37 protein-coding genes and 1 riboswitch are annotated in these 52,859 nt (G+C 57.1%); of the genes, 19 read left to right on the top strand and 18 right to left on the bottom strand.

The window, feature by feature from the left end; genetic code table 11:
* Both LBR61_00185 and LBR61_00190 read left to right on the top strand, forming a co-directional pair.
* The coding region (locus tag LBR61_00185; protein ID MDR1730489.1) for a hypothetical protein at positions 1–1,269 on the top strand (1,269 nt) is incomplete at its 5' end.
* A gap of 231 nt (positions 1,270–1,500) precedes the next feature.
* A complete protein-coding gene (locus LBR61_00190; protein ID MDR1730490.1) occupies positions 1,501–2,334 on the top strand; it encodes an IclR family transcriptional regulator in 834 nt (277 codons plus the stop codon).
* A gap of 68 nt (positions 2,335–2,402) precedes the next feature.
* Here the strand turns inward: LBR61_00190 and LBR61_00195 are convergent, their stop codons facing one another.
* The 4 genes from LBR61_00195 to LBR61_00210 all read right to left on the bottom strand — a co-directional run bounded on the left by LBR61_00195 (position 2,403) and on the right by LBR61_00210 (position 6,432).
* Positions 2,403–4,172, bottom strand: a complete 1,770-nt coding sequence (locus LBR61_00195; protein MDR1730491.1) for a DEAD/DEAH box helicase — start codon at positions 4,170–4,172, stop codon at positions 2,403–2,405.
* Positions 4,173–4,493: 321 nt separating this feature from the next.
* On the bottom strand, positions 4,494–5,549 hold the full coding sequence (locus LBR61_00200) for a hypothetical protein (GenBank protein ID MDR1730492.1): 1,056 nt from the start codon (positions 5,547–5,549) through the stop codon (positions 4,494–4,496).
* A gap of 31 nt (positions 5,550–5,580) precedes the next feature.
* Positions 5,581–6,126 carry a CPBP family intramembrane metalloprotease gene (locus LBR61_00205; protein ID MDR1730493.1) on the bottom strand — a complete coding sequence of 182 codons (546 nt, stop codon included), beginning with the start codon at positions 6,124–6,126 and terminating at the stop codon, positions 5,581–5,583.
* 3 nt (positions 6,127–6,129) lie between these two features.
* A complete protein-coding gene (locus LBR61_00210) occupies positions 6,130–6,432 on the bottom strand; it encodes a hypothetical protein (GenBank protein MDR1730494.1) in 303 nt (100 codons plus the stop codon).
* 277 nt (positions 6,433–6,709) lie between these two features.
* Here LBR61_00210 and LBR61_00215 point away from each other — a divergent pair, with 277 nt between their 5' ends.
* On the top strand, positions 6,710–7,612 hold the full coding sequence (locus LBR61_00215) for a peptidylprolyl isomerase (GenBank protein ID MDR1730495.1): 903 nt from the start codon (positions 6,710–6,712) through the stop codon (positions 7,610–7,612).
* A 68-nt stretch (positions 7,613–7,680) separates the two neighbouring features.
* Here LBR61_00215 and LBR61_00220 read toward each other — a convergent pair whose 3' ends face one another.
* Positions 7,681–9,294, bottom strand: coding sequence for an AAA-like domain-containing protein (locus tag LBR61_00220; protein ID MDR1730496.1), 1,614 nt, complete (start codon positions 9,292–9,294; stop codon positions 7,681–7,683).
* 293 nt (positions 9,295–9,587) lie between these two features.
* Positions 9,588–11,207 carry a hypothetical protein gene (locus LBR61_00225; protein ID MDR1730497.1) on the bottom strand — a complete coding sequence of 540 codons (1,620 nt, stop codon included), beginning with the start codon at positions 11,205–11,207 and terminating at the stop codon, positions 9,588–9,590.
* A 150-nt stretch (positions 11,208–11,357) separates the two neighbouring features.
* Between LBR61_00225 and LBR61_00230 the strand changes: the two genes are divergently transcribed.
* The 5 genes from LBR61_00230 (at position 11,358) to purH (ending at position 20,690) form a co-directional block, all read left to right on the top strand.
* Positions 11,358–12,479 carry a metallophosphoesterase gene (locus LBR61_00230; GenBank protein ID MDR1730498.1) on the top strand — a complete coding sequence of 374 codons (1,122 nt, stop codon included), beginning with the start codon at positions 11,358–11,360 and terminating at the stop codon, positions 12,477–12,479.
* A gap of 232 nt (positions 12,480–12,711) precedes the next feature.
* Entirely contained in the window at positions 12,712–16,302 is a 3,591-nt protein-coding gene (nifJ, locus tag LBR61_00235; GenBank protein ID MDR1730499.1) for a pyruvate:ferredoxin (flavodoxin) oxidoreductase, read from the top strand.
* 235 nt (positions 16,303–16,537) lie between these two features.
* A complete protein-coding gene (locus tag LBR61_00240) occupies positions 16,538–17,338 on the top strand; it encodes a DUF2993 domain-containing protein (GenBank protein ID MDR1730500.1) in 801 nt (266 codons plus the stop codon).
* Positions 17,325–19,067 (top strand): DUF4153 domain-containing protein, encoded by a 1,743-nt coding sequence (locus tag LBR61_00245; GenBank protein ID MDR1730501.1) that lies wholly within the window; start codon positions 17,325–17,327, stop codon positions 19,065–19,067. The genes LBR61_00240 and LBR61_00245 overlap by 14 nt, the downstream gene beginning before the upstream one ends.
* 51 nt (positions 19,068–19,118) lie before the next feature.
* Positions 19,119–20,690 (top strand): bifunctional phosphoribosylaminoimidazolecarboxamide formyltransferase/IMP cyclohydrolase, encoded by a 1,572-nt coding sequence (purH, locus tag LBR61_00250; protein ID MDR1730502.1) that lies wholly within the window; start codon positions 19,119–19,121, stop codon positions 20,688–20,690.
* 56 nt (positions 20,691–20,746) lie between these two features.
* Here purH and LBR61_00255 read toward each other — a convergent pair whose 3' ends face one another.
* Together LBR61_00255 and LBR61_00260 are read right to left on the bottom strand one after the other, a co-directional pair.
* Positions 20,747–22,945, bottom strand: coding sequence for a response regulator (locus LBR61_00255; protein ID MDR1730503.1), 2,199 nt, complete (start codon positions 22,943–22,945; stop codon positions 20,747–20,749).
* 113 nt (positions 22,946–23,058) lie between these two features.
* Entirely contained in the window at positions 23,059–24,228 is a 1,170-nt protein-coding gene (locus LBR61_00260) for an FIST C-terminal domain-containing protein (GenBank protein MDR1730504.1), read from the bottom strand.
* A 262-nt stretch (positions 24,229–24,490) separates the two neighbouring features.
* Here LBR61_00260 and LBR61_00265 point away from each other — a divergent pair, with 262 nt between their 5' ends.
* The 5 genes from LBR61_00265 to LBR61_00285 all read left to right on the top strand — a co-directional run bounded on the left by LBR61_00265 (position 24,491) and on the right by LBR61_00285 (position 29,141).
* A complete protein-coding gene (locus tag LBR61_00265) occupies positions 24,491–25,636 on the top strand; it encodes an ABC transporter substrate-binding protein (GenBank protein ID MDR1730505.1) in 1,146 nt (381 codons plus the stop codon).
* Between the two features lie 126 nt (positions 25,637–25,762).
* Positions 25,763–26,635, top strand: coding sequence for a branched-chain amino acid ABC transporter permease (locus tag LBR61_00270; protein MDR1730506.1), 873 nt, complete (start codon positions 25,763–25,765; stop codon positions 26,633–26,635).
* 20 nt (positions 26,636–26,655) lie between these two features.
* Positions 26,656–27,654, top strand: coding sequence for a branched-chain amino acid ABC transporter permease (locus tag LBR61_00275; protein ID MDR1730507.1), 999 nt, complete (start codon positions 26,656–26,658; stop codon positions 27,652–27,654).
* Positions 27,651–28,424, top strand: coding sequence for an ABC transporter ATP-binding protein (locus LBR61_00280; GenBank protein ID MDR1730508.1), 774 nt, complete (start codon positions 27,651–27,653; stop codon positions 28,422–28,424). The genes LBR61_00275 and LBR61_00280 overlap by 4 nt, the downstream gene beginning before the upstream one ends.
* Positions 28,425–28,427: 3 nt before the next feature.
* Positions 28,428–29,141, top strand: a complete 714-nt coding sequence (locus tag LBR61_00285) for an ABC transporter ATP-binding protein (GenBank protein ID MDR1730509.1) — start codon at positions 28,428–28,430, stop codon at positions 29,139–29,141.
* A 103-nt stretch (positions 29,142–29,244) separates the two neighbouring features.
* Here LBR61_00285 and LBR61_00290 read toward each other — a convergent pair whose 3' ends face one another.
* The 6 genes from LBR61_00290 to LBR61_00315 are packed head-to-tail and all read right to left on the bottom strand — an operon-like array spanning position 29,245 to position 36,085.
* A complete protein-coding gene (locus LBR61_00290) occupies positions 29,245–30,240 on the bottom strand; it encodes a lipoate--protein ligase (protein ID MDR1730510.1) in 996 nt (331 codons plus the stop codon).
* Complete coding sequence (gene lpdA, locus LBR61_00295; protein ID MDR1730511.1) at positions 30,230–31,621, bottom strand: dihydrolipoyl dehydrogenase; 1,392 nt, start codon at positions 31,619–31,621, stop codon at positions 30,230–30,232. The genes LBR61_00290 and lpdA overlap by 11 nt, the downstream gene beginning before the upstream one ends.
* Positions 31,621–33,084 (bottom strand): aminomethyl-transferring glycine dehydrogenase subunit GcvPB, encoded by a 1,464-nt coding sequence (gene gcvPB / locus LBR61_00300; protein ID MDR1730512.1) that lies wholly within the window; start codon positions 33,082–33,084, stop codon positions 31,621–31,623. The genes lpdA and gcvPB overlap by 1 nt, the downstream gene beginning before the upstream one ends.
* Position 33,085: 1 nt before the next feature.
* Positions 33,086–34,411 (bottom strand): aminomethyl-transferring glycine dehydrogenase subunit GcvPA, encoded by a 1,326-nt coding sequence (gene gcvPA, locus LBR61_00305; protein ID MDR1730513.1) that lies wholly within the window; start codon positions 34,409–34,411, stop codon positions 33,086–33,088.
* 6 nt (positions 34,412–34,417) lie between these two features.
* Complete coding sequence (gene gcvH / locus LBR61_00310; protein ID MDR1730514.1) at positions 34,418–34,831, bottom strand: glycine cleavage system protein GcvH; 414 nt, start codon at positions 34,829–34,831, stop codon at positions 34,418–34,420.
* A 48-nt stretch (positions 34,832–34,879) separates the two neighbouring features.
* Positions 34,880–36,085, bottom strand: coding sequence for a hypothetical protein (locus LBR61_00315; GenBank protein ID MDR1730515.1), 1,206 nt, complete (start codon positions 36,083–36,085; stop codon positions 34,880–34,882).
* Positions 36,086–36,305: 220 nt separating this feature from the next.
* A riboswitch (glycine riboswitch) is annotated at positions 36,306–36,435 on the bottom strand.
* A gap of 260 nt (positions 36,436–36,695) precedes the next feature.
* Here LBR61_00315 and LBR61_00320 point away from each other — a divergent pair.
* A complete protein-coding gene (locus LBR61_00320) occupies positions 36,696–37,451 on the top strand; it encodes a glucose 1-dehydrogenase (protein ID MDR1730516.1) in 756 nt (251 codons plus the stop codon).
* 109 nt (positions 37,452–37,560) lie between these two features.
* On the opposite strand, the gene LBR61_00325 is transcribed toward LBR61_00320, so the two are convergent.
* Positions 37,561–40,164 carry a DNA polymerase I gene (locus tag LBR61_00325; protein MDR1730517.1) on the bottom strand — a complete coding sequence of 868 codons (2,604 nt, stop codon included), beginning with the start codon at positions 40,162–40,164 and terminating at the stop codon, positions 37,561–37,563.
* A 105-nt stretch (positions 40,165–40,269) separates the two neighbouring features.
* Here LBR61_00325 and gltX point away from each other — a divergent pair, with 105 nt between their 5' ends.
* From gltX to LBR61_00350, 5 genes are all read left to right on the top strand, one after another.
* Positions 40,270–41,601, top strand: coding sequence for a glutamate--tRNA ligase (gltX, locus tag LBR61_00330; GenBank protein MDR1730518.1), 1,332 nt, complete (start codon positions 40,270–40,272; stop codon positions 41,599–41,601).
* 110 nt (positions 41,602–41,711) lie between these two features.
* Positions 41,712–43,658: a 1,4-alpha-glucan branching protein GlgB gene (gene glgB / locus LBR61_00335; protein MDR1730519.1), complete on the top strand. Its 1,947-nt coding sequence runs from the start codon at positions 41,712–41,714 to the stop codon at positions 43,656–43,658.
* A gap of 40 nt (positions 43,659–43,698) precedes the next feature.
* Positions 43,699–46,131, top strand: coding sequence for a DUF3536 domain-containing protein (locus LBR61_00340; GenBank protein ID MDR1730520.1), 2,433 nt, complete (start codon positions 43,699–43,701; stop codon positions 46,129–46,131).
* Positions 46,132–46,216: 85 nt separating this feature from the next.
* On the top strand, positions 46,217–47,413 hold the full coding sequence (locus LBR61_00345) for an FIST C-terminal domain-containing protein (protein ID MDR1730521.1): 1,197 nt from the start codon (positions 46,217–46,219) through the stop codon (positions 47,411–47,413).
* Positions 47,414–47,436: 23 nt separating this feature from the next.
* Positions 47,437–49,215: a response regulator gene (locus tag LBR61_00350; GenBank protein MDR1730522.1), complete on the top strand. Its 1,779-nt coding sequence runs from the start codon at positions 47,437–47,439 to the stop codon at positions 49,213–49,215.
* 164 nt (positions 49,216–49,379) lie between these two features.
* On the opposite strand, the gene LBR61_00355 is transcribed toward LBR61_00350, so the two are convergent.
* From LBR61_00355 to LBR61_00365, 3 genes are all read right to left on the bottom strand, one after another.
* Positions 49,380–50,066: a hypothetical protein gene (locus LBR61_00355; GenBank protein ID MDR1730523.1), complete on the bottom strand. Its 687-nt coding sequence runs from the start codon at positions 50,064–50,066 to the stop codon at positions 49,380–49,382.
* A 13-nt stretch (positions 50,067–50,079) separates the two neighbouring features.
* A complete protein-coding gene (locus LBR61_00360; protein MDR1730524.1) occupies positions 50,080–51,210 on the bottom strand; it encodes an SPFH domain-containing protein in 1,131 nt (376 codons plus the stop codon).
* A gap of 15 nt (positions 51,211–51,225) precedes the next feature.
* On the bottom strand, positions 51,226–52,859 hold a 1,634-nt coding region (locus LBR61_00365), incomplete at its 5' end, for a toll/interleukin-1 receptor domain-containing protein (protein MDR1730525.1).

Consider the following 52,859-nt stretch of genomic DNA (forward strand, 5'->3'; position numbering starts at 1 on the left):
GACAACTACGGAACCATCAACAACGACGGAACCATCCTCATCGACGGGCTCTTCACCAACCAGCCCGACGGAACCGTCAACAACAACACGGGCGCTCTCATCCACATCACCGACGGCGGGACGCTGGACAACCACGGAACCCTCAACAACGACGGGACCATCCTGGTGGACGGGCATTTCCACAACGAATCCGACGGGACCGTCAACAACAAACCCGGCGGGATCATCAAGGTGACCGACGGAGGAGTTTTCGACAACGACGGAAGCCTGATTAACGACGGCACAATCAGGGTCAATGACGGCGGCGTCTTCAACAACAACACGGGCGGAACCCTCGACGACACCAACGGGAACATCGACGTCGCGGACGGCGGCGTCTTCAACGACCGGGGGACCGTCATCGGGGACGGAAACTCCCCTTCCTCTTCCCCTTCCCCATCCCCGTCTCCCTCTCCGTCGGGGCCCGACAGGTCCTCCACGGACGTCACCTGCGGGCTGGTGAGGCTCACCAACAACGCCGGGACGATGATCTCCGAGGGCTACATGATCCGCCAGGGCGACGGGACATGGCTCATCACCGCGCCCGCCGGGACGGATTTGTTCAGAGTGGGACTGACCTTCATCCTGCCCGACGCGGGGGCGTCGGTTTCGCCGGGAGGGGGAGAGATCCGGGACTTCTCCGGAGGTCAGGCCGTGCTCTACACGGTGACTTCGGCGGACGGAAAGAACGAAACCACGTACCCGGTGAGGCTTGATGTACGGGACCTGCCAGTTCTGAACGGAACTCTGGTGGACCCTGACCCGGCCCGTTGGAGTCTCAGCCAGTCACAGAACGCCGACGGGACGTATTCGTTCACGGTGGAAGCGCCGCTGGCGGGGGGCGTGTTCCCAGACGGACCGGCTTACATTTACGCCTCTCTGGGAGGGAGCTATTCCTGCGTGACACTGGTGACGACCACGAGCGCCGACGGAGTGCCGGTGCTGCGGATAACGGGGACGGCGCAGACCCTGAGTGACCTCCAAAACCTCAGCATATCCCTGATCGAGTGGGGCCTGGCGGACGGCAGAGAGTACGTACAGAACCTGAACCCGCCCGCGACCTGTTTCACCATCGGCGTCGGGGGCTCCGTGTACGACGACGCCTCCGACGGAAACGACAGAAACAGTAAAAACGACAAAAAAGGCGGCGGCGGCGGATGCACGACAGGAACGGGATTTTTCCTGGGCCTGGCGGCGTTGGCGCCGCTGCTGACAGAAAAGAAAAAATGACAGAAAAAAATGCCAGAAAAAAATTGAAGGGAAAATAACATGGAAAAATCTGAACCGTCGGCCTGGCCGGCGGTTTTTTAGAATCGTATTACGCAATTTACTATAAAATATATAATAGAGATGAAACCCCAAAGACAAAATGTTAAAACATTGTCCGGGATCTTTCCACATTTCCGAATTTCCGACGCGGAATGGATTGCCGGGGAAGATTGTCAGGGAAGAATGGAGATTATGTCCGTGAAAGACCTGGAGAAAAACCTGGCTCCGACGCATATCAATCAATCGTCCGATAAATTGTTGAACCTGCTGGAAATCATGACGGAGCAACCGGAGCCTCTGCGTCTGCAGGATCTGGCGCGGATATGCGGCATGAACGCCAGCACGGCGCTGCGCTTTCTGAACGCCCTGCAGCGGCGAAAATACGTGGAGCAGGAAGCGTCCACGGGACGCTATTATCTGACGTTCAAACTGTGCGCTCTGGCCCAGAACGTCAATTCCTTCTTCGACATTCGCAGCGTCGCCCGCCCCTTTCTTCGCAACGTCACCCAAATATTTTCCGAATCCTGCAACCTTGCGGTGGAGAGCGACATGACCGTCATTTATATCGAGGTGGAAAAAGGGCCGAACAAAATGCTGATGAGCACCCAGCGCATCGGAAATGTGGCCCCCCTGTACTGCACGGGCGTGGGAAAGCTGTTTCTCACCGACTATTCCCCGACGGCGCTGGATCGACTGATCGCGCTGAAAGGGCTGACAAAATATACGGAATACACGATAACCGACCCGGAGGAGCTGAAGGCGGAACTGGAGCGCATAAAAAAAACCGGATACGCCTTCGATAACGAGGAATGCGAAGAAGGGGCACGGTGCATTGCCGCGCCGGTACGGGACTATACCGGCAGAATCAAAGCGGCCATCAGCGTCAGCGGTCCGGTGGTGCGCATGACGGATAAGCATATTTTTTCACATCTGCCGATGCTCCTGGACGCGGCGGAGCAAATATCCTTCCGCATGGGCTGGAAACGAACGCCTCCGCCGGAAACTCCGGAACAGCAAAAAGCCTGAAGCCGCTTTACCCGAAGCTCCAGGCTCTTTCTCCCTCACTGGTATTATTTATTATTCTTTATTTCGGGTTAGTCGTGGTAAGCGTTGTCCCTTTTGTTTCTGGTGTATCGTTCTCTGCCGCCGGAGGAATGATCCTGCGAGGAGCGGGCCCTGATGTAGCGCACCTGCTCATCTTCCGGATAAAGCCCCCATCGCGCCAGTCCGGCCCTGCCCTGTTCCAGCCGCGCCAAAGCCAGCGGCAGCAGTTCCACCATCACGCAGTCGTCCTTCAGGCGAATGGCTCCCACCTCGCCGCGCTCCACCTTCAGCGCGGAACACAGGGCGTTCAGAATGCGCCCCACGTCTTTGGAGGAGGTGGAGGTGTGACTGCTGCGCAGACGCGTCATGGTCCCCCTCGGACGGGAAGAACCGCTCAAACGCCGGTCTCCGGAGCCTTCCGTTCGATGGTCGGCCCGTGTGCGCTGCCGGCGCTCCCTCTCGCGATCCAGGTCCGCGTTCAGGCTGTAGCCCGTCGGAGTACGCGCGTTCAGAGCCGCCAGAAGTTTCGCCACGAGAAGTTTCGCGTCGGCCCGTTCCAGCAGGTCGGAAGCCCACTCCAGACAGGAGGCGTGACTTTTTTCGTCAAGTTGAGCCGTCAGAAGTTTTTCCTCCGCGACTTCCCGCTGAACCGTCCGAATCAGGTCGAGGGTGGGGACGTCCTTCCACTCCACTTTCATCTGAGTGGAGCGCAGCATCATTTTGAAGCGTCCGACCTCCAGGGGAGAAAGAAGAATCAGGTCCGTTCCCTCGTGTCCCGCCCGACCGGTCCGCCCGCTGCGGTGAACGAAGGTCTCCCGGTCGTCGGGAAGCCCAATCTGAATGACATGGGTCACGCCTTCCACGTCCAGTCCCCGGGCCGCAACGTTCGTCGCCACCAGGTGAGGCATGGACCCCGACCTGAAGGAGGCCAGAACCGCGTTGCGTTCGCGCTGGGTCATATCTCCGTGCAGCGCCGCCGCGCTGAATCCCTCGTCCTGAAGGCGCTGAGCGATCTCGATGGATTCCAGCCGGGTATGACAGAATATCAGGCTGCGCCCCGGACGCTCCCAGAGGAGTACGTTGACAAGACCCTCGAAACGGCGGCGGGAGGGAATCATATAGACCCGATGCACAATATCCTCGTGCTGAGCGCCATCCTGAACCAGCGAAATGGTCTGAGGATTGTCCAGGTACCGCTTCGACAGCTCCCGAACCTCCGGCGGCATCGTGGCGGAAAAAAGCCAGGTTCTCCGCTCCGCCGGAAGAGCGTTCAAAATTCCCTCCAGCTCGTCCCGGAACCCCATATCCAACATCTGGTCCCCTTCGTCCAGCACGACATAGCCGATGTTTTCCGTTTTCAGGCTGCCCCGTTCCACGTGGTCCAGAGTCCTGCCCGGCGTCCCGACCACAATGGCCGGCCCGTCCCGCAGCGACCGGAGCTGGGGGGACATTTCCATCCCTCCCACCAGAGTGGTCACGGAGAGGTTCATAAACCGCACCAGCCACTCCGCCTCCTGGGCGCTTTGCTGCGCCAGTTCCCGGGTGGGGGAAAGCACCAGAATCCGAGAGGAACGTTCTCCCTTTTTCATATTTTGCAAAAGAGGAAGCAAAAAGGCCAGGGTTTTTCCCGAGCCCGTTTTTGCCCGTACGATAAGATCGCTTTCTCTGCAGTTCGTCTCCAACACTCTGCGCTGAACGGGCGTAGGCGACGTAAAACCCTTTTGGGCGATGGCTTTGAGCAGTTCTTCTCTCACGCCATACTGCTCGAAGGTATTCGTCTCCTCCATTTCAGCTTTTTCGACCTCAGCATCTTTTTTCACAACATTTTTTGTTTCCGCAGAAATTCCTGACTCCACCTCAGCAGCATATAACATGTTTCCAGTACCAGTCTCCTTATTAGTAAGATTTTTCACCTCCGGCAGTTTTAAGTCCGGTCGTTGCTTTTTTCATGCTTTTGGGTATTATTCCTCCAAAATTTTATGGTTCCACATAAAAAAGGTGACCACACGGTCACCCTTCCACGGACTCACCTGCTGGCATACTCCATTATCCACTAACTGTTATGACTGTCAACATCTAAGTATTCAGATTTTATATCAATAGTATTACTGAATATTCAACAAACAATTTTCCGACTTCTCTCAGGGCAGGGGTTCATTCCAGAAAGGACAATAGATTCGCAGGTGCGTCAAAGTGCGAAGAGCGTCGTCCACTCTGCCCGAAACCGCGGGGAGTCTCCGCCAGGGGCCGCCGTCAAAGCGCCCCAGGATCAGGGGCTTCCTCCCCCAGTCGCTCCAGATGCTCGTCAGTTTGTCGTCGAGCTGCGTCCCGGGAACCAGGTTTCCCCTGAAAAGCGGAAAGGTCCCCTCCAGAGGGGGCCGGCCCGGCAGCGGCGCCACGATCATCCACTGAGTCATCGACCAGGCGCCCTCCATTTCTCGCGAGGTCAGGGCATGCTGCAGGGGCATGATCTGAATGCCGCCCACCTGTCCCCGGAAGGACGTCGCCACGTCGATCACTCCCGCGTGAGAGGCCCGAATACGCCCCACCGACTGAAATTCCGTCCCGCCAAAACGCCCGACGCCGGTCACGGGATGAACGACCCGAGCCGCCGTTTCAGGGCCGTTTTTTGTCCAGGCGATGACGCGTCCGCCGGGACGATTTTCAAAATCTATCATCCATACGAACGGGCGTTCCGGAAGAGCCGACTCAATTAGCAGCGTCTCTCCCTCCCGGGGAAGGCGTTTCATGGGCTCCCGCCCCTGGGCCGTCTCGATAAAAACCTTCGAGCCCGTAAGAGGGGCGAAACCTCCAAAAAGCCCCGTTCCCGCAGGGGACTGGATCGAAAAAAAAGCGCCCTCCGGGGCGGCGGGGGCAACCGTGACGACGGGAACCAGACTGAAAATACGCCCTCTGCCCTCCTCCACGTCCACCAGAATGTGAATCGCGTTCACCGCCGACGCGCAGACCGTCCCCGGCGTCCCCCACCGGCTGGCGGTATAAGCCGGCCAGTTGGTCTTCGAGGGCAGCGCCTGAACGGCGCCCAGTTCCGCCAGCGAGCCGTCCGGAAACGTCGCGAAAGCCATTTTCCCCCGCTCGAAGGGAATGCGCAAGAGCAAGGAATCCTCCCCCCGGGCCGGAAACGCCATAAAACACAGGATAAAAAAAACTCCCGCTGTCCTCAGTATTGTCTTCATTTTTCTTCCCTTCGAAATCTTTCTTTACTCACTAAATCGGAGACCACCAGACAGCCCACAGGTTGCAGAGGGCGTGGTAGAAAATCGAGGGCAGGACGGACCGGTGCCGGTACCGCAGGGCTCCCATGACCAATCCCGGAAAGAACGTCGCCACCCGAAGCAGCCTCTGGGACACAAAGAGGTGAGAAAGCGCGAACAGCAGCGACACCAGGGGAATGGCGACCCAGGGACCCCAGCGACGCACAGCGAGGGTCTGCAGCCACCCCCTGTAAAAGGTCTCTTCGATAAAAGCGGCCGCCAGCCCTCCTCCCATCAAATCCAGCGCCCTCCAAAACGAGGGATGGAAGGGACCCGGCCCCCCCCACTCCGAAGGCCAGCGCAGAGAGACGAACGTCAGAGGAATCAGCGTCAGCAGGGTCATGGCGATCGTTTCTTTCCAGGCTCCGGGACCCATAAACCACCGAAGACCGTAACTCTCCTCGGACTCGCGCCTGCGCCGGCACCACCAGGAAGGAAAATAAAGCATGAAAGCGGCGACGACGAATCCAATCAGCAGATTCCTGAACGAAACGGCCATCTTCTACAGCGCCCTCACGAGAACCGTGATTTCTTCGATCACATCCCTCAGAAACAAAACGATATCCAGACGATACATGTAAATCAGCCCCGATATCTTCCACAGAAGATAAATCACAGGAACCCCTACGATGAGAGCGCCCGTTTTGTAAAGCACCTTTGCCGGTATGGTTCCGTAACCTTCGAAAATAACATCCACCAGCCATCCCGCCACCATCAGAGCAAATCCAAAAATCCAGACAGCCAGTCCCAAAAAAATATACGTATTGAGGTAACGCACGTTTTCTCCACCCTGTCCCGGGAACATCTGCAATCCGCCAAAAGTCCCGCGTTTATTCTTATATTATACAGGCGCGAAAAAAAAGCTCCATAAAAAAAGAAAATCATTGAGACGGAAGAAGGCAATCCTCTTGAAAAATCCGGAAAAATCCGCGAAACGCGCCCTTTTGTGGAAATTGTGTTAGAATACTATACTCGGGTTGTAAATTGAAAGTGGGGAAACACAAAGATAAATTTTCCACCAGCGCGAACTTCTCGTTTTCATGAGCAGGAGATTTTTATTTTGTCGGGAGGAATTGAATATCGTGAAGAAGAGTTTTTTGTACCTGATTGCAGCAGGCATATTGGCAGTGACGGCTTCCGCAGTGGTGACGGCCATTGCCGCGGAGCAGACGGCAGCTCCGGCGGCTCCTCAGAAAGACCCGGAAAGAATCCTGGCCACCGTTGAGGGAGAGGCCATCCGGGAAAAAGACGTCGATCAGATTCTTCTGATGGCGGGGCCTCAGGCCGCAACCTATGACAACCCCCAGGGCAGACAGGCCATCCTGGAGGAACTTATCGCAGCCAATCTTTTCACCCTTTCCGGGAAAAAGATGGGTATCGACAAGACGCCGGCCGTTATGAGCACCATAACCTCGCTGACCAATCAGACCATCGCCAGAGCCGCCATCGAAAAGATCCTGCAGGGAGTCGCCGTCTCGGAGGACGAGATCAAAAAGTTTTACGACGACAATCCGACTCAGTTTACGACGCCGGAGCAGATTCACGTCCGCCATATTCTCGTCAGCGACGACGTGACCAGCGCGGACACCATCAAAGACATCCAGGCCAAACTGTCGGAGGGCGTTTCCTTCGACGTGCTGGCCATGGACCGTTCCATTTGTCCTTCCGCGCCTCAGGGCGGCGACCTCGGATTTTTCTCCCAGGGACAGATGGTTCCCGAATTTGAGACGGCGGCCTTCGCTCTCCAGAACCCCGGAGACCTGTCCGAGCCCGTAAAGACGTCCTTCGGATGGCATCTCATTCGTATGGAAGAAAGGAAACCCGCCTCCACCCTCGCTTATGACAACGTCAAACCCCAAATTGCCCAGTATCTGCTCAACGAAAAGAGGGCGAAAAAATATCAGGAGGTCCTGGCGGAGCTGAAAAAGGAATACAGGGTAGAAATTTCCCAGCCCGTCTCAGGCGACGCCCCGGGCGGAAAATAAACAGATAAAAAATCCGGCGGGACACGCTTCCGCCGGATTTTTATTTTTTATATTTTTATCAGATTTTATTACAGACCGTAAACGTGGACCGCGACTCCGTTGTGGACGTGTTCTTCCCTGAACAGGCGGTCATACCAGGTTTTGCTGTCGTCCTCGTCCAGCACGATCATGAAAATATCCTGCGCCCGGCGCGGCTGAGCGTAGGCCGTGGTCTGCGCAAGCCCCTGAAGAATCATGGTTTCGTGGGACTTGGTGCTGTCGTAAAGCCGAAGTTCGATGATGCATCGCTCTTCCCGCCGCTCTCCGCTGGCAAGGCTGTAGCCCCATCCCACGCTGATGTCCACCCGTCCCGTACCCAGGGCGTAATCGCATTCCATTCGTCCCCGGTCGCCCAGAATGTAGTGCAAAAAGGCGAACAGCAACATCTGAGCCAGGACGCCCTCCAGATCGTACCGGCGCCCCCAGGTCAGAAAGTTTTCGCAGTAGAGTTTCTGGTAGAGTTCGATAATCGCGCGAAAATCAAGCCTGCCGTCCGGTTTGATGAACTGGGAACGATCCACCAGGTGGGACAGCTCCTCCTTCAGAGGTCTGCCCAGAACCATCGGAATAATCTCCCGATAGATGGCGCTGGGAATACCCCATCCCGTGGGAGACCGGCGGATCAGCTCCAAATCCTCCAGATAATCCAGGTCGCCCTGAGGGGGGCGGCGCTTCCAGGCGCCTCCGGACAAAATGGGGAAAAGCGTCGTGCGCACGCTGGAATTTCCAAGTTTTGCCGAAAGCTGATCCATATAGGCGTCCTGTCGGGCGATAAAATGGTCCTTGGCCGCCTCGATCATGCCGTAGGTGATTGTCCTGGCAACATCTCTGCCGAACCCCATCTCGTAAATGGCCTCGCACAAAATCGCGTTGACCAGCCAGGGACGCCCTCCCGTCAGGGCGTAAAGACGCACATAGGCGTTCTCCTGAAACGCCTGCCCCGTCTCCGCCGTGTATTGATCACAAAGTTCCTTGATTTCGTTTTGCGTGAAATTATAGAGGATGACGGCCTTTTCACGGATGTCGGAACCGCATCGTCCCAGCAAGGACTTGTTTTCTCCCACATCAATGTCCGCGTCGCGAATGTCGCGAACACCGCTGTAGAGAACCGACTGGAGAAAGTGCTTCGGCCCGTTGATCTGTCCCGTACGCAGCTGCCTCAGAACGGAGACCAGAGTTTTTCCCTCCAGCAGGTCGATTCCGTCCAGCAGCAGAACGAGGGGAAGCGAAGAGTTTCCTCTCATGCGCCACTGCTCGAAAAAAGCGGTGAGAGCACCGTCGGGTCCCACATGCTCAAAAATAGAGACAAAATTCTCGTAGGGCCATGTATCCTCGAAATCAATCTGCGCCTGAGCCGCCAGACGACTCAGAATGAGCCTGATGCCGCTTCCCAGGTCGTTGACCGCAGGCTGAGCCGCCTCGATATTGCAGTAAAAACAACGATATTTACCATCACTGTTGATTCTTTTCTGCAAAGCCAGAAGAAACGTGGTTTTTCCGGACTGTCTTGCGGAGCACACCATGATATATCTTCCCTGGTCGATCAGGCTCTCTATCGCCTCGCAGTCGACGCGTTTCAGAGGATCCAGTCCAAAATTATCCCGTTCCCTGTTCGGCCCGGCAATATTGAAATAACGACTCATCACGCACCCCCCCAGATTTTTTCATTATACACTGGTCATGGTCACATAATCGTCAGAAAAGAATTTTATATTCAATTTATATGCAATAAAATTTAAAAAGGGCGCCCCTCCAGGCGCCCCTTCAAACAGGCTCAGGAGGGCGGAGAATCGCCTGCCCTGCACATTTTTTTCTTATCGGACGTTCCTGTCCGCAGCTTAAAAATATCCCCAACAAAAATTATTCAAAATTTGCTCCAAAACATCAGGAAGAAAAAATATCAGGAGGAAAGGAGACCGTCACTCCGCGCAGGCGTTTACCTTCGGGTCCGGCCGCGTTTCGGCAGAACCAGCGCCGCCGGCAGAAGGGCGAGAATTCCCCATCCTGCGCTGCAGCCGCCTCCTCCCGAATGTTTGCTCTCTTCCACCGTCAAAATAAAGACGTCCTCGCCGCGGCTCGTTCCCTTGCTGTTTACGGCGGTCACCAGGACCCGAACGGCGGTCTGCCCCAGGTTCTTCGCCTCCAGTGTCGCCGTACTCCCCGCCTCCGACTGAACGACAGAGGCGATGGAAGGATAATCCGAGACGAAGGAAATCGTGCAGGGCGTATCGGAGGGATTCACCTCCAGCGCAAGTTTCAGGGTCTGGCGGCTTCTCTGTTCCATCGTGGTTTTCGGGCTGACGAAGGAAACCGTCACAGTGGGAACGGGCAGGGGATTTTCTCCGACGCTGACGCTTTTCGTGGCCGTGATCGTGATGGATTCCCCTCCGGCGTTCCATCCGTGGGCGGTGGCGCAAACCGTCGCATCTCCCAGGGAGACCCCCGTCACCTGACCGTATCGATCCACGGAAATCACCTCTCCGTAAGAGGGATTGATCACCGTCCATTCGATGCCGTCTTCGTAACCGCGAACGTCGAGCGTCACGTTTTCGGGCCTGAGAGAAACATCGTACCGCTCAATGGTTCCTCTCTGGATGTAGCTTCCGCCCCTGACCTCCAGACCGGTCAGAGCCACGGGGCTCAGTTCGTACGCGCCCGCGTCCGCGGCGGTCATCTGGGGACGGGCCGCTCCCCGCTCGTCCACGTCCGGCAGTTTCATAGCCACAGCGACGTCCCGGGAAACCGCGTCGAGAGCCACATTGCTCGTGGCGCTCAGAAGCTCGACAACATTCACGCCCTCCACTTCCGTCAGGCTGCCGGGCGTTTTGAACACGTCCGAGGGCGATACGGAAAGAAAATTTCCCCGACTGGAGGCGAAAAACGGGGCGGCGTTGGTCTGCCCGATGACGTTGAACCGGCCCGAGTTGCTCACGAGGCCGCTGCCTTCGCTGTAGATGTCCACGCTCCCGTTTCCCGTGACAATGGAGGCGTTGAACACCACGGTCCCTCCCAGAATGGCCACGCCTCCCCCATTGCCATTCGCCTCGTTCCCGGTCAGGGTGCAGAAGGTGAAGGTGGTCATCTCGGCCCCTCCTCCGTAAATGCAGACGGCTCCTCCGTCGCGTCCCGCTCGGTTGCCGAAAAACGTGCAGTTCACGAAATCGGCCTTTCCTCCCGCCGTGGAGTCGATATACACCGCTCCGCCGCTTTCGGAAGCGGTATAGCCGTCGGAAAAGGTCAGAGAATCGAAGGCCGCGCTTCCCCCGGAGGAAACGGAGAACAGGCGGGTGACCCTGGAGCCCCTGACGATGGCCCCGTGGCCGTTGATAACGACCTGCCCCGTGATGGTGACCGTGCTGAAGAGCTGGATTTCCTTCACCGACGAGGCGAACTCGACGACATTCTGCTCATGGCTCACGTTTGCCGCCGCGATGGCTTCGCGCAGAGACCCCACGCCGCCGTCCGCGTCGGAGGTGACCTGGAAAACGGCCGCGTCCGCCCCCTGGACCGATCCCCAAACAACCGGCAGCAAAGCGATTAAAATTAAAGCCAACATTCTTTTCCATCGTACTTTCAAATATCGTACTTTCAACTGCATTATCATTGTTTTCAACTGTATCTCTTTCAATTTTTATTCCCCTCCAACGACAGTGGTATATTAGCAGTATATTACAACAGGCGGGATGAATTTTGACGGAGACGGCACATGTTTTACAATAAGAAAGCGATGATCCTCTTCACGGCATCTTATCTGGCCGCGCTGTTTTATACCGGTTTTCATCTCTCGGAGCTGCTTCTGGGAAACCGGCGTCCCTTCGAGATTTTTGCTCTGTGGATTCTTTTCGGGGCCTCTCTGCCCCTGGGATTCCTTCGGAAAAAATACGTCCCCATTCTGACGCCGGCGGGCGGAGTCGCTCTCGCCTTCGTGTGCCACCTGTCCGGAGCGTTTCTGATTCTGGACGCCTGGAGGCTGTCGTCCTTCGCCGGACTTCTGCCCCTTCCCTCCTCCCGGGACGCGGCAATCCTCCTGAACGGCGCGCTTCTCTGGATCGCCTGGGGCGTCGTCCGGGCCCAGAGAATCAGAGTTCGAACTCTGGAGGTTCGGCTGCCCTCCGACCGTCCCCATCCTCCCCTGCGCGCGGCGGCGGCCATGGACATCCACGCCGGCGGCGTGGCGGGGCGGCGTTACCTGCGGCGTCTGAAGGCGCTGATCGAGGGATGCAGGCCGGACATCATCCTCCTGGCCGGAGACGTTACAGACGGCAACCTTTCCCGCGCCGTCAGAGCCGGGCTGAAAGAGATTCTGGCCTCTCTCCGGGCGCCTCTGGGAAAATACGCCGTCCTGGGAAACCACGACATCTACGCGGGAGCGGAAGATTTCGTCTCCCTGATGAGGGACGCGGGGGTGACGGTTCTGCGGGACGAAGCCCGAATCGTCGACGGCGCTTTCATTCTCGCCGGACGCAACGATCCGAGGGGAATTCATTTCGGAATTTCCAGGGCTCCTCTGGCTCAGGTGCTTCAGGGGCAGCCCGATCTGCCTCTGGTCGTCATCGACCACACGCCCCGGGACCTGGAGGAGGCCGAAGCCTGCGGGGTCGATCTTCAGCTTTCGGGACACACGCACGGCGGGCAGGTATTCCCTCTCAACCTGGTCATGAAACGGCTGTACGGCATTTCCTCAGGCGTTCTGCGAAAGGGAAAGACCCTCATCTGCGTCTCCTCGGGGGCGGGACTCTGGGTGATGCCGACACGAACCGTCACAAACAGTGAAATCCTTCTCTGCAGGATTACTTTTGTCTCCAAAACGTCGGGGGAAATACACTGAAGATCCGGTTGAAACCGGAGGCGGCCGTTGAGCGATTCATTTTTTTCGGTTTCATTTTTATTTAACACTATACGAAATTTTATGTTTGGTAGTGTACAATGACGTTCTGGGGAGTATTTGAACGAAGTAAATTTTAATTCGCCGCAAATGTCGCGTCCGGGGAACTCTGCCCAGAGGACCCCGATACAGCAAAATAAGGCGCGACACAATTTTACAGAGGGGGTATTTTTTCATGGCTAAGAAACATTGGAAGACTATGGACGGAAATACGGCTGCCGCTCACATTGCCTACGCGTTTACGGAGGTTGCGGCCATATTTCCGATCACGCCGTCGTCACCCATGCCGGAAATGGTTGACGAATGGGCCGCTCACGGCCTTAAAAACATTTTTGGCCAGCCGGTCAGAGTGACAGAGCTCCAGTCCGAAGGCGGTGCGGCAGGAGCCGTACACGGGGCGCTTTCCGCCGGGTCTCTGGCGACCACTTTCACCGCATCTCAGGGACTTTTGCTGATGATCCCCAATATGTATAAAATAGCCGGAGAGCTGATGCCCTGCGTTTTTCACGTCTCGGCGCGAGCTGTGGCGGGTCACGCGCTTTCCATTTTCGGGGACCACAGCGACGTCATGGCCACGCGCATGACGGGCTTCGCCATGCTGGCAGCCGGCAGCGTTCAGGAGACGATGGACCTTTCCGCCGTTTCCCACCTGAGCACGATCAAATCAAGTATCCCCTTCGTGAACTTCTTCGACGGGTTCCGTACGTCCCATGAAGTGCAGAAAATCGACGTCCTGGAGTACGAGGACCTGGCAAAACTGGTGGATTACAACGCCATCGACGCCTTCCGTGAACGCTCCATGCGTCCCGAAAACCCCTTCCAGAAGGGAACCGCTCAGAACCCCGACATCTTCTTCCAGGCGAAAGAGGCCGCGGCCCCCTTCTACGTCGAAATTCCCGACATCGTGGAAAATTACATGCAGGAGATCAAAAAACTCACCGGTCGTGAGTATCATCCCTTCAACTACTACGGACATCCCGAGGCGACGCGGGTTGTGGTGGCCATCGGCTCCGTCTGTCAGGCCCTGGAGGAGACCGTCGACTACCTGAACGCCCGGGGCGAAAAAGTCGGCGTCGTGGAGGTTCATCTGTACCGTCCCTTCTCGCCGAAGTATTTCTTCCGCGTTCTGCCCTCCACGGTGGAGGCCATCGCCGTCCTCGACCGCTGCAAGGAGCCGGGAGCTCTGGGAGAGCCCCTCTACGAGGACATCCGCACCCTCTTCTTCGAAAAAGGAGACAGGGCGCCCCGAATCGTCGGAGGCCGTTACGGGCTCGGTTCGAAGGACACCACGCCTTCTCACCTCAAAACCGTGTTCGACAACCTGAAGCTCTACGAGCCCCACAACCACTTCACCATCAGTATCATCGACGACGTCAGCGACACCTCCCTCCCCGTGGAGGAGGTCATTGAGGCCGCTCCGGAGGGGACGGTCTGCTGCAAGTTCTGGGGACTGGGGTCCGACGGAACGGTGGGAGCCAACAAAAACTCCATCAAGATCATCGGAGACCACACGGACATGTACGCCCAGGGCTATTTCGCCTACGACTCCAAGAAGTCCGGAGGCATCACGGTGTCCCACCTGCGCTTCGGCAAAACGCCCATCAAATCCACCTACCTCATCGACTCGGCGAACTTCATCGCCTGTCACAAACAGGAGTACGTCCACCAGTACAACGTTCTGGCCGGAATCAAAAAAGGCGGGACCTTCCTTCTGAACACCCAGTGGACCACACTGGAGGCGCTGGAGGAGCAGCTTCCCGCGAAAGTCAAACGGACGCTGGCTCAAAAAGAGTGCAAATTCTACGTCATCAACGCCATCGACGAGGCGGAGAAACTGGGGCTGGGCACCCGCACCAACACCATCATGCAGTCCGCTTTCTTCAGGCTGGCCAAAGTCATTCCGCTGGACCAGGCCGTCCAGTACATGAAGGACGCCATTGAGCACAGCTACGGCAAAAAAGGCGCAGACATCGTCAAAATGAACAACGCCGCCGTGGACGCCGGACACCAAAACCTCATTGAGATCAAAGTGCCGGCGGAGTGGGCGGAGGTGGCGGACAAGGCGGTGGTGAGAGTCGGCCTGCCCTCCGAAATTCCCGATTTCATCGAGGACGTGGTCATCCCCATCAACGGTCAGGAAGGCGACGACCTTCCCGTCAGCACCTTCACCAACGGCTACGAGGACGGGCGCTTCCCCTCCGGGACATCTGCTTTTGAGAAGCGCGGAGTGGCCGTCAACGTGCCCGAGTGGAAGATGGAGAAGTGCATTCAGTGCAACCAGTGCTCCATGGTCTGCCCTCACGCCGCCATCCGCCCCTTCCTGCTGGACGCCCCGGAGCAGGCGGACGCCCCGGAGGATTTCGCAACGGTCGAGCCGAAAGCGAAGAACCTGAAGGAGGCCGGCTACAGGTACAGAATACAGGTGAACACCCTGGATTGCATGGGCTGCGACAACTGCGCGGACATCTGTCCGGTGAACGCGCTGGAAATGAAGCCTCTGGCCACCCAGACGGCTCAGATCTCCAACTGGAGCTACGCCATCGAAAACGTTTCCGACAAGGAAAACGCGGGGAGCAAATTCACCGTTCAGGGAAGTCAGTTCCAGCGTCCCCTGCTGGAGTTCAGCGGCGCCTGCGCCGGCTGCGGCGAAACGCCCTACGCCAAGCTGGTCACTCAGCTTTTCGGAGATCGCATGATGATCGCCAACGCCACGGGCTGCTCCTCCATCTGGGGAGCCTCGGCTCCAAGCATGCCCTACACCGTCAACGCCAAAGGACACGGCCCGGCCTGGGCGAATTCCCTCTTCGAGGACAACGCTGAATACGGCTATGGAATGAAGCTCTCCATCAACGTCATGGTGGAGTACCTCGTTACGGCAATGAAGGCCCTTTTGGAGCTGGACATTCCGGAGGAGGACAAGGCCGTCCTCAAAGAATGGCTGGATACCCGAAAGGACGGAGAAGCGTCCAGGGCATCCGCCGCGAAGGTAGAGGCTCTGCTGGAAAAAGTCTGCTCCTGCGACTGCGACTGCTGCATGGACGACGAGATCATGACCCACTATGCGCAAATCTGCAAATACCACGACTACCTCGTCAAGAAATCCATCTGGATCTTCGGCGGAGACGGCTGGGCCTACGACATCGGTTACGGCGGACTGGACCACGTGCTGGGCAGCGGGGAGGACGTCAACGTTCTCGTTCTGGACACGGAAGTGTACTCCAACACCGGCGGGCAGTCCTCCAAGTCCACGCCCACCGCGGCCATCGCCAAATTCGCGGCCAGCGGCAAACGCGTCCGTAAAAAGGACCTGGGGCGCATGGCCATGACCTACGGTCACGTCTACGTGGCTCAGGTGGCCATGGGAGCGGACAAAAACCAGCTTCTCAAGGCCCTGTCCGAGGCCGAAGCCCACAAGGGACCCTCCCTCGTCATCGCCTACGCGCCCTGCATCAGCCACGGCATCAAGGCGGGCATGGGTAAGACTCAGGAACAGTCCAAGAGGGCGGTGGAGGCCGGATACTGGCACCTGTACCGCTACAACCCCGACCTGATCGACGAGGGAAAGAACCCCTTCTCTCTGGATTCCAAAGAGCCCAAGGCCAGCTTTAAGGAGTTCCTGGAGAGCGAAGTGCGCTACGCCTCGCTGAAGCAGAGCTTCCCGGACATCGCCGACCAGCTTTTCGATCAGGCGGAAAAAGAAGCCCGTCAGCGCTACAACGCGTATAAGGCTCTCGCCGAAATGGGGGCCGAAGCCATCAAGGCATAAGGACAGAAGCGCCATTCCTCCGAGAAAACAGCGACTCTGAGTGAAAAAGGCCGGGGGTATCCCTGGCCTTTTTTCTGGCCTTATTTTTTGAGGCGACTGAGCCATTCCAAATTCAGGTCTTTGTTCTCAATTTGATATAATAGGCAAACGACAGAAATGTCGTATATTTTATGAAAAAAAGCAGCGCTATTTCCGACGTAAAAACAGGCCGCGCCCTGTGGGAGGTCTTTTATCGATGAAAAATTTATGCCGCGTTCCGATACTGTTGCTGTGGGCCATCCTGTTCACACAGCCGGCTCTGGGAGCAGATTTCGAGTTCAGGGGCACAATAGACGCTTCCGATCCCACAGCCCATCTTCTGGCCTGCTACGTGAACCGCTTCACCCCGGAGGACCTTTTTCTGGCGATTGACGAAGAACCCGATGAAACCGGACATTTTCGAGATCTCTACATGGATTTGAAAGGCGTAATGATCGGAGGGGTACGGACGGACCGGCTGACGTTCCGCATGAATGACGTTCAGTTCAACCCCCCTTCGGAGTGGGCGGCCGGAAATGTGGAGTGCAGACAGGCCCTGCAAATTCACGCAATTTGTCTGCTGAAGGAAGACGACGTCAACAAAAAGCTGGAGTCCAAAACCTTTGGAAAAGACGACCACTGGAAGGACATTTCCATGCGTATTTCCCCCGATGGAATTCGGGCGCGGGGGATTTACGTGGCCAAAGTTCTCTTTGTCACCCTGGACATTCTCATTGAGGTGGAGGGCAGCCTCAAAATCGTGGAGGGCAGAGAACTGTGGCTGGACAACTACAAAATCCGCGTCAACACCATGGATGTTCCGGACTTTATCACGCAAAAAGCGATACGCCAGATTCAGCCTCTGCTCGACCTTGGACGTTTCCCCCTGCCTCTGCGCCTGCACAGTGTCGAACTGCAGAAGCAACAGGCCGTTTTTTCCACCCGCAGACATCCGGAGGTTTTGCAGGGCGGGATAACCTATCACTACAGCGCGGGGACAGTCGATGTACAGCATTGATCGCGTGCGCTATATCTGGGTCGGGCTTTCCGCTCTTTTTCAGGGGCTTCTGCTGGGCGGGTACGTCTACACCACATCCGGAATTTTTCAGGCTCTTCCCCTCAACGTGGTCATGATCGTCCCCTTCACCTTCTGGCTGGGGCAGGAGCACTGGGGAAGGCGTCTGAAGCGCTTTATGGGCGCTCTGACGGGAGTTCTTCTGTTTTTCTACGCTTACTGGCTGTGGTCCGTCTTTCCGGCGGACGGAGAGTTTTATTACCTGCCCTCTCAAAATCTGAACCTGATGAGAGCCTGTATCGCCGTTTTTTTGTGCCTGCCCTTCTTTCAGTGCCGGATCGCCACGTGGAGCTGGCGGGTTCCCTATTCAGAGGTATTTTTTCAGCTTTGCCGCAATGTTTTCCTGCTGCTGCAGTCGACCATCGTCATGGTCGTTTTCTGGCTCCTGCTTCTCACCGCTTCGCGGCTTTTTGAAATTATCGGGCTCAACTTCGTTCCTCACTTCGTTTTTCATCCGATTGTGGCCTTCCCCCTGACCAGCCTCACCGTCGCCTTCTCCATCACCCTCGCCCTGAAGCACCCCGGAATAGATTCCCTGGGGCGGTGGATCCTTTCGATTATGGCCTGGCTTCTGCCTCCTTTTTCCCTGCTGTCTCTGGTCTTTGTGATTTCTCTCCCCTTCTCCGGGCTGAAGACGCTTCTGGGGACGGGACAGGCCAGCACGCTGATGCTGACGCTGCAGGTGGCGACGCTGCTTTTGGCCAACGCGGCATGGCTGGACGGAACCCGTTCTCCCTTTTCCGGCAGGACAGCCGGAGGTTCCTCCCTTATTTCTTCGACGATTGAAGCGATTTCCTCTCTTTCTCTGCTCTGCCTGCCGATCTACACGGTGCTCTGTCTCTACTCCCTGGGGATACGGGTTCAGCAGTACGGGTGGAGCGTCGACCGCATCCACGCGGCGTTTCTCGTGGTCGTGGCCGGAATATGGGGGCTGGGTTACGCCGGACTTGTGCTGCTGCGTCAGTGGCCCTCCTCCATGGGACGGGTCAATACCGCCGCCGCCCTGATTTTCACCCTTCTGGTCATCGCCATGAACTCTCCGCTGCTGGATCCCTGCCGCCTGTCCGCCAACAGCCAGGTCAACCGCCTTCTCACCGGAATGACCGATCCCGCGGGGTTCGACTTTCAGTATCTGCGCTTCAACCTCGGCCGTTACGGAACCGCCGCGCTGGAGCGCCTGAAAAACGCCGACGACGCCCCAAAGGCGGATTTGATTCGCCGCCACATGAAAGAAGCCGTCGCCATGAGTCCCAGAGAATACTGGAACAGCGTACAAAACGGCCTTATCCCGGAAAGAGCCCGCAGAGAAATCCTGACTCAGGCTCGGGTTTATCCCGAAGGGCGCGTCCTGCCCCAGGGAATCGTGGAAAATCTGGTGGACAACTGGGGGAAGGAGAGCCTGTACTCTCTGAATCAGGTTCGAAACGCGTCAGAGCTCGTTTTTTCATTTAAAAAACTGCATACCGACAGCGATGAAGAAAGCCTTCTGATGATCCGGACGGGTCTGGGACTGGTGTTCGACGTGGTTTCCGACGACCTTCAGCTTGTGGGGACCCTTCAGGGGTCCATCAGCCCCGCGTCCCTGGCCTCGGAAGATTTTCGGTCCGTCACGCCGGAATTTATGGACGTGGAACTGAACGGCCAACGATTTCAAATTTTCTACGCTCAATAACGCGCTCAATAAACGCGAAGAATAAAATTGACGAGGGGAGAATGATTGACCATGCCGCAGTGCAAAGTGAAACGCGCGCTTCTCAGCGTGTCCGACAAGAAGGGGCTCGTGGAGTTTGCCCGGGGGCTGACGGCTCTGGGCGTCGAGATCGTCTCCACCGGAGGCACTCATAAAACTCTGAAGGACGCGGGGATTCCCGCCATCTATATCTCCGATGTGACGGGATTTCCCGAAATTCTGGACGGACGGGTGAAAACCCTGCACCCCGCGATTCACGGCGGCATTCTGGCCCGCAGAAATCACCCGGAGCACCTTGAAACTCTGGCCGAACAGCACATCACCCCCATCGACCTGGTGGCCGTGAACCTCTACCCCTTCCGGCGGTACGCCGCCGACCCCGACGCCTCCTGGGAGGACCTGATCGAGAATATCGACATCGGCGGCCCCTCCATGGTCCGCTCGGCGGCGAAAAACCACGAAGACGTCCTCATTGTCGTTCATCCGGAAGACTACGACGGGGTTCTGACCCGGCTGCAAACCACCGGAGACTGCCCGAAGGAGGAACGCGTCCGGCTGGCCATCGCCGCATTCCGGCACACGGCGGAGTACGACGCCTGTATCTGCAACAGCCTGGAGCTTCGGAAAACGACCGGAAAACCGGCCTCCTTCTTCCCGGAACGGGTGACCCTGACCATCGAAAAATTTTCCGGCCTGCGCTACGGCGAAAACCCCGGTCAGGCCGCTCTCCTCTGCCGGCAGGCCGAAAGAGACGGCGTCTCCTTCATCGACTCCCGGCAGCTGCAGGGGAAGGAGCTTTCCTACAATAACTGGCTGGACGCCGACAGCGCGTTCAAAATAATCCAGGAGCTGGGCGACTCCGACCCCGCCGCCGTCATCGTCAAACACACGAACCCCTGCGGCGCGGCCATCGCGGGTACAATCGAAGAGGCCTTTCAAAAAGCCTGGGACTCCGACCCCGTTTCGGCCTTCGGAGGGATCCTCGCCGTCAATCGTCCGATTCCGGCGAAACTTGCGAAAACTCTGGCGGAGGTGTTCTGGGAGGTTCTCATCGCCCCCTCATGGCCGGATGAAACTCTGGACATTCTGAAGACAAAAACGGCTTTGCGCCTGCTGGAGGTTCCTTCGGAGGCCTGGGCTCCGGTTCAGAGTCCGGAATGGAGAAGCGTTCAGGGGGGCTTTCTGATTCAGGAGCGGGATTTGCAGCTCTCCCCTCCCGAAAGCTGGATCACCGTCACCTCCAGAGAACCGCTGGACTCCGAGCGTCGGGATATGGAGTTTGCGTGGAAGATCGTGAAACACGTGAAATCCAACGCCATCGTGGTGGTGAAGGATCAGGCCACGGTGGGGATCGGAGCGGGACAGATGAATCGGGTGGGAGCGGCGGAGATCGCGCTGAAACAGGCGGGACAAAAAGCCCGGGGAGCGGTTCTGGCCTCTGACGCGTTTTTCCCCTTCGGCGACACCGTGAAGCTGGCCGCCGAATACGGGATCGCGGCCGTCATTCAGCCCGGCGGTTCCCTGAAGGACCAGGAATCCACCGACGTCGCCGACGAAAAGGGCATCGCCATGCTCCATACCGGCGTCAGACACTTCAAACACTGATATACCGGCGCTGATATACCGGAACGGACAGCCCGGCCGGGTTCGGAAGCAGAACTCTATCCCGGGGAGACGGGGGATGGGGCGGAGGCCGAAACGATATATTTGCGAAGCCTGATGAGGACTTCATTCAGGTCCAGAGGCTTGCCGACGTGGTCGTTCATACCGGCGGAGAGGCATTTTTCGACGTCCTCCCGAAAAACATTGGCGGTCATGGCCACGATGGGAATTTCCCCGGCCCGTGACACGTTCAGCGCGCGAATGCGTCGGGTCGCCTCGCAGCCGTCCATTTCGGGCATCTGCACGTCCATGAAAATCATGTCGTACTTCTCCGGAGCCGAGCTGAATTTTTTAATCGCCTCGATGCCGTTTTCGGCGCAGTCGATGGAAAGTCGGGTGGGCTCCAGAAGAGCCAGTACGATTTCTCTGTTGATGTCCACGTCCTCGGCCAGCAATATGCAGTGACCCTCGAAGTTATCCGGCGCTTCCTCCTGGGAACCCTCCGTTTCCACGATGCGGTTGACGCCGATGCATTCGTTGATGCAATTGGCGATGTCCGAGGGGAACAGAGGTTTGGAGAGAAATTTGTTCACGCCGGAAATTTTCGCTTCTCTTTCGATATTGCCCCATTCCACGGCGGAGATCATGATCACCACAGACCGCCCCGACTGCTTTTCCCGAATGCGGCGGGAAACCTCCACACCGTTCATTCCCGGCATTTTCCAGTCCACGAAGTAGATGTCGTAGTCGCCCTTCTGTTCGATGAGTTTCAGGGCCGTCTCGCCGTCGCCGGCCGTGTCACAGACGACTCCGAAACGCTCGGCAATGTGGTCGAAATACTCCCGCACCTCCGTAGAATCGTCCACCACGAGAACACGGACATTGGTCCAGTTCACTCCGGCGTTCAGCAGGCTTTCCTGCGGCTGGGCTCCCCGTCGCGCCTGTATGGTGAACAAAAATGTGGAGCCCTTGCCGATCTCGGATTCGACCCATATCCGGCCGCCCATCATCTCCACGATGCGTTTGGAAATCGCCAGCCCCAGGCCCGTTCCGCCGAACTTTCTCGCCGTGCTGTTTTCGGCCTGCTCGAAAGCGTTGAACAAGCGGGAGCGCTGTTCATCACTTATTCCGATTCCCGTGTCGCTCACCGAAATTTGCAGGGTGCACACTTCGTCCTCTTCCCCGAGCAAAACCGCGGACAGCCGGATGTTCCCCTGCTCCGGGGTAAACTTCACGGCGTTGGAAAGCAGGTTCGTAATCACCTGAGCCAGACGCTGGTCATCGCCCACCAGCGTGACAGGGATATTTTCATCCACGCTGACACTGAAATCCTGATGTTTTTCGTCCACTCGAAAGCTGATGACGTTCACCACTTTTTGCAGCATCGACTCGAAATTGAAATCTTCGAAGGAGAGTTCAAATTTGCTCGCCTCAATTTTCGACATGTCGAGGATATCGTTGATGACCCCCAAAAGATGGGTGGAAGCGTCCCGAATTTTTCCGAAAGCGTAGTTTTTTCTTTCGATGTCCGGCGTTGACGTTCCAATGGCCGTCATGCCAATAATGGCGTTCATGGGAGTACGGATTTCGTGGCTCATATTCGAGAGAAAGTCGCTTTTCGCCCGGTTCGACCGTTCGGCGGCCTCTCTCGCCTGCTCTATTTCCGTCACGTCGTGAAAAAGCACCATCGTTCCTTCGCTGCGGCCTTCCTCGTTGCTCATGGGGGTGAAGTAAATCGTGTATTTACGCAGGTTTCCGTCCCTGGAAAAATCCAGCGAGTCCTCAAAAACGAACGGAGCGTTGGAGTCCATAACTTTCTTTAAAATCCCGAAAAGCGCGTCGATCCAGTGTTGTTCCGCAAAACGGCTGAAAACTTCCTGAAAAGTCTTGTCATTGACCTCACCGGCGGAGAGCCGCGTTTTTTTCAGAAAAATGTCGGTGCAATAGGCGAACCTTCCCGCCTTGTCCAGAAGCAGAATAATATTGGGGCTGCTTTCCAGCAGCAGCCTCATATACTTGTCGCGCATGCGCTGTTCGAGGAAATGCGCGGTTTGCTGGTTTTCCTTCGTGAGGGCCATGTCCCTTTCCCGTTCGAGGGTGTTCTGAAGCTGCATGACCTCTCGTCTATATTTTTTGTTGACCTTCTCCAGCTCCGCGATCTGGCGGCGCAACAGTTCTTCCGCTCCGGCCGCCCCCGCGGGGTTCTCGTCTTCCCGGTCAGCGCTCCTGTCCTTTTGGGAATCGATTACGTCCGGCAAGATCTCCGCCCCCAATCGGTACGACTGCACTCTTAAAATAAAAATTTAATATATTCGCATTCCATTATATAACTTCAGACAAATATAGGACTTCAGAAAAATTCTCTCCCGCGTTAAAAAACGCAGGCGGCAAACGTATAGTTGTGCAGCCGGTTGTGGAGTTTGCCGTCATTTCCCGCCACGGGGCAAATTTCGCCGCCCACATAGGCCAGGGCGAAGGGAACTTCATTTTTCCCCAGCTCTTCGACGACCCTGAGCACCTCCTGCAGCTCGCTTTCATTTCGAGGGGCCAGCATACCATAACGGGAAACACAGGGAAACATCAGTATGCCCTGAGGCTTTTTCCCCTCCAGCGCGCGTTCCACCGTACTTTTCGCCGTTTCCAGAATGCCTTCGCTGTCGATGCTGCCGATGGAAAATTCCGCCCCCTCCGGAATTTCTCCGGCGCAGAGGGCGCTTCCGTCGGCGTTCATGCTGTATATCCCCAGGGCTACGGGCTGAGAGCCGTCTCCGTAACTCACCATCAAAGGCACCGAGGAAGTGGCGTCCACGCCCATGCGCAGCGTGAGACCCAGGCTCTGGAAGTACTCCTGCAGCACCATGTTGTTGGCTTTTTTCACGACGCAGCCCTTCGATTCCGTGACCACGGCCCGGCGCTCCTGAATGTTCCGGTCCGGCAGAGAGGTCACGATGAAGCCGGGCTGCACGGGACCGTGCAGAAGCAGCATGGCCAGCGCGTTTTGATCGTCCCGGCCGTTGCAGATCGTTTTACCGTTTTCGAAGGACATGGTCACATCGCTGAGCACTCCCCCCCAGACGGGGATTCCCTGACAGACTTTATCAAAACCTTTCAGGATGTCCGCGCTGCTCAGGTTGGGCACCACGGGAAAAGCGGCTATGACAAAGGACGGTTCCCCTGGCAGTTTCTCCTTCGCCTCCTGCCAGGCGTCCCTCAGGGGAGCTTCAAAATCGTCCAGGGACAGCGGTCGGGTCATGGCGCTCTGAAAGGCGACGTCGTCGCTGGTGAGAATGGTGAGGGTCAGTCTGTACATGCCATAATCGCCATCCGAGGCGCTGCTCATGGTGGTCAGACCGATCACGTCGAAGGGCAGCGCTTCACAGAGTTTTTTAACGATACCGCTTTCAATGAATTCATAGTAACAGCTCAAAATTCCGGCCGCGTTTTTTGACAGCGTCTTCAGGTCGATCTGATTCATAATCTCGGCCAGAGCGGTGTCGACGTCGTCCAGTTCCGTCGTAGAGGCATTGATCATTCGTATCATCGGCGGAGCCTCCTTTCACGTTTTCATTTTTTATTTTTACTTTTTTCAGAAATAAGTTAATTATATCTTACAATATTACAGTTATATAATGCATTAAATTTTATTTTCCAATTCATACTTTTTTATTTTATTTTGTGTTGACAAAATTGCTTATTAAATGTAAAGTTTCGCGAAATATAGGGAAATACGTTTTTTAATAAAAATAAAACAGATATTCGCCCGACATTTAAAAACAAATACCATACCATGGGAGGGAACGGAAATGAAAAGAATTTTAGCAGCAGTTTTTGTTTTGATCTCTTGTTGCAGTTCCATTGCCTTCGCGGCGGAAGAACCGATTAAAATCGGAGTTATCGCCCCGCTTACCGGAGGCGTGGCCGTCTATGGCATCGCCGTCAAAAACGGCGCGGAGCTTTACGCAAAAGTATTCAACGCCGCGGGAGGCGCCGGCGGACGAAAAATCGAGCTGGTCGTCTACGACGACAAGGGAGACCCCACTGAAGCCCTGAACGCCTACAACAAGCTCGTGACGGCGGACGAGGTCGCGGCCTTCATCGGGCCGGTGACGAGTTCTCCCACCTTCGGCGTGGCGGAGGCGTCGGCTGCCGACAATATCCCCGGAATTACGGGCACCGCCACGCATCCGGACGTGACCAAATACGGCAAAAACTATTTCCGCGCCTGCTTCGAGGATCCCTTTCAGGGGGGTTCCATGGCCCGCTTTGCCGCTGAAAAGCTGAAGGCAAAAACGGCGGCGGTCATTTACAACGTCTCCGACGCCTACTCCACGGGGCTCTTCAACGCCTTCAGCGCAAGCGCCGAAAAAGTCGGACTCAAAGTCGTGGCCAGCGAGAGCTACACCACCGACGACGTGGACTTCAACGCCCAGCTCACCGGAATAGCGAAGCTGGCTCCGGACGTTCTGTTCATTCCGGACTACTACAACAGGGTTTACCTCATCTGCTCTCAGGCGCGAAAAGCCGGTATCAAAGCCACGTTCCTCGGCGTCGACGGCACCGACGGCGTCCTGGAAATCGAAGGCGCCGACAAAACGGTGTTCAACGGCCTGTATTTCGCAAACCACTACTTCAGCGCCGACCCCTCGAAGATCGTTCAGGATTTCAGCAAAGCCTACGAGACCGATTACGGCCTCATCCCCAACTCTCTGGCCGCTCTGGGCTACGACGCCGCCAGGATTCTCTTCGAAGCCGTCTCCCAGGCGATGGCGGGCGGCGCGAAGATCGGCCCCGAAGCCGCTTCCTATCAGGCCATCATCGATAAACTGGCTGCGACGAACCTCGACTGCGTAACGGGGCACATCACCTTCGACGCGAACAACAACCCCATAAAAGAGGTCTCCATCATCAAAATTCAGAACGAGGCCTACAGCTTCGAGGGCAAGTATTAATTAAGGCGTCCCCGGGCAGCCGGGAATGTCCTGAACAACCTGTCGTTTTGAAAGGGCGGATTGCGTACAAAAACGCCCTTTCAAAATTTTCTTTTATTCTTAATAAAAATAAAGGATTGTTCGCAGATGACCCTTGTATACCTGATGATTAACGGTCTTCAGATCGGGAGTATTTACGCGCTGGTGGCGCTGGGCTACAGCATGGTGTACGGTATCGTGAAGCTGGTAAATTTCGCCCACGGCGACATTATCATGACGGGAGCCTACTGCACATGGTACCTTATGTCGCGCTTTTCCGTCCCGGCGATGCCGGCGGTGTTCGCCTCCATCGTTTTCTGCGCCGCCCTGGGCACCCTGATAGAAAGAGTCGCCTACAGGCCTCTGCGCAAATCGGACCGCCTCTCCCTTCTGGTGACGGCCATCGGTGTAAGCCTGTTTCTGCAAAATATGGTGCAGCTCCTTTTCTCGGCGAACCCGAGGATGTTCACAAACATTTTCACGGGAACGGTCACCATCGGCGAAAGACAGTTTTCCAGCGCCACAGCGGTGACGATCGGCGTTTCCGTTGTTCTCATGGCAGGGCTCACCCTCCTGGTGAAGAAGACAAAAATCGGCAAGGCCATGCGGACGGTTTCGGAGGACAACGAGACCGCGCAGCTCATGGGCATCAACGTGAACAACACGATTTCCTTCACCTTCGCCCTGGGGTCGGCCCTGGCCGCCGTGGGTTCGGTGTTTTACTGCTGCTCCTACTCGCAGATTCAGCCGACCATGGGCTCGATGCTGGGGCTCAAGGCCTTTGTGGCGGCGGTGCTGGGAGGAATAGGCTCCATCCCCGGAGCGATGGCCGGCGGGTTGTGCATCGGAATCGCCGAAAGTCTGACCAAGGGAGTCATCAGCTCCAAACTGACCGACGCGGTGGTTTTCGGAATCCTGATCGTCGTGCTGCTCATAAAACCCTCGGGAATCTTCGGCCGCCACCAGAACGAAAAAGTGTAAAAAAAGTGCAGGAGATCAAAATGACCGGACTCTTCAGGAACACCCGATCCCGATATATTCTCAACCTGACGGCCGCGGCGGGCCTTTATGCCCTGCTCATGCTGTTGATCCGGTACAGGGTTTTGAACCGCTACCAGGCCCTGATGCTCATTCCCATAGGATTCAACATCATTCTGGCGGTCAGCCTCAACCTTTCCGCCGGCTTTCTGGGACAGCTTCCCCTGGGGCACGCGGGCTTCATGTCGGTGGGAGGTTACGCCGCGGCGCTTTTTTCGATGTCGGTACAGCTCCCCACCAATCTGGAGCTTCCGCTGGCGGTTCTCATCGGGGGGTTTACGGCGGCGATCTTCGGCGTCATCATCGGCCTGCCGGCGCTGCGCCTCCGGGGCGACTACCTGGCCATCATCACTCTGGGGTTCGGTGAAATCATCCGGGTCATCATCCTGAACCTGGACTTCACAGGCGGCGCCTACGGCCTCAAGGGCATCGGGCGACAGACCACCGTCACCTGGGTCTATATTTTCGTACTTCTCACCCTCTTCAGCATCAATACGCTCATAAAATCCCGCCACGGTCGGGCCATTCTCTCCATACGCGAGGATGAAATCGCCGCCGAGGCCTCGGGAATCCCCACCACCCGATACAAGGTTCTGGCGTTTTCGGTTTCTGCCGGGTTCGCCGGAGTCGCGGGAGGGCTCTACGCCCACTACCTCAGCATTCTGGATCCCTCCACCTTCGGGTTCATGCGCTCCGCGGAGATCCTTGTCATCGTGGTGCTGGGAGGACTGGGGTCCATTTTCGGCTCCGTCATATCGGCAACGATTCTGACGATTCTGCCGGAACTGCTTCGGGGGTTCGCGGAATATCGCATGGTCATCTACTCGTTGCTGCTGGTGATGGTCATGATCTTCAAACCCTCCGGCCTGTGCGGACGCTACGACTTTTCCCTGGGGGACGCGCTGGACGGCTGCTTCGCCCGGATACGCGGCAAACTTACAGAGGGGAGGAAAGCCCGATGACGCCGGTTCTGGACATCGCGAAACTGGGAATCAACTTCGGCGGGCTTCAGGCCCTGGACGACTTCAACGTGCAGGTCCACACCGGAGAAATTTTGGGGCTCATCGGGCCCAACGGCGCGGGAAAGACCACCGTGTTCAACCTGCTCACCAACGTCTACCGGCCTCTGCAGGGCACGATTCACCTGAAGGGCCGGAACACTCTGGGAAAAACCACCCATGAGATAACCCGGTCCGGCATCGCCCGAACCTTTCAGAACATACGCCTTTTCAAATCCCTGTCCGTGGCGGATAACGTCAAGGTCGCCCTGCACAACAGCATGAATTATTCCGTACTGGCCACCTGGCTGCGTCTGCCCTCCTACTGGAAACAGGAGGCCGAGGCGGCGCAAACCGCAAGGGAGCTGCTGAGCCTGTTCGAAATGGAGGCTCTGTCGGACGCTCCCGCCGGAAGTCTCCCCTACGGCGCTCAGCGTCGGCTGGAGATCGTGCGGGCGCTGGCGACGAACCCGAAGGTTCTGCTGCTGGACGAACCGGCGGCGGGGATGAACCCCTCGGAAACGGCGGATCTGATGCGCACCATTCACTCCGTTCGGGACAAATTCGACGTGGCGATTATTTTGATCGAACACGACATGAGCCTCGTCATGGGAATATGCGAACGCATTCTCGTCCTGAACTACGGACTGATTATCGCCCAGGGGACCCCTGACGAAATTCGAAACAACCCGCTGGTCATCGAGGCTTATCTTGGTCAGCAGAGGGAGGAATGACCCATGACTCAACCCATGCTGCAGGTGGAGAACATCGACGTTTCCTACGGGGCCATTCACGCGGTCAAAAACGTTTCCTTCCACGTGGACGAAGGAGAGATCGTCACCCTCATCGGCGCCAACGGAGCGGGCAAAAGCACCATTCTCAAAACGATATCGGGACTTTTGCGCTCAAAAAGCGGCAAAATTCATTTTTTAAACGAGGACATCGGCTCTGTGGAGGCGTACAGGCTCACGCAAATGGGGCTTTCTCACGTGCCCGAGGGACGCCGTATATTCCGGGAGCTCACCGTCGAGGAAAACCTGGAAATGGGAGGCTACCTGAGAACCCGTGAGGAAAACGCGAAGACGCTGGAAGATGTATACGAAAAATTTCCCCGCATCCAGGAAAGGCGGCGTCAGATCGCGGGAACTCTGTCCGGCGGAGAGCAGCAGATGCTGGCGCTGGGGCGCTCTCTCATGTCACGCCCCCGCCTCATTATGATGGACGAACCCTCCATGGGTCTGGCCCCCGTTCTGGTGGAGCAGATATTCGATATCATCAGAGAACTCAACGAAACGGGAACCACCATTCTTCTCGTGGAGCAAAACGCGAAAATGGCCCTTTCCATAGCCTGTCGGGGGTACGTGCTGGAAACGGGAAAAATCGCGCTGGCCGCCAACGCCCAGGAGCTTCTCGACAACGAGGACGTAAAAAAAGCCTACCTCGGCGGGTAGGCGGACAAATAAAATTCAGAGAAAAACCGGATGAGACTCAGAGAAAAGCAAACTCTGCCCCTTCCAGGTCTCATCCGGGTGATCTCATAAAAGCAGGTTGATACTATATCTTTGGCGAAAGCAGGGCGATCAGGTCGTCAGAAGACGCTCCGGCAAAGAGCCCCTGAGCGTCGAAACCCTCAACCGCCCGGGCAATGTCTTCCTTCGTGTAGGGACAGCCCGTCAGACGCGACAGAAGAGGTTCGTACTCTCCACTGCCGAAATAATCTCCCCGAAACGAGCACTCGGCAATTTTCCCCTCGCCGACAACCAGAAAAACCTCGATCCCTCCCCAGGGGAAGCGTCTTTTTCTGCGCTCCGTGAAACGGGGAGAAGCGCCGTAATTCCATTCCCTCGTGGAGTATTTTTCGGTTCTGAGCTTTTCAACCTCGCTCAAAGCGCCTTCATCCAGGCTCAGAGGGGTCAGCCCCTGAATCCCCTGCTGCAGGCGATCCCAAAATTCGGTCATCGACAGAGGCTCCCGCAGAAAGGGCCGGATGTTTCCCACCCTTCCCCGAGTGGATTTGACGGCCTTGCTTTGGAATTTGTCCTCAGAGGGACGCAGGGCCTGAGACAAAATCTCCAGGTTCGCATCGTAAAGAAGGGTCCCATGGTGGAGGACGACGCCGTTCTTCCGGTACTGAGCTCCGCCGGAGACTTTCCTGCCCTCAATGGTCAGGTCGTTGCGTCCGGACAGTTCGGCATGAACTCCCAGCTCCCCCAAAAACCGGATGATGGGCTGAGAGAAAAAGGCAAAGTCGAAATCCCCGGCGTCCGGCATGACGAAACTGTAGTTGATGTTGCCCAGGTCGTGGTACACCGCGCCTCCCCCCGAATTGCGGCGTACCACGTGGATATGGCGTTCCTCCACGAAGGAGGCGTTGATCTCCTCCATTGTGTTCTGAAAACGTCCCACAATAATGGAAGGTTCGTTCTGCCAGAGCATGAAAAACCGCGAACCGTCGCGCATGGCCCGAAGACAGAGATATTCCTCCAGGGCAAGGTTGTACTGAGGTCGCGTATCCCTGTTTTCTATCGCGTACATGTTCTCAGACTCCATGAACTGCCCTCCCGAAAACGTTTGCCGCGGCTTCGGCGATGGACTCGTAAACCGTTGGATGGGCGTGGATGGTTTTTATCAGGTCATCCGGCGTCGCTCCGAAGTGAAGGGCCAAAGCCGCCTCCGAGATCATTTCCGTCGCCGGACCTCCCGCCATGTGAACGCCCAGAATCTTCTTCGTCCCCTCGTCTGCGACGATGCGGATCATTCCGCTGTTGTCCCCCGTTATCATGCTCCTGCCGTTGGTCGACAGAGAAAATCGCCCCGACCGGATTTTATGACCCTTCTTTTCCGCTTCCCGTTCGGTCATTCCCACGGAGGCCAGTTCGGGCGACGTATAAACGCATTGAGGCGTGGTGCTGTAATCCATGGTCGCGGGGTGACCCAAAATGTTTTCCACAGCCACCTCTCCCTCTCTGGATGCCACGTGAGCCAGCATGAAGGAGTTCACGCAGTCCCCTATGGCATAGACCCCCTCCACGCAGGTTTCCATCCGGTCATTGACGACAATGTGCCCCCGTTCGGTTCTGATCCCCAGAGCTTCCGCCCCGAGCCCCTGAATGTAAGGACGGCGTCCCTTGGCGACCAGAAGTTTTTCGGCCTTGATTTTCTTTTCCGTCCGCCCGCCGTTCGCTTCCGACGCGGACTCGACGGTAATTTCCAATCCCCCGCCGGCTCGACTCACCTCCCTGACAGAGCAGCCCCGATGGAAGGCGACTCCCCTTTTCTCCAGAGCTTTGCGCAGCACGAGAGCACAGTCGGGATCCATGTTCCGCAGAATTTCGGGAGAGGTAACCACCACCGTGACCCGGGCGCCAAAGGAGGCGAAGGCCGAGGCAAACTCCATCCCGATGACCCCGCCGCCGCTGACCACCAGCGATGAAGGCGCACTTTCGAAGGAAAGAGCCTCGTCACTGGTGACGACCCCTTCCAGGTCGAACCCGGGGACGTCGGGCATATCAGGTTCCGACCCCGTGGCGATCACAATGGCGTCGGCCTCGATCAGCCGGTCTCCAACCTGAACGGAACGCGGGCTTTTCAGGACGCCCGTTCCCTCCACGTACTCCACTCCGCAGCTTCGAACGAGTTCTTTCGTTCCCGCCGCCAGACGCGTCACGGTCAGGGCCCTGCGCTTCATGAGAGCGTTCCAGTCCAGACGGGGATTGTCCGCCAGAACGCCGATCCTTTTGGCCTCCGACCTGAGAGAATCCAGCAAATCCGCCGAATGGAGCAGGACTTTCGTGGGAATGCATCCCACATTGAGACAGGTTCCCCCGATGGCGTTTTTCTCGATCAGGGTGACGGCAGCGCCCAGCTGAGCCGCTCGGACGGCCGCCACATACCCTCCCGGCCCCGCTCCAATAATCGCAATTTTTTTCATCAGGCGATATCTCCCCGCAAAATCGGGCGACGAGCCGCCTGAACTTCGTCCGGTCTGGATATTAGCGTGTTTTGGGGCGCATTTTTAACCTCGTCGGGGTTTTTCTCCGCTTCCTCCGCGATGGTTTTCATGGCCTCGACGAAGCCGTCCAGATCGGCCTTTGATTCCGTCTCCGTGGGCTCGATCATCAGGGCCCCCTCCACCACCAGCGGGAAGTAGACTGTGGGCGGATGATACCCCAGATCGATCAGCCGTTTGGCGATGTCCAGAGTTGTAACTCCCCCTTTGTGCTGAAGGGCGTCGTTGAACACGCACTCGTGCATACTGGCCCGGGGGAAGGGAAGATTGTAAATCCCCTTCAGACGCGCTTTGATGTAGTTGGCGTTCAGCACCGCCGCCTCCGTCACGTTCTTCAGGCGATGTCCCAGCGTACGGGTGAAGGCCAGAGCCCGAACCAACGTCGCAAAGTTGCCGAAGAAGGAATGAAGACGACCGATGGAAAGGGGCGCGTCCGACAGCAGCTCGTAACGGTCTCCTTTTTTCATCACCCGGGGAACGGGCAGGAAGGGCTCCAAAATATCCCGAACCACCACGGGGCCGGCCCCGGGACCGCCTCCGCCGTGGGGCGTGGAGAGGGTTTTATGGACGTTGATATGAAAGACGTCGATGCCCATTTTCTCGATATCGGCATAACCCATGAGGGCGTTCAGGTTGGCGCCGTCGCCGTAGACCAGTCCGCCCTTTTCATGGATGATCTTCGCAATTTCCGCGATGTGACTCTCGAAAATGCCCAGAGTGTTCGGGTTGGTGACCATGATGCCCGCTGTGTCCTCGTCCATGACCTCCCGGACGGCCTCCGGGCTCATGATCCCGTCCGGGGAAAGCTGAACGGGAACCGGCGTGTAGCCGCAGAGGGCCGCAGAGGCCGGGTTGGTGCCGTGAGCCGTGGCCGGCATGATGATTTTATGGCGCTGTCTGCCCCTGTGGGCGTGGTAAGCGTGAATCATCAGGATTCCCGTCAGCTCGCCCTGAGCTCCCGCCGCCGGCTGCAGGGACACAGCATGCATTTTTGTGATCTCCAGCAGGTCCCGTTCCAGCTCGTACATCAGTTTCAAAGCACCCTGAACACCCCTTTCGGGCGTCAGAGGATGCAGGTTCGCGAATCCCGGAAGCCCGGCAAGGCGTTCGTTGATCTTGGGGTTATACTTCATGGTGCAGGATCCCAGCGGGTAAGTTCCCGTGTCCACGCCGAAATTCCAGGTGGAGAGCCGGGTGAAATGCCGAACGACGTCCACCTCCGAAAGCTCCGGCAGGGCCGGTTTTTCGCCCACCAGATCCCCGGCCAGTTCTGAGCGGGGAACGTCCCGTTCGGGAAGGCTCATGCCAACGCGGCCCTTCCGGCTCCTCTCCCACAGCAGCCCCTCCCTGAAAACCAGACCGCGCGCGCCAGGATGACCGGTCATATCAGGCCACCTCCTTTAAAATTGCGAAAAATTCGTCCAATACCTCGCGGGAATGAGCCTCGGTGGCGCAGAAGAGGTAAGCGTCCTTATATCGTGGATCGCCGTACCCAGGGAAGCCACCCAGCTTCAGACCGGCGACGAACCCCCGATCCAGCAGAGTTTCATAACGTTTCTCGAAACCGGCCGGAGCGACCATGACGAACTCGTTGAAAAACGGGGCGTCGAAAAGAGCCCTGAAACCCGCGTTTTCCAGTCCTTTTTGCAGATAAACGGCCTTGTCGTGATTGAGCTGAGCGATTTCCCTCAGACCCTCTTTTCCCGCCGTACTCATATAAATGGCCGCGGTCAGCGCGTTATGTCCGGAGTTCGTGCAGATGTTCGAAACCGCTTTTTCCCGTCGGATGTGCTGTTCTCTGGCCGCCAGGGTCAGAACAAAGGAACGCTCGCCGTTTTTGTCCAGGGTCTCCCCCGCCAGACGTCCGGGAAGGGTCCGAACAAAGTCCTTTCTGCAGGTCAGGAGCCCCACTCCGGGGCCGCCGAAGTTGTGAGGGATGCCGAAACTTTTCCCTTCCCCGGAGACGATATCCGCCCCCTGACTGCCGGGGTTTTTGAGGAGCCCCCAGGCCATGGCCTCGGTAAAGGAAACCACCAGAAGGGCTCCTTTGGAATGAGCCGCCTCCGCCACGGCCTTCAGGTCCTCAATGACCCCCAGGAAGTTGGGGGACTGAACGACCAGAGCGGAGACGTCGTCGGGCAGTGCGCTGCAGTCCGTTTTGCCGTCGGGCAGGGACTCCAGCTCCGTCACTTCAAAACCGGTGGGCCGAAGGTAGGTTTTCAGCACCTGAAGGTAGTGGGGATGATTGAGTCGGGAAACGGCGATTTTGGGTTTCTTTTTCACACGAACCGCCATCAGAACGGCTTCAGCCAGAGAGCTGGCCCCGTCGTACATGGAGGCATTGGCGATGTCCATGCCCAGCAGTTCCGCCGTCATGGTCTGAAACTCGAAAATTGCCTGCAGCGTCCCCTGGCTGATCTCCGGCTGATAGGGGGTGTAGGACGTGAGAAACTCGGAGCGGGAGGCCAGGTAAGTCACGTGAGCCGGTATGCAGTGGGAACAGGACCCCGCTCCCGCAAAAGCCACCGGAGCGCCGGCCGCCATTTCCTCGAACTCCCGGGACAGACGCCATTCGCTTCTCGGCTCAATGTGGATTTCCGAATCCCGCCTGACCTCGGAGGGAATGGAACCGAACAGATCTTCTGTGCTTTTAACTCCGACGACCTCCAGCATTTCCCGGAGGTCTTCGGCTGTATGAGGCAGATAACGCATGCGAAATCACTCGACGGGAGCCAGCGTCTTCAGAAAAGCGCGATAGGCGTCGTTCTTCATGAGACCGTCCAGTTCTCCCGGCTCCGCCGGCTCCACCTCAATGATCCATCCTTCCTCGTAGGGAGAGGTGTTGACCTTCTCAGGACTGTCGACGAGGGTTTCGTTGACGGCCGTAACCTTCCCCGTTACGGGGGAGTTCAGGTCGCTGACGGCCTTGGTGGACTCCAGAGACCCGAAAGCCGCTCCCGCGTTCACCGCGGCCCCTGCGGCGGGCAGTTCAACGTAAACGATGTCTCCCAGAGCGTTCTGAGCGTAGTCATCCACGCCAACCCGGACGGTATTGCCGGTCTTTTGGGCCCACTCATGGGTTTTCGTATAAACTAAATCGCTTCTGATATCCAGTTCTTCCAACGATTTCATAAACAGATCTCCTTTGTGCAGTAATGTGTAATAAAATCAGGGTTACGGTCAGATTTTGACGCGCGCGGTACGGTTCGGCCGGATGTCCGACACGATTTCCGCCTCTATGGAACGACGGGAGTCCTTCAGAACGACCCTTTGCCCCGGCTTCAGAGGCCGGTCCACCCGGATGAAACCGCAGACCAGGCCCCTGGCCCTGAAAGACGACGGTTTATCCGGACTGGTCACGCTGTAGATTTTGCCCTCCGCCCTGCCGATGGCCATGTCGATGGCGCAGGTGGTCACAGACCCGATGGAGGCGCCATTCAGCAACACCAAGGCTTCGCGTGTCTCGACCTTTCGGGGATCGAATCCGCAGAAGGCGCAGGTATATATCGACGGGGGATCCCTGTAGATTCCGGAGCCGATGAAGTCCTTCGTGAAGCGACCTTCCCTGTCCCGGGGAAGAGCGAAGCTCCAGGGGGTATTGACGAAGGGCCAGGCTCCGATGTCCTGATGGGAAAGAGGCAGCATGGCTCCCGTCCGGAGGGAATCACGGGCGGCAAGTCCGCAGGGCGTCACGTCGCTTCCCCCCGCGTCGCGAATCAGGTTCCACGCGGCCAGTGCCCTGTCGCAGGGCATGACAATCTCGAATCCCACTTCCCCCGTGTACCCCGTGCGGGAAAGCAAAACCGGAATGTTGCCGGGAAAAGCGATTTCAGAATTGGGATTGGCGTAGTCCCCGCGAAACTGAAAATACCGAAGTTCATCTATCGTTCCCCGGCCCTTTTCCAGAATTTTCCTTATGATGTTGGGAGCTGCCGGACCCTGGAGGTCGATTTTGCTGAAGCGTCCGCTCTCGTCCACGACGCACACGTCCGGAAAGGCGCCCTGTTGCTCCAGATGTTTTCGCACCACCGGCCCCATGGCGGCGTTGACGATCAGGATGTACCCGTCCCCGCCCAGGTTGTAGACGATACTGTCGTCTACAACGTGTCCCCGTTCGTTCAGAATCATGCTGTAGCCGCAGGATCCGGCCTTCAGGGTCGAGATATTTCGAGTCAGGCAGAGCTGAAGCAGGTTGAAGGCATCCTTGCCTTTAATTCGCAAAAGATCCATATGTCCAATGTCGAAGACCCCGCTGGTCTCGATTACGGCCAAATGCTCCCTGACGCTGCCTGTGGGGTACCAGAGCGGCATTTCCCAGCCGCCAAAATCCGTCAGCTCTCCGCCCATTTCTCTGTGAATGGCGTTAAGCGCCGTTTTTCTAAGCATATTCTCATCTCCTTTTCACGAATAAAACCGTTCATGGAAAATAAAAAACAAATCTCTCTGTAAATTTCGAGCCTGAATTGAATTGATATGAAGGTTACATATGCAGAATATAAACATGGTACGAGACAATACTCCCCTCAGGACGAATGCTCTCTGTCACAACACAGCTTCCTTACCAAAGTTCTTCATCAGGGCGCTGTTTATCGCTGCTTCAGAGTCCTGTCCGGGTACGATTCTTTTACCTGAGAGTTTCCGTTTCAGCCTTGCCTGGCTTCGAAACTTGCCCCTTCGGCGCTTCGGTCCCCTCAAAGGATGAGGGATTGAACCAAAGTCTCTCACGTACCTTTCTTTCAGGGTTGTTACATTGTGGTCTATTCTGGAGGAATTCTACAATTTGTCAAGAGAAAATCAGACGTCCAAATCCGCAGGATAACGATAATCTCATCGATATTTCCTCTTCTGCGCTTCCTTTTTCCGTACTTCCCATCTGTACTTCCCATCTATACTTCTCTTGCTTGACAAATGAGGCCGCTTTACGGATACTCGCCTTAATTTCCTCTTGCGTTTATACAAAGTATATAAAATTATATAAAGGAAGGAACGGTCAAAAATGAATTTCAGGGGAAAAGTCGTGCTGATCACCGGCGCCGGCGCCGGAATAGGAAAGGCCTCGGCGGAGCGGTTCGCGGAGGCCGGCGCCTCCGTTTGCGTCAACTCGCAGAGCTCTTCGGCCGAAGAAACGGCGAAAATCATTGAAAAACGCGGATACCCTTCCCTGTTCGTGCGGGCAGACGTTTCTCAGGAAGAAGACGCCCGCCGGCTGGTGGAAGAAACCGTGAAGCGTTTCGGAGGGCTCGACGTCCTCGTCAACTGCGCGGGCATCGTCATCGGCGGCAACGTCGAACAGACCTCACTGTCCGACTGGCGGAGAACAATGGAAGTAAACGCCACGGGCACGTTTTTGATGTCAAAATTCGCGGTCCCGATGCTTCGAAAGCGCGGCGGCGGAGTGATTGTCAACGTCAGCTCCATCGTGGCCACCAAAGGCCTTGTCAATCGCGCCGCGTACTCCGCCTCTAAAGGCGCCGTGCTGAGCCTCACAAAAGCGATGGCCGCCGATTATCTGGCTGACCATATACGAGTCAACAGCGTATGTCCCGGGACCGTGCATACTCCCTCGCTGGACCAGCGTATCGCGTCGTCGCCGGACCCCGAAAAAGCGCTTCAGGATTTTATAGCGCGGCAGCCTATGAAAAGGCTGGGAAAAGCCGAAGAAATCGCGACGGCCATTTTGTTTGCCGCCAGCGACGAAGCGGCTTTCATGAATGGAGCAAATATCGCTATCGATGGAGCGATGTCCCTCTGATAAATCCGCTAAATCCGCCCGAATCAGAACCTTTCCGCCCTGACCTCACGGCCAAAATCCCGTTGAGTCAGGGCGGAGGAGGGTTTTCGGCGACGGCGACGTATTTATCTCAAACATCCGCCAGAGAACGACCCTTTTTCAGCTCCACGTCCAGAGGGATGGAAAGGGACGCGGCGGACTTCATGACGCCGCACAGGGTCTCCCCCACCTGATCGGCCAGGGATTTCGGACATTCGCAGATGAGGGAGTCGTGGATCTGCAAAAAAAGCCGAACGTCTCCATCTGCGGGGAAAATCCGGTTGAAATCGATCATCGCCCGGCGGGCAATATCCGCCGCCGTCCCCTGAATGGGGGTGTTGATGGCGACGCGCCGGAGCGCGTTTCGATCCCGAAGGCCTTCCGCCGCCTCGTCGATGGGACGAACCCGCCCGAACAGAGTCCGCGTATAGCCCCGCTTCTGCGCCTCGGCGGCGCTCTCGTCCAGGTAATTTCTGACACCCGGCAGAGCGGCGAAATAACGGGAAATAATGCTGCTGGCCTCGCCCCGCGCAATTCCCAAACGACCGGCAAGGCCAAAGGCGCTCATGCCATACAGCAGACCGAAATTGATCATCTTGGCCACCCGCCGCAGTTCCGGCGTAACGTCCTCCGGCGGGGTGGAAAATACCCAGGATGCCGTTTCCCTGTGAATGTCCCTGCCGTTGCGAAAAGCGTCTCTCAGGCGCTCCTCTCCGGACAGATGGGCCAGAATGCGCAGTTCGACCTGAGAGTAGTCCGCCGCCACAAAAATCCGGTCCGGCGCGGAAGGGATCAGCCCCTCCTTCAGGCGCCGCGACCAGTTCCCGAAGGCGGGCAGGTTTTGAAGGTTGGGGTCCCGGCTGCTCAGACGGCCCGTCCCCGTAAAGGCCGCCTCGAAAGTGGTGTGCACAACCCCGCCGCACGGGGCCGCCGCCTTTTGCAGGGGAACGACAAAACCGCTGAGCATCTTCGTCAGCTCCCGATGCTCCAGCATCAGCCGGGGAACGTCGCTGTGAGGCAGTTCCAGCGCGGCCAGTCCCTCCAAAACCGACGCGCTGGTCGAAAGAGCCGTTTTTCCCTTTGTTTTTGCGCCGCCGGGCAGTTCCAGCTTTTCGAACAAAAGCCAGGCCACCTGCTTCGGAGAGTTGAGGTTGATCTCCGCTCCGGCCCGAAGGGCGATCTCCTCCTCGATGGAGGCCACCCGCTCCTCCAGCTCCTGCTGCAAAGAGATGAACAGGGGAGATGAAAGCGAAACTCCCTTCCGCTCCATTTCCACCAGCACGGGAATAAGGGGCAAATCCACGTCCCTCATCAACTCGCTGAGGCCCTCGTAGCGCCGCAGATCCAGCCCCAGATGCCGCGCCGCGCACCACAGCAGCCCCGTGGGAACGCCGGCCTTTTCCTCCATGTCGGGATAGAGGTCCTTCAGCCCGTGAGAGGGTCGATCCGGATGCAGCAGATAATGAGCCGTTTTCAAATCCCAAATCTCGCAGTCCTGGAAGGTTTCAGGACCGAAACAGGCCGCCAGCTCCTTGTAGTCGTTCACATAAAGTTTTTTCCCCCTGAGCCGCTCCCAAAAGCCGGCCCGCAGCTCGGGGCCCTGCCGGACGGCGTAACGTCCATGCTCGTCGGCGATCTGAACCTCCGCGCTTTCCGCCTCGGGAGGATATTTTCCGGTGTGAAAGAGCACCGCCGCCAGTCCCTCCGCGTCCAGAAGGTCCTCGAACTCCACCGGAACGGAGCCCGCCGGAACGGGAGCATCGCTTTTCGCTTCCGGCGCGTCAGCTTCGACCGGCGTCACGGCATGTTTCAGCTTTTCCGCAAAGCGCGTCATTCCCAGCCGTTCGCAGAGACGCAGCGCATCTTCCCGCCGGCCCCGCGCCGGATTGTCGGGGAGGTCCGCCGGATCCAGTGGAAGATCGGTCTTCAGGTAAATCAAATCGCGGCTGTAAAAGGCGGAGGCGCGGCCGGCCTCCAGTTTTTTGCGAACGCCGGTTTTCAGCGGACCGTCGGTTTCCTCCTCCGTCAGAGCGTCGTAGAGCCGCTCCAGAGTCCGATACTCCCGGATCAGCTGCAGGGCGGTCTTCTCTCCGATGCCCGGAACGCCTGGGACGTTATCCGCCGCATCTCCCAACAGGGCCAGATAATCCGCCATGAAAACGGGCTCGAATCCAAATTCTCCGATAAAGGCGGCTTCGTCGCAGTCCTTCAGCGTCGTAATGCCTCGAATCGGGCGCAGCATCCGGATCCCCGGCGACAGAATCTGCAGCAAATCCTTGTCGGAAGAAACGACGACGGCCTCCTTTTCCTCCGCGGCGGCTTTTTTCGCCAGAGAGGCGATGACGTCGTCGGCTTCCACTCCCTCCCGAACGATTACGGGGTACCCCAGAGCCGTCAGCAGTTCCCTCAAAAGAGGAACCTGAGGGCGAAACTCCTCGGGGGCGGGCTTGCGCTGGGCCTTGTAATCCGGAAAAATTTCATGACGAAAGGTGGGTCCCGGGGCGTCGAACACCACGACGCAGCGGTCGGGCGCAACTTCGTCCTCCACTTTCGTCAGCATGTTCATAAAACCGAGAATGGCGTTGGTGGGCGTTCCGTCGGGAGCAGAAAGCGGCGGCACGGCGTAAAAGGCGCGAAAGGCCAGCCCATGTCCGTCGACAATTAATATTTTCGAACGTTTTGACCCGGATTCCATTCAGTAAGTTCCTCCTCCGAAATAGTTCTAAGTTATAATAACCTATTGATTGATCTGCACACAATCCATAAACACCGGGCCTGTGCCCCATGGGAGGAACCAGAAATGGAAACACGCGTACGCTTCGCCCCAAGTCCTACGGGCGCTCTGCATATCGGAGGAGGTCACACCGCCCTGTTCAACTGGCTGTGGGCTCGCCACAGAGGAGGACGTTTCGTCCTTCGCATCGAGGACACGGACAGAGATCGGTCCACTCAGGAATACGAGGAGACCATCATGTCCGGCATGAGGTGGCTGGGGCTCGAATGGGACGAAGGTCCGGACCGGGGAGGCGAATTTGGTCCCTACCGTCAGTCGGAGCGCCTTTCCCTGTACCGGGAGAACGCGGAAAAACTGGTGACGGAGGGCAAGGCCTATCGGGAGGGCTCGGCGATTCTCTTTCGGGTGCTGCCGGGCGTGGAGCTTTCCTTCGACGACGTGGTCTACGGACGTATTGAGACGACCAGCGACGGTCTGAAGGACAGAGATTCAGGGACCCTCAAGGACATCGTTCTGATCAAGAGCGACGGAATGCCCACCTACAACTACGCCGTCGTCATCGACGACCACTTCATGAACATCACCCACGTCATTCGAGGAGAGGACCACATCTCCAACACCCCCAAGCAACTGCTGATTTACGGCGCTTTCGGGTGGCAGCCGCCGCTGTTCGCCCATCTGCCCATGATTCTGGGTCGGGACAAAAAGAAACTGAGCAAGCGTCACGGCGCCACAAGCGTCTACGAATACCGGGACATGGGCTATATGCCCGATTCAGTTTTCAATTTTTTGGCGATTCTGGGATGGTCGCCCGGCGAGGACAGGGAAATTTTCAGCCGGGAGGAAGCCGCGCAGCTTTTCGAGCTGTCCAGAGTGACGCGAAAGGCCGCGGTATTCGACCCCGACAAGCTCAATTACATCAACCAGGAGCACCTGAAACGACTGGACCCCAAAGTGAGGCTCGACCTGATCAAACCCTTCTGGAAGGACGCGGGCTTACCCGTGGAACGGCACGACGACGCCTGGCTCGCCGATGCGCTGACCCTCATGGGTGGACGAGGACAGACCGCGAAAGAGCTGGCCGCTTTTTCAGACTATTACGTCTCCTTTGAACCCGTAAAAAGCCGGTGGAACCCTGAGGGGATTTCCGACGAACTGAGGCCGATACTGAGGGAATTTTTCACCGCGCTTCTCGCCGAGCCGGACTGGACGGCGGAAAAACTGGAGGCCCGGGCCCGAACCTGGGTGGAAGAAAAAGGCGTAAAAATGAAGGATTGCGCGATGACGCTGCGTTTCGCCCTGACGGGTATGAAGGTCAGCCCCGGGATTTTCGAGGTGGCGGCGCTTCTTGGACGCGAGGAGGTTCGACGTCGGCTGGAGTTTTACAAATTGGTATAAAATGCGGAACACCGTGTTTCGTCTGGACGGCCAATTTTAAAATATAGGATGAACGGCAGGACGGGAGGCAGGTCATGTCGAAACAAACGGAAAACAGGGCAAAGAACAACATGGAGCGCAAAAAGAGCGGAAACAGCGGAGATGGAGCGCAGTATAACGTCTCAGGGCTGACGGATTACGATATTTTTCTCTTTAAACAGGGGACCCACTATACGCTTTACGAAAAAATGGGAGCCCACAGGATGGTCAGTCCGGAGGGAAAAGAGGGCGTGTCCTTTGCCGTCTGGGCGCCCAACGCCAAATCGGTGAGCGTGGTGGGGGACTTCAACGAATGGAACGCGAACACTCATCCGCTGAAGATACGATGGGACGGCAGCGGGATATGGGAGGTCTTTATCCCCGGCCTGAAAAAGTGGGATCTGTACAAATTTCATCTGGTGAACAGCCGGGGGGAGCACAAGGACAAGATGGACCCCTTCACCGCGTTTTTCGAGGTCGCGCCGCGCACGGCCTCCATTCTGCACTGGCCGGAGTACGACTGGGGCGACGGCCGGTGGATGGCCGACCGAAAGGCGCGCACGTCCCTTTCCGCCCCCTGGTCCGTGTACGAACTGCACCTGGGTTCCTGGAAGCACCACTGGGACGACGGACTGTCCCTCTCCTACCGGGAACTGGCGGAGGAGCTTCCCCGGTACTGCCGGGAAATGGGCTTTACCGCGGTGGAGATGCTGCCTGTGATGGAGCATCCCTTTTACGGTTCCTGGGGGTATCAGACCCTGGGCTATTTCGCTCCCTCCAGCCGCTACGGCACTCCGGAGGATTTCATGTTTCTCGTGGACAGTCTGCACCAGAGCGAAATCGCCGTCATTCTGGACTGGGTTCCCAGCCACTTCCCCACCGACGACTTCGGACTGGCCCGCTACGACGGAACAGCCCTTTACGAACACGAAGACCCCCGCAGGGGATACCATCCCGACTGGGGCAGCTACATCTTCAACTACGGACGCAACGAGGTCCGCAGTTACCTCATATCCAGCGCGATCTACTGGCTCGACCGCTATCACGCCGACGGCCTGCGTATCGACGCGGTGGCCTCGATGCTCTACCTCGACTATTCCCGAAAGGCGGGGGAGTGGATGCCCAACGTCCACGGAGGCCGGGAAAACCTGGAGGCCATCGCCTTTCTGCGGGACATGAACAAGGAAATTTACGGGCGGTTCCCCGACGTGCAAACCATCGCGGAGGAGTCCACCGACTGGCCCATGGTGACCCGACCGGTTTTTCTCGGAGGGCTGGGGTTCGGCATGAAGTGGAATATGGGCTGGATGCACGACGTTCTCGCCTATATGAGCCACGAACCCATCCATCGCAGCTACCACCACAATCAGCTCACCTTCAGCATCTGGTACGCCTTCAGCGAAAATTTCATGCTTCCCCTGTCCCACGACGAGGTCGTCCACGGCAAGGGATCCCTGATCAACAAAATGCCCGGAGACTGGTGGCAGAAACGCGCTAATCTGCGCCTCCTGCTGGGTTACATGTGGATGCATCCCGGCAAGAAACTCCTCTTCATGGGAGGAGAACTGGCGCAGGGACTGGAGTGGAACCATAATTCCGCGCTGGAGTGGCACCTGCTGGAAAAACCGGAATTTCAGGCCATGCAGCAGTGGGTCAAAGACCTGAACGCCGTGCTTTCCCGTTATCCGGCCCTTTACGAGCGGGATTTCTCCCCGGAGGGTTTCCGGTGGATCGACTGCAGCGACTGGCGGCAGAGCGTGGTGGCCTTCCTGCGTCAGGGAGAGGAGAAGAACGACTGTATTCTCGCTCTGTGCAACTTCACCCCCGTGCCCCGGTACGGATACCGCCTGGGCGTTCCGCTGTGCGGATTCTGGAGGGAAATTCTCAACAGCGACTCCACGGTTTACGGAGGCAGCGGAATTGGAAACGCCGGTGGAATGGAGACGATCTCCGTCCCCTCCCATGGCTTCGACCAGTCCCTGATGCTGACTCTGCCGCCGCTTTCGCTGGTCGTATTTCATTTTGAGACCCGGCCCTGATTCACCGGGCGGGATTGTTCAGGAGGGATAACGTCCCATTATGTCGCGTTATATTTGCGTACACGGTCATTTTTATCAGCCTCCCCGTGAAAACCCCTGGCTGGAAATCGTCGAAACTCAGGAATCCGCAGCGCCCTGGCACGACTGGAACGAGCGGATTACGTCCGAGTGTTACCGCCGCAACACGGCTTCCCGCATACTCGACGACGAAGGGAATATTTGGAAGATTTGCAACAACTATTCCCGCATGAGTTTCAATATGGGGCCCACCCTGCTGACCTGGATGAAAGAGGCGGCCCCCCTTTGTTACGCCGGCATTCTGGAGGCGGACGCCCTGGGGCGTAAACGTTTTTCGGGACATGGTCCGGCTCTTGCGCAGGTCTACAGCCATTTGATCATGCCTCTGGCCAACCGCCGCGATAAGGTCACTCAGGTCAAATGGGGCATCGAGGATTTCCGGAGCCGCTTTGGCCGTATGCCCGAGGGAATGTGGCTCGCGGAGACGGCCGTGGACACGGAAACTCTGGAAATTCTGGCCGAAAACGGAATCCTTTTCACCATTCTCGCCCCCAGACAGGCCGCGGAGGTGCGTCCTCTGGCGGACACCGACGCCCCATGGCAAAGCGTCCGGGATGAAAAAATCGACACGAGCCGCGCCTACCGCTGCGATCTTCCCTCCGGAAAAAGCATCGCCCTCTTCTTTTACGACGGCGTTCTCTCTCAGGGCATCGCCTTCGGAGGTATGCTGAACGACGGGGGATATTTCGCCCGACGCCTGATCGAGGCCCAGCCGGATCGGGGCAGAGAGCGGGATACTCTGTCCCACGTCGCCACGGACGGAGAATCCTACGGACACCACCACGACCACGGAGACATGGCCCTGGCCTATTGTCTTGAGACCATCGACAGCGGCAGTGAGGCTAAATTAACGATTTATGGCGAGTTTTTAGAAAAAAACCCCCCGGAATACGCCGTCCGCATTGTGGAAAATTCTTCCTGGAGCTGTGTTCACGGCGTTGAACGCTGGCGCAGCGACTGCGGCTGTTCCATCGGAACGCCGGGGTATCATCAGAAGTGGCGCGCCCCTCTGAGGGAGGCTCTGGATTGGCTTCGGGACAAACTCGTTCTGCTTTTCGAACACGAGGCGGCCAAATACCTGAAAAACCCGTGGGAGGCCCGAAACGACTACATTCACGTGATTCTGAATCGCTCCAGGGAAAACGTGGACGACTGGATCAATGCCCACAGCACCCATGTTCTGTCAAAGGAAGAAAAGATTCGGACTCTCAAACTTCTGGGGGTTCAGCGCGCCGCGCTCCTGATGTACACGAGCTGCGGATGGTTTTTCGATGAAATTTCCGGACTGGAGACAAAGCAGATTCTGCGCTACGCCGCCCGGGCCATCTGCCTGATCGGGGAACTGACCGGCCTCGACTACAATCCGGAGTTTTCCCGTCACCTCTCGAAGGCCCCCAGCAACATCCCGGAGCTGAGAAACGGCGCCCGAATTTACGACATCCTGATAAAATCCTCTCAGGTCTCCTTTGAGCGACTGGCGGGCCAGTGCGGGATGATGTCGCTTTTCCCCCGCTATCCTCAGGAGGAGATTCTGAAAAACTACTGGGACATAACGCCGGACATCGTCGCGAACATTTCCCAATCCGGCGACAAAAATTCCCGCATCTTCATGGCGGGAGAGGTAAAGGTCGCCTCGAAATTCACCCGGGAGGAAAAAGATTTCATCTTCGCCGCCAACTATCGCGGAAATACCTCCATCGTCTGCGGAGTGACCGCCGCAACGGAAGAAAACCGGAAAAAAACTCTGGGAAATATCGAAGAGCTCCGGTCCCTCTTTGTCCGATCCGACGATGAAAAATTGATCGAAATATTCGGCCATAATCTTTTCTCCCTGCGTCACATCCTCAGCGGCATAAGAAAAACTTTCCTCGAAAGGCTGCTGCAGCAGGATCTCATGGAAATCGAAAACGGACTCCGCCACATCGTGGAGGATTACAGCAGGCTGATCGAGTCTCTGACCGCCCTTGACGTCAAAGCTCCGTCGATCATCCGTTCTTCGGCCTCCGTGGTTCTCACCACCGACGTGATTCGCAGCCTGGAGGGAGAGATTCCGGACATCGACACCGCCCGGCGTTATCTCGAACGCGCGCGGCAGTGGAACATCACCCTGGACAGCGACCAGATCAGCTTCACCCTGAGCCGCTGGCTCCTCCAGCAGATGGAGCTCATCCTCAAATCACCCGTGAACTCCGCCGTGATAGACCGCATTATCGACGTCCTGACCCTCTTTATGGACGAATTCAACTGGCACCTGAGCCTCTATGAAGCCCAAAATCTGTACTACGCGACACAGCGAATCCACGGAGAAGCCCTGCTGAACCAGTCGCGAGCTCTGCGCGCTTCTTTCCGGAATCTTGGAAAACGCCTGAAATTCTCGGAAGAAGCCCTGTTATAGAAAATAGAAAAACGGTATATTTGACTGTTTTGACTTCAGAAAGCGCCCGTTTCCCTGAGGAAGCAGCGCAGAGGAGAGTTCGGAAATGATAAAAGCACTGACAGCGCACACCGGCGAAATCGACAACACAGAGGCCGCACTGGCGGAAATCATGGAGCAGCTGGACCTGAAAAACAACCTGCTGAAAAATTCCATCGGATTGATCACCTGCTATTCCGAATTTATCGATACGGGGATCGTGAAGGCTCTAACCTCCGCCCTCCCCTTCGAGACGGTGGGAACCACCACCCTGGGGAACCTGGTGCCGGGCTCTCTGGACACGCTCTCTCTGACGATCATGGTGCTGACCAGCGACGACGTATCCTTCTCCGTTGGGCTCACGGACTCCATCACCTCGGACTCCCCTGAGGACGAGGCCCTTTGCGCGGCGGCTTACGAAAAAGCGGCGGCCAAACTTCCGGACTTCCCGGAGAAAAAACCCCTTCTTATCCTGAGCTTTGCCCCGCTGCTCATGAACGTCAGCGGGGATTTCTACGTGACCGCCTTCGACAGGGTTTCCGGCGGCATCCCCAGTTTCGGCCCCGTGGCGGTGGACCACACCTCGGACTACCACACGGCGCAGATCCTCTGCAACGGGGAAAGCTACGCCGATCGCTGCGCTTTCGTTCTTTTGTCCGGCGAAGTCGTTCCTCATTTTTTCATCGCTTCCATCTCGTCGGATAAATTCTTTCAGGACAAAGGTCTGGTGACCGACGCCCAGGGCTGTCTCCTGAAAACGGTGAACGACGTTCCCGTCGTGGACTACCTGAAAAGCCTCGGCCTTCCCCAAAATGAGGACGGAACCCTCAGCGCCATCAACATCTTCCCCTTCGTCGTCGACTACAACGACGGAACCCGACCGGTGGTTCGGGCGATCTTCGCTCTGACGCCGGAGGGCTGCGTGGTCTGCGGCGGCAACATCCCCACAGGGACAACCCTGTACGTCAGCGCCTTCGATTCCGCGGAGGTTCTTTCCACCACCGAAGAGGCCCTCCGTCAGGCCCTCGCTCAGAGAAAATTCGACTGCATGATCCTTTATTCCTGCGTGGGGCGTTATTTCGCCATGGACTACAATCCCCTGGGAGAAATGGAAAGCGTCCAGAAACTGATTCCCGAGGGGCTTCCGTACCAGTTCACCTACTCCGGAGGCGAGCTCTGCCCCGTCCACGCTCAGGGAACACAATCTCTGACCAACAGAAACCACAACGACAGCCTGATTATTTGCGCCCTTTCGTCGAAATAAAATCCGGAAAAGGACTGCAGGAAATGACATCGCCCGATGAAGATTTCGAAGCCTTAAGGCTGGAAAACAGACAACTCTACATGGAAAACAGAAAGCTGCTCCGCGAACTGGAGTCCGAGCGCGCTCTGAACCGGAGAAACCGGATAAACGCGGAGGCCAGAGCCAATCTGACCCAGATCATTTCAGCCGAAAAATCCCGCCTGGAACGCTACATGAACCTGCTTCTGGCCAACTGTCCCGATGTTATCCTGCTGTTCGACCAGGAAAAACGTCTCATCTTCGCCAGCGAGTCCTACCTGCGGCTTCGGGAACTGCCCGCTTTTGGCCTGATTCGGGGAAAGACCAGCGAAGAACTCCTGTCGCCTCTCTTTACGGAAGAAAGCTGGCCCCATATCGACGCTCTGTTCAAAACGGCCGTGGAAGGACAAAACTCCGGCGCCCCTCAGGAGTTTACCGAAAAAATCGATTTTGGAAAAAAAGGAGACTTTCGTTATTACATCATCAGCGTAACCCCCATGCTGGAGGGCGGAAAAACGGAGGGGATCATGGCGCTTTTCTGCGACACCACCGAAATCATCCTGGCGAAGGACGAGGCGGAACGGGCCCGAGCCATCGCGGAGCAGTCCACACGGGCAAAATCGGACTTTCTCGCGAACATGAGCCACGAGATGCGCACTCCGATGAACGCCATCATCGGCATGACCACCATAGCCCAGTCTTCCGAAAGTCCTGAAAAAAAGGACTACTGCCTGAATAAAATCGAAGAAGCCTCCAGTCACCTGCTGGGAGTCATCAACGACGTTCTGGACATGTCGAAAATCGAGGCGGGCAAGTTCGACCTCTCCCCCGCGGAGTTCAGCTTCGAGAAACTGCTTCAGAAGGTGACCGGCGTCATGAACTTCCGCATCGATGAAAAACGGCAGAAGTTCACCCTGAGCGTCGACGAAAAGCTTCCGGATACGCTGATTGGGGACGACCAGAGGATCGCGCAGGTGATAACGAACCTGCTCTCCAACGCCACCAAGTTCACGCCTGAAGGAGGTTCCATACATCTGGACGCGCAGCTTCTGGAGGAGAGAGACGAAACCTGCCTCCTGCAGATTGCGGTATCCGACACGGGGATCGGCATCAGCGAAGAGCAGCAGAACCGGCTTTTCACCTCCTTTCAGCAGGCCGACACCAGCACCTCCCGAAAATTCGGCGGCACGGGGCTCGGACTGGCCATATCGAAGCGCATCGTCGAGATGATGGGCGGCAGAATCTGGATCTCGTCTCAGCCGGGCAAAGGGGCCACCTTCACCTTCACGGTGGAGGTCAAAAACGGAGAGAAGAAACGCGATTCACCCCTGCAGCCTCGCGCCAAAAATTTCGAAACGACTCCGCCTGGGGAAAAACCGGACGAAAAGAGAGATTCTTTCGAAGGTTTCCGTATTCTCCTGGTGGAAGATGTGGAAATCAATCGGGAGATCGTCCTGTCGCTTCTGGAGCCGACTTTGCTGACGATCGACTGCGCGGAGAACGGTGTGGAGGCGGTTGAGCTTTTCAAAGAGAACCCGGACCGGTACGACATGATCTTCATGGACGTGCAAATGCCTCAAATGGACGGCTACGAAGCCACGCGACGCATTCGCGCTCTCGACGTTCCCGCCGCAGGGCGAATCCCCATCGTGGCCATGACGGCCAACGTTTTTCGGGAAGACGTGGAAAAATGTCTGGCGGCAGGAATGGACAGCCACATGGGCAAACCCGTCGACTTCAATGAAATGTTGAACAAACTGCGCCAGTACCTCCCCCACAGGTGAAAAAACAGGCGGACACGTTTCAGATTTTTACTGCTCCATAAATACTCTCATTTTTGTCTGAGCTTCGACGTCCGTTTTGACAATGCTCAAGTCCAACAAATCGAGCGATAGTCGGTCAAAAATATTTATCTGCAGGCGTTCAGCAGCTTTTCTGCCCGCGCGGACTACTTCATCATCTTTACCCGGGCGTTGCGGTCTTTGATCTGGCGGAGGAGCGTCAGGCAGATGGACGGGACCTCCTCCAACCCGTCGTCCCTGGAGACGGCCTGCTCCAGCCGGATCACGCCCTCTTTGACGGCGTCGTCGCAGGGTTGCAAACTCGCGTGGCTCATGGGGTCGCTGTAGCGCAGGGCATCGATCACCGGCTGGATGTTCCCGGCCATGCCGGGCGCTTTATCCAGAGCGGCCGCCACGTCCGCCCGCAGGGACGCCAGCTCCCAGGTTTTCCCACGCACTTCGCTCCCCTGTTGCCCTATGGCATCCCTGACGCCCTTCAGGAGAATCAGCCGGATCGCGAAAAATGCCCATATGAGCGCGTGCCCGATGAAGAACCAGACCGGCGGCAGCCGGAAAATTCCCAGCTGCTCCAGCAGGACGAACACGGCGGAAAACGCGAGCTCGATCGTCAGGTATTGCCCCGCTGCCGTCGGAATCGCCGCCGCCCAGGGATAAGTTTTCAGATTGTCCAAAAGGTACACGCCGCTCCACCAGAAGCCCGCGAGGCCCAACAGGGCGAACCCGTAAGCGGTCAGGTACAGCGGGGTGATTTCTCTCAGAACCAGAAAAGGCAGACTCAGGACCGCCGCGAGAACCAGCGCGATCAGGGTGATTCGTGTTTTATGACCGTTCATTTCACAATCTCCTTTATTCGGCGTCACTCTGGCTCATCTTATGTCCGCATTCAAGGCAGAACTTGCCCTTCGGCGTCTTCGCGCCGCAGACGGGGCAGATGGTTTCCTCCCGCGTCTGCGGCGCTGGCTGAGAGGGCGCGGCTTGGGAAGGCGCAGCCTCCGGCGTCCGCAGGACGTTTTGCATCATGCCGCCCACAGACGCGCCTACGGCCCCGCCCACGCCGGTCACCATTCCCAGGCCGACGCCCAGGTTGCTCATCTGTCCCACGGCCTGGTTGGACGCCACCTTCTCCGCAACGTCGAAGCCCCGCTCGTCCTGATAGCTGTACCCTTCCAGGGCGCGTTTCTGAGCGATGGCCTGAGCCTCGATCACAAGGCGTCGGGCCTGTGTCTCCTGTTCTATGACTCCCACCTGCTGGCGCAGCTTCGCCTCCGTCACGTCCGCGTACTGGCGGAAGTGCAGCTCCCTGAATTTTTGATACGCCCTGTCCTCCTCCGGCCTGACGAACCCGGCTATGAAAAACTTCTCCAGCTTCACTCCGTAGTCCAGAAAATCAGCCCCCAGTTCCTCGTGGAGCGTCTCGGACATTTGGGTCATGTGCCCGTCGATTTCGAAGATGCTGATTTTTTCGGCCTTGATGACCTGGACCAGGCGCGTCTTGATTCTGGCGTTCAGGAACATCCGGAACTTCCCCGTCAGCATGTCCCGCGTCAGGGTTTTCTCCGTGCCCACCACCTTGACCAGCAGCTTGCGGGAGTCCTCCACGGACAGGCTCATCTCGCCCCGGGCCCCGATTTGAATCGGGAAGCCGTATGTGGGCTCCACGTACTCCACTCTGGAGTCCGTGCCCCATTTGATCTCCATCTGCTCCGTCCTGTTGACGAAGTACACCTCGCAGTGAAACGGCGTCTGGTCCCCCGTGGGGCGGTTGAAATACTTATCCACGAGCGGCAGGTTCTGGGTTTCCAGGGTGTAGCGGCCGGGGCCGAACAGGTCCAGGGCCTGCCCGTTCATGAAGAAGACCGCCTCCTGGCTTTCGTGGACGATGAGCTGTGCGCCGGTGTTGAAGTCCTCGATCGGGTGTTTCCAGACGAAGGTCGTGTCGTCCCCCTCGTATTTGATGACGTCGGCTAATTTATCCAATTGAACTCCTCCTGCTCACTCAATATCGTCCTGTTTCATCTGTTCTTCCGGTTTCGAGTCAGTTCCCGATTTTTTACTCGGGACAAAAAATATGTTGATCAAAGCGATAGACCAACTAAAAATAAGAGCGCCAACAGCCCAGGCAGGGTAACCCACGAACCGTAAGATAAAAAAGAAGATCGGGCCAAGAATCAACCAAACACATATCCCATATTTGTGCAGTCTTTTTGCATCCAGTTGTTTTAATTCTGTTATAACGGAAGACATATATTCTTCGTACTCTTTCTGAAGACCGATCTCAGTTTTCCTGTCCATCTGTTCCAATTGAAGTCTGTATTCTTCGATCTTTTCGCGTATTTCCCTCGGATAAGCAGCGTAGATTGTTTTATTGGATTCATCGGCGAAGCGCAGAGCCCTCTGGTAATTCGGATCCGCGTCCGGGAAGTCGAAATCCTTCATCGCCTCATTAAAGCCCCACATCATGGGAATGTAACTATTGTCGAAATATATTAATTTCCATTTCTCTTGTTCAGTTAGTGTAGTGCTCTTCTGTAATGCTTTAACGTCTGCCTGGCTCGCCTCATCCAGCGTCAGGGAAACGATTTTACAGGCGCTGTCTGGCGCTTGCTCCAGCAAAAACGTGACTTTCTCCATGAAGCGTACCCACTCGTCTGTGACGATGTCGTACTGGCACTGATGCTTCGCCTGGTATTTCCCCATGTAGGCCGCCGCGCATTGGGGGTCGATGTCCAGCACGCGCTCGAAATAATTATCGGCCCTCGCGAATTCGCCGTCTTCGAGAAAAATATAAGCGCGCTCCAGCAGAGGCTTGACGTCCGGTCTGGCCGCTGTCGCCGCCGCTTGAGGCGCGGTCTCCGGCTGAGATTTATCCGCGCTCAAAACCTTCTGTATACCTCGGATCAGGTCCTGCACGAAACCGATTTTGCTCATGTCCTGGGCTTGGAGGTGAGACAGCTCATCGGGCAGGTCATACGGGTCCATGTCCTGATAGCAGGGGATGAGCAGGCGGCTCCTGTCCTTTTTCATCAGGGCCAGATAACGGCTCCACTCGTTCTTCACCCATACGGCGCTGAAGCGCGCCGGGCTGGTTCCGATCACGATCATCACACGGGCGCTGTTGAGAGCGCTGAAGATATACGGTTCATACTCGCTCCCCAGCTTGTCCTCAAGGGTGATGCGGGAGAAAAAGACCTTGTACCCGGCCTGCGTGAGCCGGTAATAAACGTCCTGGGCGATGACGCTGTCTTTCGTGCGGTCTCCGTTGTCCTCGGCTTCCTTGTAACAGATGAACACGTCGAAGGGCTCTTCTTTCCGCGAGATGGCGAGGATGCCCTTCTGAATTTCGGAGATGGTTTTCGCCTCCTCCTCGTAGAGGCTCCGGCTGTAGCCGTCGGGGGCGTGCTCCAGCGCCGCAAGGCAGTCCGGGTGGTCGAGGATGGATTCATATTGGACTCTGTGGCAGGTGGGGACGCGCCTGTGGGTCGCAGGGTCCTCCACGTACTCGATGCCAAAGCGGCATAACACAGCGCCCCAATGGGCCTCGGCGTTGGAGTTGTCCTCGTCGAGGATGCTTTCGTAGGCCGCCAGGGCCCTGTCGAACTCGTTCTGCCTGCGGAAATGGTTGGCGC

Source organism: Synergistaceae bacterium (genome assembly GCA_031272035.1).
Taxonomy (GTDB): domain Bacteria; phylum Synergistota; class Synergistia; order Synergistales; family Aminobacteriaceae; genus JAISSA01.

Coding starts and splice junctions, on each gene's coding strand:
- LBR61_00190 (MDR1730490.1), top strand. CDS start 1,501: ATGTCCGTGAAAGACCTGGAGAAAAACCTGGCTCCGACGCATATCAAT.
- LBR61_00200 (MDR1730492.1), bottom strand. CDS start 5,549: ATGAAGACAATACTGAGGACAGCGGGAGTTTTTTTTATCCTGTGTTTT.
- LBR61_00205 (MDR1730493.1), bottom strand. CDS start 6,126: ATGGCCGTTTCGTTCAGGAATCTGCTGATTGGATTCGTCGTCGCCGCT.
- LBR61_00210 (MDR1730494.1), bottom strand. CDS start 6,432: ATGTTCCCGGGACAGGGTGGAGAAAACGTGCGTTACCTCAATACGTAT.
- LBR61_00220 (MDR1730496.1), bottom strand. CDS start 9,294: ATGAGTCGTTATTTCAATATTGCCGGGCCGAACAGGGAACGGGATAAT.
- LBR61_00225 (MDR1730497.1), bottom strand. CDS start 11,207: ATGTTGGCTTTAATTTTAATCGCTTTGCTGCCGGTTGTTTGGGGATCG.
- LBR61_00230 (MDR1730498.1), top strand. CDS start 11,358: ATGTTTTACAATAAGAAAGCGATGATCCTCTTCACGGCATCTTATCTG.
- nifJ (MDR1730499.1), top strand. CDS start 12,712: ATGGCTAAGAAACATTGGAAGACTATGGACGGAAATACGGCTGCCGCT.
- LBR61_00240 (MDR1730500.1), top strand. CDS start 16,538: ATGAAAAATTTATGCCGCGTTCCGATACTGTTGCTGTGGGCCATCCTG.
- LBR61_00245 (MDR1730501.1), top strand. CDS start 17,325: ATGTACAGCATTGATCGCGTGCGCTATATCTGGGTCGGGCTTTCCGCT.
- purH (MDR1730502.1), top strand. CDS start 19,119: ATGCCGCAGTGCAAAGTGAAACGCGCGCTTCTCAGCGTGTCCGACAAG.
- LBR61_00260 (MDR1730504.1), bottom strand. CDS start 24,228: ATGATACGAATGATCAATGCCTCTACGACGGAACTGGACGACGTCGAC.
- LBR61_00265 (MDR1730505.1), top strand. CDS start 24,491: ATGAAAAGAATTTTAGCAGCAGTTTTTGTTTTGATCTCTTGTTGCAGT.
- LBR61_00270 (MDR1730506.1), top strand. CDS start 25,763: ATGACCCTTGTATACCTGATGATTAACGGTCTTCAGATCGGGAGTATT.
- LBR61_00275 (MDR1730507.1), top strand. CDS start 26,656: ATGACCGGACTCTTCAGGAACACCCGATCCCGATATATTCTCAACCTG.
- LBR61_00280 (MDR1730508.1), top strand. CDS start 27,651: ATGACGCCGGTTCTGGACATCGCGAAACTGGGAATCAACTTCGGCGGG.
- LBR61_00285 (MDR1730509.1), top strand. CDS start 28,428: ATGACTCAACCCATGCTGCAGGTGGAGAACATCGACGTTTCCTACGGG.
- LBR61_00290 (MDR1730510.1), bottom strand. CDS start 30,240: ATGGAGTCTGAGAACATGTACGCGATAGAAAACAGGGATACGCGACCT.
- lpdA (MDR1730511.1), bottom strand. CDS start 31,621: ATGAAAAAAATTGCGATTATTGGAGCGGGGCCGGGAGGGTATGTGGCG.
- gcvPB (MDR1730512.1), bottom strand. CDS start 33,084: ATGACCGGTCATCCTGGCGCGCGCGGTCTGGTTTTCAGGGAGGGGCTG.
- gcvPA (MDR1730513.1), bottom strand. CDS start 34,411: ATGCGTTATCTGCCTCATACAGCCGAAGACCTCCGGGAAATGCTGGAG.
- gcvH (MDR1730514.1), bottom strand. CDS start 34,831: ATGAAATCGTTGGAAGAACTGGATATCAGAAGCGATTTAGTTTATACG.
- LBR61_00315 (MDR1730515.1), bottom strand. CDS start 36,085: ATGCTTAGAAAAACGGCGCTTAACGCCATTCACAGAGAAATGGGCGGA.
- LBR61_00320 (MDR1730516.1), top strand. CDS start 36,696: ATGAATTTCAGGGGAAAAGTCGTGCTGATCACCGGCGCCGGCGCCGGA.
- LBR61_00325 (MDR1730517.1), bottom strand. CDS start 40,164: ATGGAATCCGGGTCAAAACGTTCGAAAATATTAATTGTCGACGGACAT.
- gltX (MDR1730518.1), top strand. CDS start 40,270: ATGGAAACACGCGTACGCTTCGCCCCAAGTCCTACGGGCGCTCTGCAT.
- glgB (MDR1730519.1), top strand. CDS start 41,712: ATGGAGCGCAAAAAGAGCGGAAACAGCGGAGATGGAGCGCAGTATAAC.
- LBR61_00340 (MDR1730520.1), top strand. CDS start 43,699: ATGTCGCGTTATATTTGCGTACACGGTCATTTTTATCAGCCTCCCCGT.
- LBR61_00345 (MDR1730521.1), top strand. CDS start 46,217: ATGATAAAAGCACTGACAGCGCACACCGGCGAAATCGACAACACAGAG.
- LBR61_00350 (MDR1730522.1), top strand. CDS start 47,437: ATGACATCGCCCGATGAAGATTTCGAAGCCTTAAGGCTGGAAAACAGA.
- LBR61_00355 (MDR1730523.1), bottom strand. CDS start 50,066: ATGAACGGTCATAAAACACGAATCACCCTGATCGCGCTGGTTCTCGCG.